This is a genomic window from Actinomadura parmotrematis, assembly GCF_019458805.1.
In the GTDB taxonomy this organism is placed as follows: domain Bacteria; phylum Actinomycetota; class Actinomycetes; order Streptosporangiales; family Streptosporangiaceae; genus Spirillospora; species Spirillospora parmotrematis.
Genome location: NZ_JAIBOA010000023.1, coordinates 1 through 57671, shown reverse-complemented (window position 1 = coordinate 57671; position 57671 = coordinate 1). Strand labels below are relative to the sequence as shown.

Annotated in this window: 47 protein-coding genes (1 of these 47 running past the window's edge); 21 read left to right on the top strand and 26 right to left on the bottom strand. The window is 73.8% G+C overall.

Annotated elements, in window-relative coordinates; all coding sequences use genetic code 11:
• The 4 genes in view from K1Y72_RS28755 to K1Y72_RS28740 are tightly spaced (at most 5 nt apart) and all read left to right on the top strand, a layout consistent with a single transcriptional unit that may run on beyond the window.
• Window positions 1-552, top strand: partial view of an FAD-dependent oxidoreductase gene (locus tag K1Y72_RS28755; RefSeq protein ID WP_220169631.1) — the final stretch only. The gene continues 576 nt to the left of window position 1, outside the view; 552 of the gene's 1128 nt are visible here — the last part of the coding sequence; its start codon lies off the left edge, out of view; the stop codon is at window positions 550-552.
• A gap of 5 nt (window positions 553-557) precedes the next feature.
• On the top strand, window positions 558-1481 hold the full coding sequence (locus K1Y72_RS28750) for an alpha/beta hydrolase (protein WP_220169630.1): 924 nt from the start codon (window positions 558-560) through the stop codon (window positions 1479-1481).
• Window positions 1482-1486: 5 nt separating this feature from the next.
• Window positions 1487-2422, top strand: coding sequence for an MBL fold metallo-hydrolase (locus K1Y72_RS28745; RefSeq protein ID WP_308287270.1), 936 nt, complete (start codon window positions 1487-1489; stop codon window positions 2420-2422).
• Window positions 2419-4143, top strand: coding sequence for a CocE/NonD family hydrolase (locus tag K1Y72_RS28740; protein WP_220169629.1), 1725 nt, complete (start codon window positions 2419-2421; stop codon window positions 4141-4143). Before K1Y72_RS28745 ends, K1Y72_RS28740 begins: the two co-directional genes overlap by 4 nt.
• A gap of 63 nt (window positions 4144-4206) precedes the next feature.
• Here K1Y72_RS28740 and K1Y72_RS28735 read toward each other — a convergent pair whose 3' ends face one another.
• Window positions 4207-5112: a serine hydrolase gene (locus tag K1Y72_RS28735; protein WP_220169628.1), complete on the bottom strand. Its 906-nt coding sequence runs from the start codon at window positions 5110-5112 to the stop codon at window positions 4207-4209.
• 226 nt (window positions 5113-5338) lie between these two features.
• On the opposite strand from K1Y72_RS28735, the gene K1Y72_RS28730 reads away from it, so the two are divergent.
• Both K1Y72_RS28730 and K1Y72_RS28725 read left to right on the top strand, forming a co-directional pair.
• Window positions 5339-6220: an acyl-CoA dehydrogenase family protein gene (locus K1Y72_RS28730; protein ID WP_220169627.1), complete on the top strand. Its 882-nt coding sequence runs from the start codon at window positions 5339-5341 to the stop codon at window positions 6218-6220.
• On the top strand, window positions 6217-7365 hold the full coding sequence (locus tag K1Y72_RS28725; protein ID WP_220169626.1) for an acyl-CoA dehydrogenase family protein: 1149 nt from the start codon (window positions 6217-6219) through the stop codon (window positions 7363-7365). Before K1Y72_RS28730 ends, K1Y72_RS28725 begins: the two co-directional genes overlap by 4 nt.
• A 15-nt stretch (window positions 7366-7380) precedes the next feature.
• Here the strand turns inward: K1Y72_RS28725 and K1Y72_RS28720 are convergent, their stop codons facing one another.
• The gene (locus K1Y72_RS28720; RefSeq protein WP_220169625.1) at window positions 7381-8922 is read right to left on the bottom strand and encodes an AMP-binding protein; all 1542 of its coding nucleotides are present in this window, start codon (window positions 8920-8922) and stop codon (window positions 7381-7383) included.
• A 279-nt stretch (window positions 8923-9201) separates the two neighbouring features.
• Between K1Y72_RS28720 and K1Y72_RS28715 the strand changes: the two genes are divergently transcribed.
• Window positions 9202-9726, top strand: coding sequence for a DUF427 domain-containing protein (locus K1Y72_RS28715; protein ID WP_220169624.1), 525 nt, complete (start codon window positions 9202-9204; stop codon window positions 9724-9726).
• A 326-nt stretch (window positions 9727-10052) separates the two neighbouring features.
• Window positions 10053-11102: an acyl-CoA thioesterase gene (locus tag K1Y72_RS28710; protein ID WP_220169623.1), complete on the top strand. Its 1050-nt coding sequence runs from the start codon at window positions 10053-10055 to the stop codon at window positions 11100-11102.
• A 5-nt stretch (window positions 11103-11107) separates the two neighbouring features.
• On the opposite strand, the gene K1Y72_RS28705 is transcribed toward K1Y72_RS28710, so the two are convergent.
• The 8 genes from K1Y72_RS28705 to K1Y72_RS28670 are packed head-to-tail and all read right to left on the bottom strand — an operon-like array spanning window position 11108 to window position 19821.
• Window positions 11108-12496, bottom strand: coding sequence for an acyl-CoA dehydrogenase family protein (locus K1Y72_RS28705; RefSeq protein ID WP_220169622.1), 1389 nt, complete (start codon window positions 12494-12496; stop codon window positions 11108-11110).
• Window positions 12496-13680, bottom strand: coding sequence for an acyl-CoA dehydrogenase family protein (locus tag K1Y72_RS28700; RefSeq protein WP_220169621.1), 1185 nt, complete (start codon window positions 13678-13680; stop codon window positions 12496-12498). Before K1Y72_RS28700 ends, K1Y72_RS28705 begins: the two co-directional genes overlap by 1 nt.
• Window positions 13677-14471 (bottom strand): enoyl-CoA hydratase/isomerase family protein, encoded by a 795-nt coding sequence (locus K1Y72_RS28695; protein ID WP_220169620.1) that lies wholly within the window; start codon window positions 14469-14471, stop codon window positions 13677-13679. The genes K1Y72_RS28700 and K1Y72_RS28695 overlap by 4 nt, the downstream gene beginning before the upstream one ends.
• Window positions 14468-15409, bottom strand: a complete 942-nt coding sequence (locus tag K1Y72_RS37400; protein WP_220169619.1) for an acyl-CoA dehydrogenase family protein — start codon at window positions 15407-15409, stop codon at window positions 14468-14470. The genes K1Y72_RS28695 and K1Y72_RS37400 overlap by 4 nt, the downstream gene beginning before the upstream one ends.
• The gene (locus tag K1Y72_RS28685) at window positions 15406-16554 is read right to left on the bottom strand and encodes an acyl-CoA dehydrogenase family protein (protein WP_220169618.1); all 1149 of its coding nucleotides are present in this window, start codon (window positions 16552-16554) and stop codon (window positions 15406-15408) included. Before K1Y72_RS28685 ends, K1Y72_RS37400 begins: the two co-directional genes overlap by 4 nt.
• Before the next feature lie 57 nt (window positions 16555-16611).
• Window positions 16612-17400, bottom strand: coding sequence for an SDR family NAD(P)-dependent oxidoreductase (locus K1Y72_RS28680; protein WP_220169617.1), 789 nt, complete (start codon window positions 17398-17400; stop codon window positions 16612-16614).
• Between the two features lie 43 nt (window positions 17401-17443).
• A complete protein-coding gene (locus K1Y72_RS28675) occupies window positions 17444-18247 on the bottom strand; it encodes a FadR/GntR family transcriptional regulator (protein WP_220169616.1) in 804 nt (267 codons plus the stop codon).
• 35 nt (window positions 18248-18282) lie between these two features.
• Window positions 18283-19821 (bottom strand): class I adenylate-forming enzyme family protein, encoded by a 1539-nt coding sequence (locus tag K1Y72_RS28670; RefSeq protein WP_220169615.1) that lies wholly within the window; start codon window positions 19819-19821, stop codon window positions 18283-18285.
• Window positions 19822-19954: 133 nt separating this feature from the next.
• Between K1Y72_RS28670 and K1Y72_RS28665 the strand changes: the two genes are divergently transcribed.
• The 4 genes from K1Y72_RS28665 to K1Y72_RS37395 all read left to right on the top strand — a co-directional run bounded on the left by K1Y72_RS28665 (window position 19955) and on the right by K1Y72_RS37395 (window position 24535).
• A complete protein-coding gene (locus tag K1Y72_RS28665) occupies window positions 19955-21145 on the top strand; it encodes a CaiB/BaiF CoA transferase family protein (protein ID WP_220169614.1) in 1191 nt (396 codons plus the stop codon).
• Window positions 21130-22296, top strand: a complete 1167-nt coding sequence (locus tag K1Y72_RS28660; RefSeq protein WP_220169613.1) for an acyl-CoA dehydrogenase family protein — start codon at window positions 21130-21132, stop codon at window positions 22294-22296. The genes K1Y72_RS28665 and K1Y72_RS28660 overlap by 16 nt, the downstream gene beginning before the upstream one ends.
• Window positions 22297-22385: 89 nt before the next feature.
• The gene (locus tag K1Y72_RS28655; RefSeq protein WP_220169612.1) at window positions 22386-23276 is read left to right on the top strand and encodes an HpcH/HpaI aldolase/citrate lyase family protein; all 891 of its coding nucleotides are present in this window, start codon (window positions 22386-22388) and stop codon (window positions 23274-23276) included.
• The gene (locus tag K1Y72_RS37395) at window positions 23273-24535 is read left to right on the top strand and encodes an acetyl-CoA hydrolase/transferase family protein (RefSeq protein ID WP_220169611.1); all 1263 of its coding nucleotides are present in this window, start codon (window positions 23273-23275) and stop codon (window positions 24533-24535) included. Before K1Y72_RS28655 ends, K1Y72_RS37395 begins: the two co-directional genes overlap by 4 nt.
• Before the next feature lie 36 nt (window positions 24536-24571).
• Here the strand turns inward: K1Y72_RS37395 and K1Y72_RS28645 are convergent, their stop codons facing one another.
• The 10 genes from K1Y72_RS28645 to acuI form a co-directional block, all read right to left on the bottom strand.
• Window positions 24572-26005 (bottom strand): aldehyde dehydrogenase family protein, encoded by a 1434-nt coding sequence (locus K1Y72_RS28645; protein ID WP_220169610.1) that lies wholly within the window; start codon window positions 26003-26005, stop codon window positions 24572-24574.
• 28 nt (window positions 26006-26033) lie between these two features.
• Complete coding sequence (locus K1Y72_RS28640; RefSeq protein WP_220169609.1) at window positions 26034-27740, bottom strand: thiamine pyrophosphate-binding protein; 1707 nt, start codon at window positions 27738-27740, stop codon at window positions 26034-26036.
• Window positions 27721-28656 carry an SDR family NAD(P)-dependent oxidoreductase gene (locus K1Y72_RS28635; RefSeq protein ID WP_220169608.1) on the bottom strand — a complete coding sequence of 312 codons (936 nt, stop codon included), beginning with the start codon at window positions 28654-28656 and terminating at the stop codon, window positions 27721-27723. Before K1Y72_RS28635 ends, K1Y72_RS28640 begins: the two co-directional genes overlap by 20 nt.
• Window positions 28653-30497: a flavin-containing monooxygenase gene (locus K1Y72_RS28630; RefSeq protein ID WP_220169607.1), complete on the bottom strand. Its 1845-nt coding sequence runs from the start codon at window positions 30495-30497 to the stop codon at window positions 28653-28655. The genes K1Y72_RS28635 and K1Y72_RS28630 overlap by 4 nt, the downstream gene beginning before the upstream one ends.
• A 74-nt stretch (window positions 30498-30571) precedes the next feature.
• On the bottom strand, window positions 30572-31876 hold the full coding sequence (locus K1Y72_RS28625; RefSeq protein WP_220169606.1) for an aromatic ring-hydroxylating oxygenase subunit alpha: 1305 nt from the start codon (window positions 31874-31876) through the stop codon (window positions 30572-30574).
• A gap of 626 nt (window positions 31877-32502) precedes the next feature.
• On the bottom strand, window positions 32503-33351 hold the full coding sequence (locus tag K1Y72_RS28620) for an SDR family NAD(P)-dependent oxidoreductase (protein WP_220169605.1): 849 nt from the start codon (window positions 33349-33351) through the stop codon (window positions 32503-32505).
• An 8-nt stretch (window positions 33352-33359) separates the two neighbouring features.
• Window positions 33360-34958, bottom strand: coding sequence for an SMP-30/gluconolactonase/LRE family protein (locus K1Y72_RS28615; protein ID WP_220169604.1), 1599 nt, complete (start codon window positions 34956-34958; stop codon window positions 33360-33362).
• 81 nt (window positions 34959-35039) lie between these two features.
• Window positions 35040-37013 carry a class I adenylate-forming enzyme family protein gene (locus K1Y72_RS28610; RefSeq protein ID WP_220169603.1) on the bottom strand — a complete coding sequence of 658 codons (1974 nt, stop codon included), beginning with the start codon at window positions 37011-37013 and terminating at the stop codon, window positions 35040-35042.
• Between the two features lie 76 nt (window positions 37014-37089).
• Window positions 37090-38256, bottom strand: a complete 1167-nt coding sequence (locus tag K1Y72_RS28605; RefSeq protein ID WP_220169602.1) for a MaoC family dehydratase — start codon at window positions 38254-38256, stop codon at window positions 37090-37092.
• A gap of 654 nt (window positions 38257-38910) precedes the next feature.
• Window positions 38911-39909, bottom strand: a complete 999-nt coding sequence (gene acuI, locus K1Y72_RS28600) for an acrylyl-CoA reductase (NADPH) (RefSeq protein WP_220169601.1) — start codon at window positions 39907-39909, stop codon at window positions 38911-38913.
• A gap of 300 nt (window positions 39910-40209) precedes the next feature.
• Between acuI and K1Y72_RS28595 the strand changes: the two genes are divergently transcribed.
• The 9 genes from K1Y72_RS28595 to K1Y72_RS28555 are packed head-to-tail and all read left to right on the top strand — an operon-like array spanning window position 40210 to window position 49265.
• Window positions 40210-41046 carry an MlaE family ABC transporter permease gene (locus K1Y72_RS28595; protein WP_308287269.1) on the top strand — a complete coding sequence of 279 codons (837 nt, stop codon included), beginning with the start codon at window positions 40210-40212 and terminating at the stop codon, window positions 41044-41046.
• The gene (locus K1Y72_RS28590; protein ID WP_220169600.1) at window positions 41046-41894 is read left to right on the top strand and encodes an ABC transporter permease; all 849 of its coding nucleotides are present in this window, start codon (window positions 41046-41048) and stop codon (window positions 41892-41894) included. Before K1Y72_RS28595 ends, K1Y72_RS28590 begins: the two co-directional genes overlap by 1 nt.
• Window positions 41891-42970, top strand: a complete 1080-nt coding sequence (locus K1Y72_RS28585; protein WP_220169599.1) for an MlaD family protein — start codon at window positions 41891-41893, stop codon at window positions 42968-42970. Before K1Y72_RS28590 ends, K1Y72_RS28585 begins: the two co-directional genes overlap by 4 nt.
• A complete protein-coding gene (locus K1Y72_RS28580; RefSeq protein WP_220169598.1) occupies window positions 42970-44118 on the top strand; it encodes an MCE family protein in 1149 nt (382 codons plus the stop codon). Before K1Y72_RS28585 ends, K1Y72_RS28580 begins: the two co-directional genes overlap by 1 nt.
• Window positions 44115-45206, top strand: a complete 1092-nt coding sequence (locus K1Y72_RS28575; protein WP_220169597.1) for an MCE family protein — start codon at window positions 44115-44117, stop codon at window positions 45204-45206. Before K1Y72_RS28580 ends, K1Y72_RS28575 begins: the two co-directional genes overlap by 4 nt.
• Window positions 45203-46228, top strand: coding sequence for an MCE family protein (locus K1Y72_RS28570; protein ID WP_220169596.1), 1026 nt, complete (start codon window positions 45203-45205; stop codon window positions 46226-46228). Before K1Y72_RS28575 ends, K1Y72_RS28570 begins: the two co-directional genes overlap by 4 nt.
• A 9-nt stretch (window positions 46229-46237) precedes the next feature.
• The gene (locus tag K1Y72_RS28565; RefSeq protein ID WP_220169595.1) at window positions 46238-47269 is read left to right on the top strand and encodes an MCE family protein; all 1032 of its coding nucleotides are present in this window, start codon (window positions 46238-46240) and stop codon (window positions 47267-47269) included.
• Window positions 47266-48552 carry an MCE family protein gene (locus K1Y72_RS28560; RefSeq protein ID WP_220169594.1) on the top strand — a complete coding sequence of 429 codons (1287 nt, stop codon included), beginning with the start codon at window positions 47266-47268 and terminating at the stop codon, window positions 48550-48552. Before K1Y72_RS28565 ends, K1Y72_RS28560 begins: the two co-directional genes overlap by 4 nt.
• Window positions 48549-49265, top strand: coding sequence for a hypothetical protein (locus K1Y72_RS28555; RefSeq protein ID WP_220169593.1), 717 nt, complete (start codon window positions 48549-48551; stop codon window positions 49263-49265). The genes K1Y72_RS28560 and K1Y72_RS28555 overlap by 4 nt, the downstream gene beginning before the upstream one ends.
• Before the next feature lie 40 nt (window positions 49266-49305).
• On the opposite strand, the gene K1Y72_RS37390 is transcribed toward K1Y72_RS28555, so the two are convergent.
• The 6 genes from K1Y72_RS37390 to K1Y72_RS28525 are packed head-to-tail and all read right to left on the bottom strand — an operon-like array spanning window position 49306 to window position 56336.
• A complete protein-coding gene (locus K1Y72_RS37390; protein WP_220169591.1) occupies window positions 49306-50493 on the bottom strand; it encodes a cytochrome P450 in 1188 nt (395 codons plus the stop codon).
• A gap of 34 nt (window positions 50494-50527) precedes the next feature.
• Window positions 50528-51364: a mycofactocin-coupled SDR family oxidoreductase gene (locus tag K1Y72_RS28545; RefSeq protein ID WP_220169590.1), complete on the bottom strand. Its 837-nt coding sequence runs from the start codon at window positions 51362-51364 to the stop codon at window positions 50528-50530.
• Window positions 51365-51378: 14 nt separating this feature from the next.
• Window positions 51379-52413, bottom strand: a complete 1035-nt coding sequence (locus K1Y72_RS28540; RefSeq protein ID WP_308287268.1) for an SRPBCC family protein — start codon at window positions 52411-52413, stop codon at window positions 51379-51381.
• Window positions 52414-52439: 26 nt separating this feature from the next.
• Window positions 52440-52949, bottom strand: a complete 510-nt coding sequence (locus tag K1Y72_RS28535; RefSeq protein ID WP_220169588.1) for a (2Fe-2S)-binding protein — start codon at window positions 52947-52949, stop codon at window positions 52440-52442.
• Complete coding sequence (locus K1Y72_RS28530) at window positions 52942-53817, bottom strand: FAD binding domain-containing protein (protein ID WP_220169587.1); 876 nt, start codon at window positions 53815-53817, stop codon at window positions 52942-52944. The genes K1Y72_RS28535 and K1Y72_RS28530 overlap by 8 nt, the downstream gene beginning before the upstream one ends.
• Window positions 53814-56336, bottom strand: coding sequence for a xanthine dehydrogenase family protein molybdopterin-binding subunit (locus tag K1Y72_RS28525; protein ID WP_220169586.1), 2523 nt, complete (start codon window positions 56334-56336; stop codon window positions 53814-53816). Before K1Y72_RS28525 ends, K1Y72_RS28530 begins: the two co-directional genes overlap by 4 nt.
• Window positions 56337-57671 lie beyond the last annotated feature (1335 nt).

Genomic DNA, 57671 nt, shown 5'->3' with positions numbered 1-57671 from the left:
GACGACGCCTACGGCCTCTGCGTCGACGACAACCTGCGGATGTACCTCGACGACAAGGGCACGAAGGTCTACTTCCTGCCGCTCCGCCACCGCGGCCAGGTGTCCTACGACATCACCGCGCTGTCCGGCGACGACTCCTGGGCGCCCGACGTCAGCCGCGACGACCTCGTGGCGATGATGGACGGCTTCGACGAGCGCCTCGTCGACATCACCCGCGACCTGGACATGGACACCGTGACCAGCCGCGCCGTCTTCGACATCGACCCCGTCGACACCTGGCACACCGCCTCGGTCGCGCTGCTCGGCGACGCCGCCCACGCCATGCTCCACCACCAGGGCCAGGGCGCCAACCAGGCCGTCCAGGACGCCGGCGGCCTCGCCGACGCGCTGCTGCGCGCGGACTCGGTCAAGGAGGCGCTCGCCCTCTACCAGGCGACCCGCAAGCCCGTCACCGACGAGCTCCAGCGCATCTCCCGCCAGTCGTGGGACGCCGAGAAGGTCGACGACGTCTTCCCCGGCCAGAAGCCCGCCGCCGCCGGTCAGGAGGGCTGAGCGCCATGGCCCTCCATCCGAAGATCGCCGAGGTCCTCGCCGCGCTGCCCGCGCCGCCGGACGGCCCGCTCGACCCGGCCGCCCTGCGCGCCGGCGAGGAGGCGCAGGTCCCGCCGCCGGCCGAACGCCTGCCCGTGCACGCCGTCGAGGACGCGACCGCGCGGACCGCGCACGGCGACGTCCCCGTGCGGATCTACACCCCGGACGCGGCCCCCGCGCACGGCCTGCTGGTCTACATCCACGGCGGCGCGTTCTTCCTCGGGAGCCTGAACACCCACGACCACATCGCGCGGTCGCTGGCCCGGGAGACCGGCCTCAAGGTCGTGTCCGTCGGGTACCGGCTGGCGCCCGAGAACGCCTTCCCCGCCGGGCTGACCGACTGCTACGGCGTCGTCCGCTGGGCCGCCGGCGACGGCGCGGGCCTCGGCTGGGACGGCGCGACCCTCGCCGTCGCCGGCGACAGCTCGGGCGGCACCTACGCCGCCGCCGTCACCGCCCTCGCCCGCGACGACGGCTTCGACCGGATCACCCACCAGGTCCTCTACTACCCCTCCCTCGACCTGGACTTCGACACCGGCCGCTACGCCTCGCTGCGCGAGAACGCCGCGGGCTACGGGCTGGAGACGGCCGGGCTCGCGCCCTTCAACGCCTTCTACCTGGACGGCGGCGCCGACCCCGCCGACCCGCTCGTCTCGCCGATCAAGCGGGCCGACCTGGCCGGGCTGCCCCCCGCGCTGATCGTCACGGCGGAGCACGACCCGCTGCGCGACGAGGGCGAGCTCTACGGCGCGCGCCTGAAGGAGGCGGGCGTCGACGCGACCGTCAGCCGGTACGCGGGCGCCGGGCACGGGTTCGTGCAGCACTTCTCCTGGCTGCCCGAGTACCACCGCGCCTTCGAGGAGACGCGCGACTTCCTGAAGGGGCGCTGAGCACCGTGACGCACGAGGTGAAGGTCCACCCGCTGGTCTCGCCGTGGGGCCGCTTCGGCCTCTACGGCTTCTTCATCGACGCCCCCGAGCCCGCGATCGTCGACACCGGCATCGCGTCCTCGCCCGCCGAGGGCATGGCCCCGGCGCTCGCGGCGCTCGGCCGCCGCATCGAGGACGTCCGCTGGATCCTGCTGACCCACGGCCACATCGACCACGTCGGCGGCGCGCACGCCCTCTGGGAGCTCACCGGGCGCCGCGCGCAGGTCGTCATCCACGAGGCCGACGCGCCGCTGCTGCGCTCGCGCCGCGCCCACGTCCAGAACTACCTGGACGTGCGGCAGGGCTACCTCAACGACCCGGACGGCGAGGCGAAGCAGACCGCCGCCGCCGAGGCCGTCATCTCCGGCGAGATGGAGCCGACGCTGCTGGTCAAGGGCGGCGAGACCCTCTCGCTGGGCGGCGACGTGGACGTGTCCGTCCACGCGATCCCCGGGCACACCGCCGGATCGGTCGCCTACGTCGTCGACGGGCAGCGGTCGGTGTTCGTCGGCGACGCCGTGCAGGTCCACGGCGCCGCGAACGGGTTCCCCGGCTACGAGGACCCGGACGCCTACCGCGCGAGCGTGCGGTACCTGCTCGACGAGGTCCGCCCGCGCCACCTGTACCTCGGGCACCCCTACCGCCGCGCCGACGGCGTCGCCTACGGCGTCGAGCTCGACGCCGCGCAGGCGGAGGAGGCGCTCCGGGAGAGCCTGGACATCGAGGCGCGGGTCGGCGCCGCCGCCCGGCGCTGCCTGCGCGCGGGCCTGGCGGAGACGGACTCGCCGTACTCGCCGTTCGCCCCCGTCGCCGAGGAGGTCGGCTACACCGGCGACCCGGCCCTCGAACCCTCCCCGTTCTTCACGACGCTGCACGGCTACCGCAGGAGCTTCCACCCATGACCGACTTCCAGACGATCGACGCGGGCGGCCGGGCCATCGCCGTCCGCAAGGACCTCCGGGTCCCGATGCGCGACGGCGTCACCCTCGCCGCCGACGCCTACAGCGGCACGGCCGACGAGCCGCGCCCCGCGCTCGTCGCGCTCAGCCCCTACGGCAAGGAGCTGCAGGCGCTCGCGCTCACCACGCCGCCGCAGCGCCGCCCGAGCCCCATGTGGGACGGCTGCATCGAGGCCGGCGACATCGCGCGCGTCGTCGGGGAGGGCTACGTCCACGTCATCGGCGACCTGCGCGGCTCCGGCGGGTCCGGCGGCGAGATGATCGGCAACTACAACGCCGGCGGCGTCCCCCTCGGCCAGGACGCCCACGACCTCATCGAATGGGTCGCCGCGCAGCCCTGGTGCGACGGCAACGTCGGCATGATCGGCATCTCCTACTTCGGGTCCATGCAGGTGCTCGCGGCGGCCGAGCGCCCGCCGCACCTCAAGGCGATCTTCGTCAGCGGCGGGCACTACGACTTCTACGAGACGACCTACCACGGCGGCGTCATGTGGTTCATGCCGCGCGCCGCCCGCGAGGGGCGCGGCGGCGACTCCGGCATCGCGCACACCGACGTCAAGTCCCGCATGCAGGAGCTGCACTCCCCCGAGGAGCTCGCGAAGCTCGTCGAGGCGCGCCTCCAGGACCCCGACGTCGCGGCGTGGCCGAACCTGGTGCACGTCCTGAAGTACCCGAAGAACCGCGAGTTCTGGTTCGACATCGTCATGAACGAGCTCGACGGCGACTGGTACGAGGAGCGCAACCCGATCACCCTCGCGCCGAACATCGACATCCCCGTCTACCTGCAGATCGACCAGGGGCGCGGCTGGACGGTGGACGGCACCATCGAGCTCTACAACGCGCTCAAGGGCCCGAAGAAGCTCGACATCGGCCCCTACCCGCCGATGCAGTCGCGGCCCTTCATCGAAGAGCACGACAAGATGTTCCGCTGGTACGACCACTGGATCAAGGGCATCGACAACGGGATCATGGACGAGCCCGCGGTGACCGTCCACGTCGAGGGCTCGCGCGAGCGCGTCACCGGCGACGCCTGGCCGCCGAAGGAGACCGGGCACCGCTCCCTCTACCTGCGCCCGCGCCGCAAGCTGTCCTTCGAGCCCGAGGCCATGGGCGCCGAGCACGCCGCCCCCGACGGCTTCTACCAGGCCCCCCTCACCGTCACCGACAAGGTCGAGATCCTGAGCTGGAGCACCGAGCCGTTCGCCGCCGCGACCGAGCTCATGGGCACCGGCGCCGCGCACCTGTTCGCCGAGATCGACCAGGACGACACCAACTTCATCCTGCGCCTCTGGGACGCCGCCCCGAACGGCGACCGGCAGCTCATCACCTCCGGCTACCTGAAAGCCTCGCACCGCGAGCTCGACGAGGAGCGCACCACCGAGGGCGACCCGTACCACCCGCACACCCGCGCGGTCCCGGTCGAGCCCGGAAGGATCGAGGAGTACGTCCTCCGCCTCTACCCGTTCGCGGCGACGCTCCTGCCGGGCCACCGCCTCGTCGCCGAGCTCTCCAACGACGAGCCCCTCGCCGACGCCCACAACGCCCTGCTCCCGCCGGACGCCTTCCACCTCCCGGTCGGCCGCCCCGTCACCCACAAGATCTACCGCGACGCCGCCCACCCCTCCCGCCTCGTCCTCCCCTTCACCACCGCTCCGGCGAAGTAGCGGCGGCCTTCAGTGGGCGGACGCGGCCACCGCCGCGTCCGCCCGTCGGCGTTCCGGGGTCCGTCAGGTGAGGCGGGCCAGGACGGCTCGGGTGACGGCCTCGACGGTGGCGACGCCGGCGTCCATGGAGGCGTTGCGGTCGGACAGGACGGCGACCAGGTAGCGGTGGCCGTCCTCGACTCGGCCGATGCTGTTGATGACCCAGCGGCCCCCGTCGATCGAACGCGGCAGCCAGCCGTTCTTCAGCTCGACGCCGTCGCCGTCGGCGTCGCCCGCGCTGACGCCCCAGTCCTGGCCGGGGTCCACGTCGCCCATCAGCCCGAGGACATACCGGCGGCTGCGGGCGCTCAGCGGGCCGCCGCCGGACGCCAGCGCTTTCAGCAGGCGGACCTGATCGCGGGCGCTGGTGCTGGTCAGCCCCCAGCTGACGCTCGTCGCGGTCGTCTCCGTCAGGCCGAGCCGGCGGTTGGCCCTCGTCAGGCCGGACGCCGCGCCGATCTCGAACCACAGGCTGTCGGCGGCGTTGTTGTCGCTGGACTCGATCATCCGGACGGCCAGGGCCTTCTCCGGCGCGGTGAGGGCGCGGCCCTGGTCCTGCGCCTTCAGCAGCAGGGCGGCGAGGATGTCCACCTTGACGATGCTCGCCGTCACGAACCGGCGCGAGGACCCGTAGGTGTAGGAGGTGCCGTCCTCCAGGTCGAGCACCGACACCGACACCCGGGCGCTTCCCCGGACGGCCTTCTCGACGGCTCGGGCCGCCTTCGCCTTGTCGACGCTCGGCGTCGCGGTGGCGGTTGCGGTCAGGCTCGGCGCCGCCTCCACGGCCGCCGCGCTGCTCGGCGCGGCCCGCGCCGGTCGCGTCTCCTCCGCGCCGCGCGCACCCGCCCACCACAGCGACGCCGCGATCAGCGCTCCGAGCCCCAAGGAGGCGAGGACGAACCGCCACCACTGACCTCTGGCACGTTCCATCAGCGACCGCCCCGCAGGTCGCCATGGCCGAAGACCAGGTCATACGTGTTGCACATGCGACGACCGTTGCGGTCATGCCTGAAGGCCACCGGCGAGCACTTTGAGAAGCGGTTGATAATCCCGCCGCCCCAGATGAGCGCACGATGATGATCCGATGAGCGGAGCGGCGCCGCCGCCCCCGGAGTAGACTCTTACTTGCAAATAAAGAGAATGTTATTCTCGCCATATGGATCTGGAGTTCGACGACGAGCAGCGGCTGCTGCAGGAGTCGGTCCGCGAGACGCTCGGCAAGCTGCGCGGGCGGCCGGAGGACGAGCTGTGGGCCGCCTACCGCAAGCTCGGCTGGACCGAGGCGCCGCCGGTCGAGCTGGCGATCATCCTGGAGGAGCTCGGCCACGCCGCCGACCCGACGCCGTTCCTCGCCTCCACCACCTGGTTCGCGCCGCTCGCCGGGCGGCTGCCGGACGGCGCGGGCACCGCCGTCCTCGACGGCGCCGGCCGGTTCGTCCTGGACGCCGACCGGGCCGGCGAGATCGCGCTCGCCACCGCCGGCGGCGCCGTGGTGGTGGACGGCGCGCGGGTGCGGGCCGAGCGGCTCGCCACCTTCGACCCGACGCGGCACGTCGCGCACGTGGACGTCGCCGCGCTCGGCGTCCCGGACCTCGTGCCCGCCGTGCCCGACCTCGCCCTCGCCGGCCTGGCGATCTCCACGGTGGGGAGCTGCCGCCGCATCCTGGAGCTGGTCGTCGCGCACGTGAAGCAGCGCGTCCAGTTCGGCGTGCCGATCGGGTCGTTCCAGGCGGTCAAGCACCGGGCCGCCGACATGCACGTCGCGATCGAGCGGGCCCGCGCGCTCGCCTACTTCGCCGCCCTCGCCATCGCCGAGGACGACCCGCGCCGGGGCCGGGCCGCCGTCATGGCCAAGGCGGCCGCCGGGGAGTGCCAGCGGCTCGTGTTCCAGTCCGGCTTCCACCTGTTCGGGGCGATGGGCTTCACCTGGGAGAACGAGCTGCAGATCCACTTGAAGCGGGCCATGGCCGGGGACCTGCTGCTCGGGACGGCCGCGGTGCACCGCCGCGCCCTGCTGGACGAGGAGGCGGCCCTGTGAAGCTGGCTTTCGACCGGGACGTGGAGGACTTCCGCGCGGAGTTCGCCGCGTTCCTCGACGCGAACCTGCCCGCCGAGGACGACGCCGTGGAGCGCCCGCAGTCCAGCTCGGACGTGCCCGAGTGGTCGCGGCGCTGGCAGCGCCTGCTGTTCGACACCGGCTGGCTGCTGCCCGGCAACCCGCCCGAGTACGGCGGCCGCAACGCGTCCCTGCCACAGCAGCTCGCCCACCTGGAAGAGCTGTCGAAGCGGCGGATCTACCACAGCTTCAACCCGCAGGGCCTCGGCATCGTCGCCGCCTCCCTGCTGACGTTCGGCACCGAGGAGCAGAAGCGCCGCTGGGCCGTCCCGATCCTCCGCGCCGAGATCACCGCCTCCCTGGGCATGAGCGAGCCCGGCGCCGGCTCGGACCTCGCCGGCCTCCGCACCCGCGCCGTCCTCGACGGCGACCACTTCGTCGTCAACGGCCAGAAGGTCTGGACCTCCGGAGCCCACGACGCCGACGTGCTGCTCACCTTCGTCCGCACCGACCCCGATGTCCCGAAGCACAAGGGCATCAGCGTCCTGCTCGTCCCGACGGACCTGCCGGGCGTCGTCCGCCGCCCCTTCGGGTCCATCACCGCCCCCGACGACCTGGACTTCAACGAGGTGTTCTTCACCGACGTCCGGGTCCCGCGCGCGAACCTCGTCGGCGACCTGAACGGCGGCTGGAAGGTCGCGCACGGCTCGCTCGGGCACGAGCGGATGATGCTGTGGCTGACGTTCGCCGAGTGGATGGAGAACGTGGTCCGCGACGCCCCCGCCCGGGAGGAGTGGTACGCGACGCTGCTCATGGACCTGCAGGCGCTCCGCCTCCTCGGCCGCCGCCAGCTCGCGGGCGACCGCGACCCGGCGGAGCTGTCGGTGCTGAAACTGCTCGGCTCCGAGGCCCTCCAGTCCGCCAGCCTGCACGCCCTGGAGGCGCAGGGCGCCGAGGCCCTCCTGCACCCGGCGGTGACCGGCCCCTACAACCACATGACCCTGGAGACCTTCACCGCGAGCTGGTTCGAGCGCTACGCCCGGACCTTCGGCGCGACGATCGCCGGCGGCACCTCCGAGATCCAGCGCAACATCATCGCCGAACGCATCCTCGGCCTCCCCCGCTGACCCGGCCGTCCCCGCTCACGCGCCCCGGCGGGCCGCGATCTCCTTCCTGAGCAGGAACTTCTGCACCTTGCCGCTCGCCGTGCGCGGGAAGTCGTCCACGGCGTGCAGCTCCTCGGGCCACTTCTGCCGGGCGAGACCGAGCCGCTCCAGATGGTCGCGCATCTCGGCGAGCGTCGGCGGCCTGCGGCCGGGCACGCTCCGGACGACGGCCGCGGCGTGCTCGCCGAACCGCGCGTCGGGAGCGGCGACGACGGCCGCCTCGGCCACACCCGGCATCCGCAGAAGCGCGTCCTCGACCTCGGGCGCGCTGATGTTCTCGCCGCCGCGGATGATGACGTCGGATTTGCGGTCGGTGATGGTGAGGTAGCCGTCGCCGTCGATGGCGCCGATGTCGCCGGTGCGGTACCAGCCGTCGGCGTCGAAGGCGCGGGCGGTGAGCTCGGGGTCGGTGTAGCCGAGGCAGAGATCGGGACCGCGGCTGAAGATCTCGCCGTCCTCGCCGAGCCGCATCTCCACGCCCGGCAACGCGGCACCGTCGGTGTAGAGACGCTTGTCCTCGGGCGCCGTGTAGTGCGAAGCGGTGATCGACGGGTGCTCGGTGCTGCCGTAGGAGCGGTACACCGTGATCCCGAGCCCGGCGAGCCGCGTCGTCACGGCCGGCGGGACCGCCGCGCCGCCGAGCCCGGCGTACCGCATATGCCGCAGGTGCCCCTCGGTGAAGTCGGGATGGTCCAGCAGGCTCGTCATGTAGTACGGGACGCCGCCCGCGATGGTGACATCGTCGCTCTCCATCAGCGCGAGCGCCCTTCCCGGATCCCACACGTCGGCGAGGTTGATCGGCGTGCCGCCGAGCACCGGGATGAGGAACGCCGACAGCATGCCGATGAAGTGGCCGACCGGCGCCGAGATGAGCTGGCGGGCGAGGTCGGCCGGGTAGCGCGAGGAGAGCTGGCGGGTCTCGAACGCGAGCGTCCGGTGACTGTGCACGACACCCTTCGGATCGCGAGTCGTCCCGGAGGTGAACGCGATGACGGCCGGGCCCGCCGGGTCCACTCCCACGACGTCGCCGAGCGGCTCGGCGTCCAGCAGACCGTCGAAGTCGCGCCCGACGACGCCGACGATCGGAACGTCCGCGCACAGTCCCGGATCGAACTCCAGATGACCGAAGCGCTCCACCGCGATGAACACGCGCGGGCGGACCGCGTTCAGGATGAAGCCGACCTCCTTGCGCCCGTAGAAGTGCACGATCGGCACGACGGTCGCGCCGAGGAACGCCGATGCCCAGAAGACCGCCGCGGCCTCCATCCAGTTCGGCAACTGCATCGCGACGACGTCGCCGGGCCCGACACCGCGCTTACGCAGGCCGCGCGCCAGCCGGCGCGCGACCAGCTCCACGTCCCGGAACGTCCCGCTCCAGGGACGGATCTCCGAATGCACGCGGAACACCGCGTCCGGAGCGGCGGCGAGCCCGCGGGACAGCAGCTCCGCGAGGGTGTCGCGGGTCCACCAGCCCTCCCGCTCGTACCGCTCGACAAGTGCGTCGGGGATCGTGCGCATGGTGCCGCCACCTTCCAGACCGGGACGCTCGCCCTGTGGATATCACATTTCCCTATATGAGAACAGCCTTCTCAAACTCGCTCCCCGCTGGGAGAATGACGGCGGGCACCCCCTTGCCCCCAGGCGGAGAGGCAGGCCACTGCATTGGACCCCACACCTCCGCCCCCCACGCACGTAGAAACCGCACCCAGCGAAACGACCTCCGGACAAGCGGCGCCCGCGGGAGCAGCGCCCACAGAAGCAGAGCCAAGGGAATCTGCGCCCACGGAAGCAGGGTCTTTGGAAATCGCACCCGCAAAGACCGCGCCCCCGGAAAGCACACCCTCGGAAGGCGCGCGCTCGGAAGGCCCACCCTCGAAAACCACACTTTCGGAAGGCACGACCCCCGAAGGCACGTCCTCGGAAAGCACGCCTCCCCGCTCGCTGTACCGGGAACGGCCGGACTACCGGGTCGACCTGCTGGCCCGCACGAACGTCATGACCGCGTGGCTCGGCGACGTCCGACTCGCACGAAGCGACGCCTGCCTCATCGTCGACGAACAGGACCACGGCCTCGTCGTCTACTTCCCACCCGACGCCGTCGACCTCGCACGGCTGGAACCGGTGGCCGGCCTCAGCACCGTCTGCCCCTTCAAGGGCCGCGCCGTGTACTGGCGAGCAGCGGACACCGACGGTCCCGCCGTCGCCTGGAGCTACCCGGCCCCCTTCCCCCAGGTAGCCCGCCTCGCCGGCTTCATCGCCTTCGACCAGGACGAGGTACAGGTCACCATCGGCAAAGGCATCTACACCGGGGCACGCCCATGACCGACAGCTCCCTGAAGGCAATGCTCGCCCTCTTCGACGTCTCGCCCTCCACCCCCACGCCCGCCGCTCCCGCCCCGGCCAGGCCCGCATCATCCGTCCCCGCACCGGCTGCCTCCGCACCATCCGCCTCCGCCCCGACTGGACGTGCACCGAGCGGCTCTGCACCAGCTGAGCCCGCACCCTCCGCCCCAGCTCCATCCGCCCTCGTACCGGCTGGCCCCGCGCCATCTGTCTCCACACCACCCGCCCCCACTCCAACCACCCCCGCACCGACCGAGCTCACGCTGCCTGGGAGCGCGCCGAACGAAGACGCGCCGAACGGGGACGTGTTGGATGGGGGCGCGCTGAACGCGGGCGCGCCGAACGGGGACGCGCCGGACGAGGGCACGCCGAACGGGGACGCGCCGGACGGGGACGCGCCGGACGCGAGCGCACCGAACGGGAACACGCCGGACGAGGGCACGCCGGACGAGGGCACGCCGGACAGGGCCGCGCCGGACGAGGGCACGCCGGACGGGGACACGCCGAACGGGGACACGCCGAAAGCGGGCGCGCTGAACGGTACGGAGGTCGGTTGGTTCGTCGGCGGCAGTGATGGGGGTGGGCGGCGGGTCGTGGACGGTAGCCAGATCCTCGCCCAGTCGATCGTCGCCGCCGGCAAAGCCCTGCCAGGACGGACCGCGCGTTCCGCACACGCCCTGTTCGTTTCCGTGGCGGACCCGGAGAGACCCCTGGAGTTCGCCGTCGCGCCCGTACACGCGGGACGGTCGTTCGCCAGCGCCGTCGTCACGGTCGCGCAGGGAGGACGGACGCGCGCGACGTGCACGGTTCTGCTGGACCGTCCGCAGCCCGACGTGATCCGCCACGACCGCTGGACGGGCCCGCCCGTCACCGGGCCCGCGGCCGCCTGCCCTGCGCGCATGCCCTTGCAGGGCAGGCGGCTGCGCATCGAGGGCGTCGCGGACTACGGCGACCCCGACGAGGTCGGGCCGCCGGTCCTGGACGCCTGGCTGCACTACGACACCGTGCCCGAGCGCGACGATCTGCGCCGCGCGCTGCTCGCGCACTTCACCGGCCACCTGTCCATCTCCGCCACCATGCGGCCGCACGCCGGGATCGGGACGGCGCAGGCGCATCACACCGTCTCGACCGCCGTTCTCGGCATCGGGGTGACCTTCCACGAGCCCGTCGGCTGGGACGGCTGGATCCGCTACCACCACGAGAGCGTCTACGCGGGGGCGGGCATGTGCCACGTCCGCGGGCAGGTCGTCACCGAGGACGGGCGGCTCCTCGCCTCGTTCACCCAGGACGCCATGATCCGCGCGTTCGACCCGGCCGGGACGGCGCGAAGCCTCGGCGCCGACGCCCGCCTCTGACGGCGTCACGGCGCGCCGTCCCGGTACCGCGCGGCGATGCGAGCGCGATGCCGCGCAGGTGCGCCGAACAGCGACCGATTCAGCGAGGCGCGTTTCAGGTGAAGGTGAACGCCGCTCTCCCAGGTGTAACCCATGCCGCCATGGAGCTGCATGGCCTTGCCCGCCACCTCGACCGCGGCGGCACAGGCGAAGGATTTGGCCATCGCCGCGGCCGTACCTGCGTCCGGGTCACCGACGGCGACGGCCTGCGCCGCAGCCGCGACGAGCTCACGCGCCACCCTGGCCTGGACGAGCATGTCGGCGCAGGCGTGCTTCACCGCCTGGAACGACCCGATCCTGCGGCCGAACTGCTCGCGCGTCCCGGCATAGGCGACGGTGGCGTCGAGCATCGCCTCGCTCAGCCCGAGACTGTCGCAGGCCACCGCGACGGCGGCCCGGTCATGCAACCGCCGCAACGCGACCCCCGGGTCACTGCGAAAGCGCCACACCGCGTCCGCAGGCACCGCGACCCCGTCCGCGACAACGCTCCCGAAGGTGCGGGTCGCATCAAGAACGGCCCGGTCCGCAATCGCCACACTCCCCGCCCGCGAATCAACCTCCGCCACGACCGAAGACCCACCCTGAGCGGATGCCGAAAGGCAGCGGCAGTCCGCCTCCCACGAGCCACCCCGAGCAGACACGCGCGGAGTGTCAGTCTCGGGAGCGCCTTCCACGGCCTCCCGCGAACCGTTCCGAGCAGACATCGGAACGCGGGGGCCAATCCATCCCGAGGCACCGTCCGGCGCTTCTCGCGAGCCGCTTCGAGTGGATGCCAAGGGGCGAGAGCTGTCCGGTCTTGTATCGGCGTCTGCTGCGGGCGATTCGCCTTGGTCGGGTGCTGGCGGGCGGGAGCGGGCCGGCGCTGCGGCGACGGTCGCTATGACGGGTGTTGCGGTCGGGTCGAGGGCGGGGACGAGGAGGCGGTCCGCGCGTGAGGCGTCCAGGACGAAGGCGGCCGTGCCGTGGAGGCGGAACTCGGCGTCGAGGCGGAAGGGGGTGCCGTCCGTCGTCTCGGCGTCCAGGGCGACGACGGTGAGGGCGTCGCCTGTGGCCGTGGCGCGGAGTAGGTCGTCGCGGTCAGGCCCAGGTTCCAGCAGCGCGAGCGCGCCGACGCCGAGGCCCGCGACCGCCAGGTAGGGGACGGACGCCGCGGCGCGTCCCATCTCTTGCAGCACGACGGCGGTCTCGGCGAAGGTGGCGTCCGCGCCGCCGAGCGCCTCCTCTACTTCCAGACCCGTCCAGCCGACCTCCGTGATCCGGTCCCAGGAGGGCGGGGAGGCGCTCAGCAGGGCTCGGGCGACGGCGCGCAGTTCGGCGTGGAACTCCGCCAGGTCGGCGGGAGCGGCGGCCGCCATCAGAACGCCGCCGGTTCGCGCGGCAGGCCGAGGGCCCGCTCGCCGATGATGGTGCGCTGGATCTCGCTCGCCCCGCCCGGGATCGTCCACTCCCACGAGGCGACGAAGTCCAGCGCCCAGGCCCCCGACTCCCATCCGCTGGACGCCGGTTTGCGCAGGTCGGTGTGGGCGGCGAGCCCGAGGGTCTCCGTGCCGAAGCCGGTGATCCGCTGGAGCAGCTCGCTGTAGTACAGCTTGACGATCGAGGCGTCCGCCGGACCTGGATGGGCGTCGCCGACGAGCGCCGTGCAGAGGGCGCGGAGTCCGGTGAGCTCGGTCTCCAGTTCGGCGAGCCGGTCCGCGATCAGCGGGTCGTCGAGCGGGCGAGTCCCGCCGGGGCCAGGGCGGGAGCAGCGGTCGACGAGGCGCCGGAAGCCGCCGCCGAGGCGCTCGGCGAGCTCCAGCATCGTCATGCCGCGCTCGGCGCCGAGCGTCTCCTGCGCCACCCGCCAGCCGGCGTTCTCCGCCCCGACGAGGTTCGCGGCCGGGACGGCGACGTCGTCCAGGAAGATCTCGCAGAAGTGCGACTCCCCCGTGGCCTGCCGCGTCGGCCGGATCCCGACGCCGGGCGAGCGCAGGTCCATCAGCAGGTAGGAGATGCCGTGCCGCTTCGGCGCGGCCGGGTCGGTGCGGGCGAGCAGCAGGCACCAGTCGGCGTGGGCGGCGCCGCTCGCCCAGCACTTCTGGCCGTTGACGACGTAGACGTCGCCCTCGCGGCGCGCGGTCGTGCGGAGCGCGGCGAGGTCGGAGCCGGCGTCCGGTTCGGAGAAGCCCTGCGCCCAGATCTCGCCGTCGAGGATGGCGGGCAGGTACCGCGCGCGCTGCTCCCCGGTGCCCGCCGCGAGCAGGGTCGCGGCGGCGTGGTGGACGGCGACGAAGGCGAGGACGAGGCGGGGCGCGTCGTGCGCGGCGAGCTCCCGGTACAGGATCGCCTGCTCGGGGACCGGCATCCCGCCGCCCCACGAGGCGGGCCAGTGCGGGACGGCGAACCCGGCCTCCCGGAGCCGCTGGAACCACTCTTTCTGGAAGCGCACGAACTCCTCGTCCGGCGCGCCCGTCTGCGCGCGCCGCCAGTCCGCAGGGACGTTCGCCCGGCACCAGTCGCGGACGTGCGCGCGGAAGGCGTCCAGGTCAGCGGCCGTCACGACCGGCCCTCCCGGCCGGCCCTCTCGACGAGCGCCGTCAGCCGCGCCCGGTGCTCGGGCGAGCGCATGGAGGCGGCCTCGGCGGCGAATCCGGCTTGCATCGGCCCGTCCAGCGCCCGCGCCAGGTGCATGTTGAGGACCCGTTTGGTGCCGCGGACGGCCTCCGGCGGCTGCGCCGCGATGCGGGCCGCGAGCCGGTGCGCCTCCGGCAGCAGGTCGGCGGGCGGGACGGCGCGGCTGGCGAGGCCGAGCTCGACGGCCGTCGCCGCCGCGATGCGGTCGCCGGTGTACAGGTACTCGCGGGAGCGGAGAAGCGGAGTGAGCAAGGGCCAGAACGCCGCTCCGCCATCCCCCGCCGCCAGCCCCACAGCGACGTGCGGGTCGGCGAGATGAGCGTTCTCGGATATGAGAACGACATCGCAGAGCAGGGCGACGCTGCATCCGAGCCCCACCGCCGGCCCGTTCACCGCCGCGACGACCGGCAGCGGGAAGCGCAGCATCTCCTCGATGATGCGGGCGCCCTCGCGCAGGCTCGCGTCCCGCGCCACCGGGTCGTCCAGGAACGAGGCGACCCAGTGCAGGTCGCCGCCCGCGCTGAACGCCCGCCCCGCGCCGGTGAGGACGACCGCGCCCGCGTCCGGGTCGGCCGCGAGCCGCTCCCAGACCTCGGCGAGCGCCCGGTGGAGCCCGCTGTTGACGGCGTTCAGCTCGGCGGGCCGGTCGAGGACGACGGTGCGGACCGGACCGTCGCTCTCCACCCGTATCTCCGCCGGGAGGTCGTCATGACTCACAGGCCCGCTCCCTCGAACAGCCCGGTGAGCCCGGTGCGGTCGATCCGGCGCGCCAGCACGTCGCGCGTCGCGGACAGGTCGAGCGGCAGCCGCCGCAGCGGCTGCCCGTACCGCGACAGCCACGACAGCGGCGACTCGTCGCAGAACCCGATCGCGCCGTGCAGCAGGTGCGCGGTGCGGAAGACGGTCCCGGCCGCCTCGATCGCGGCGAGCCGGAGCGCGAGCGCGTCCTCGACGGCCTCGGGCAGGCCCGCCTGCACGCTCCACAGCGCGTACTCGGCGAGCACCTCGACCCCGCGCCGTTCCACCTCGGCGTCGGTGAGCTGGAACCGGACGCCCTGCTGGTCGGCGAGCGGCCCGCCGAACTGCCGCCGGACGAGGACGTGCGCGCGGGTGAGGTCGATCGCGCGGTCGAGCATCCCGAGCAGCGTCCAGCACGGCAGGACGAGGCCGAGCGCGACGTCGCCCGCGCCCGCCTCGTCGAGCGGGCGGACGTCCAGGCCGGTGACGAACGCGGTCGTGCGGGGCGGCGCGCCGGGGTCGCGCGCGGTCGCCGCGCCGCGCCGTCCGTCGAGCGTGACCGCCGTCCAGCGCAGGTCCAGGCCCGCGACGGCCCCGCGCGGCGCCGGCCCGGCGACGACGATGAGGCCGTCGGAGCCGAGGTCGGCGGGCCGGGCGAGGCGCTCGGCGACCGGATAGGGGACGGCCCAGTACCCGGCGCTGCGGCAGAGCGCAGCCGCCGCCTCCAGGTCGTCGGCGTCGCCGCGCGGCCGCAGGTCCCAGGCGCCGAGGCCGCCGAGGACGCGCGCCACTTCATCGCGGGCAGCGGCGGGGTCGCGCTCGGCGTCCTGGACGAGCCGGTCGCCGCCCGCCGCCTCCAGCGCGCGCAGCGCCTGCCGCCCGTACTCGGCGGCCTCGGCACCGAGCCCGACGTTCACCGCGCCGCCAGCAGCGCGCGGGCCAGCAGGATCCGCTGGACGTCGGTGCTGCCCGACGCGACCGTCGAGGCGTGCGAGTAGCGCCAGTGCTCCTCCACCCGCCGGCGGAACAGGCGGGACTCCTCGCCGCCGCCGGGGTCCAGCGCCGCAATCTCCATGAGCACCTCCGCGCTCTCCTGGTCGAGCCGCGTCACCGCGATCCGGTAGGCGGCGGCGTCCTGCGGGCGGACGCGGCCCTCGGCCTGCAGCGCGATCACCCGGTAGGCGAGCAGCCGGGCGCGGCGGCAGTGCGCCAGCATCCGCGCCCAGCGCCCGCGCAGGTCGGCGGGCAGGTCGTCCCAGGCGCCGCCGAGGACGGGGGGCGCCGCCTGGAGCAGCCGCTCGCAGCGCGCGTAGCGGGCGATGCCGACGCGCTCGAACGACAGGACCTCCTGCACGACGCCCCAGCCGCCGCCGGCCTCGCCGAGGACGGCGTCCGCGCCGACCCGGACGTCGTCGAGGAACACCTCGTTCAGGTGGTGCGGCCCCAGCAGCGAGCGGATCGGGCGGACCTCGACGCCCGGCGCGTCCATCGGCACGAGCAGCACGGTGAGGCCGTCCTGGCGGCGCCCGCCCCGGGACGTGCGGGCGAGCAGGAAGCACCACTGGGCCATGACGGCGTAGGACGTCCACACCTTCTGGCCGGTGATCCGCCAGCCGTCGCCGTCGGGGCGGGCGGCGGTGCGGAGCGCGGCGAGGTCGGAGCCGGCGTCCGGCTCGCTGAACCCCTGGCACCAGACGACCTCGCCGTGCGCGATCGGCGGCAGGTGCCGCGCGCGCTGCGCCGCCGTCCCGTGCCGCATGATGGTCGGGCCGACCCAGTTGACGCCCATGTACTGGGCGCCGCGCGGCTCGTGCGCGGCCCACATCTCCTCGCGGACGACGGTCTGCTCCCAGACCGAGGCGTCCCAGCCGCCGTACTCGCGCGGCCAGGCGGGGCAGAGCAGGCCGCGCTCGGCGAGCAGGCGGCAGAACTTCTGCGCCGTCTCCAGGTCCGCGGGGTCGTCGGTGAAGGCCCCGAGGAAGCCGGCCGGGACGTGCTCGGCGACCAGCCGGCGCAGCTCGCCGCGCAGCCGCGCGGCATCCGGCCCCAGGGAGAGGTCCATGACCACCACGGTAGGCAATCCTTATAAGGTTGACAATGGTTGCGGGTTAACGCTCACTCAGTGCGCGGTCCAGCCGCCGTCCACCACGATCGTCTGGCCGGTGACGTAGCGGCCGGCGTCCCCGGCGAGCCAGAGGACGGCGCCGACGACGTCGCGCGCGCCGCCCTCCATCGGCAGCGGCGTGTTGCGCCGCAGGTAGGCGCCGCCGCGCTCGGACGCGTAGAGCGGCTCGGTGATCTCGCTGCGGAAGAAGCCGGGCGCGACCGTGTTCACCCGGATCGCGTGCCGCGCCCACTGCACGGCGAGCTCGGCGGTGAGGCCGGACAGCCCGGCCTTGCTCGCCGCGTACGACGCCTGCGGGATGCCGGGCACGCCGACCCGACCGCTGATCGAGGAGACGTTGACGATCGCGCCGCGGCCGATCGCGCGCATGTGCGGGAACGCCGCTTGCGCGAGCAGGAACGGGGCGAGCAGGTTGAGGTCGACGGTCCGGCGGGCGGCGGCGAGAGGCTCGTTCTCGGCGGCGGCGTCGGTGAGCCTGGCGCCCGCCGCGTTGACCAGGATCTCCGGCGGCCCGAGCGCGGCGGCCGCCTCCGGCACGACGGCGTGGACGCCGTCCAGGTCCGCCAGGTCGCAGGCGACGGGCGTCCCGCCGATCTCCTCGGCGAGCGCGGCGAGCCGGTCCGCGCGGCGCGCGACGACGGCGACGCGGGCGCCGGCGGCGGCGAGCGTGCGGGCGACGGCGGCGCCGAGCCCGGACGAGGCACCGGTGACGATCGCGACCCGCCCGGTCAGGTCGAACAGTGCGGCGGGATCGAGGGCGGGGGCATCGCGGTCCGGCGGCACGCCGGCCTCCCTTCGACGGGCGGGCCCGCGTCCCCCGGCGGCGTCAGCCGCGGCGGAACCGCCGCCGGCTCCGGCTGGAGGCTGCGTCGATGACCCGGTCGCTGAACTTGCGGCACACCCACTGCTGGGCGGCGGTCAGGTGCTCGTGCGCGAGCTTCTCGGCGCGGCCCGCGTCGCCCCGCGCGATGCTCTCCACCAGGCGCTCGTGCGCGCGCTGCGCGGTGACGCGGTCGGCGGGCGGCGGGTAGGCCCCGCGCGAGAGCTGCGCGTCGGCCCACGCCTCCTCCTGCGCCGACCAGAGCGAGGTGAGGCTCTGCGCGACGACGCGCAGCGTGGCGTTCGGGTCGAAGCCGACGAGGACGTCGTGGAACTCGCGGGACGCCCGGGTGAACGCCGCGCCGTCGTCCAGGTGGCGCTCGCTCTCGGCGAGCAGCTCTCGCAGGCGGGGCAGCACGGCCTGGGCACGGTCGGTGCGCCCGGCGCAGCGCGCGGCCGACTGCGGTTCCAGCACGGCGATCGCCGCCGCCAGATCAGGGATCTTGACCTGCATCGCCTGGAGGGTGAGGCCGAGGGCGTAGCCGGCGGTCCGGACGTCGGGCGCGTGCACGGTGGCGCCGCCGCGGTTGCCGCGCCGCACGGTGATGAGGCCCTCGGTCTCCAGGATGCGCAGCGCCTCGCGCACCGAGGGGTAGCTGACGCCGAACTCGGCGACGAGCTCCTCCTGCTTGGGGAGCGAGGCGCCGTCGCCGATGCCGCCGGCGAGGATGCGCTCGCGCAGCTCCGCGGCGACCAGCTCCGCCATGCGCAACTGCGAGATCTTGGCCGTGCCGGGCGCTGCGCTCTCCATGATTGCAACGTTAGCAGCGGCGCCGGGGCGGCCATTCAGCCCGCTCCGGACGCGCGGCGGGCGCGGGTGCGGGTGTCGGCGCGGGTGTCGGCGCGGGTGTCGGCGCGGGTGTCGGCGCGGGTTCCGGCACGGGCGATCTCGGCGAGGCCGGTGCGTTGCACCTTCCCCATGGCGTTGACCGGCAGCGCGTCCACCTGCGCCCATACCTCCGGCACCTTGTAGGAGGCGAGGGCGTCGCGGCAGAGAGAGGCGAGAACGTCATTGTCCAGGGGCGGACCCGCGCTCTCGACGACGGCGGCGACGCGCTGCCCGAGCCGCTCGTCGGGGACGCCGCAGACCGCGACCCGGGCGACGTCCGGATGCGCCCCGATGACGCGCTCGACCTCCAGCGGGTAGACGTTCGCGCCGCCCCGCACGATGACGAGCTTCTTGCGGTCGAGGACGGTCAGCCAGCCGTCGCCGTCCACCGAGCCGACGTCGCCGGTCGGGACGGGGCCGGGCGCGGCCGGGCGGACCCCGCCCGCCTCCCAGTGCCCGAGCGCCGGCGTCCACGCGCCAGCCCAGGCGCCGGCCGCCGTCCCGGTCAGGCAGAGCTCGCCGACCTCGCCGGGCGGGAGACGGCGCCCGGCGTCGTCGTGGGCCGCGACGTCGTAGTGCGGCAGGACGCGACCGCTCGCGCCGGGCCGCCACTCCTCGCCCGGCGGGTCGATGGACACGACGGTCGGCGCCTCGGTCAGGCCGTAGGTGGCGCGCGGGACGAGGCCGTGGGCCGCAGCGAACGCGCGGCGCACCGCGTCGGGGGTGTCGCCGCCGCCGCTCCACACCTCCCGCAGGGACGACAGGTCGAGGTCGGGGCGGCGGGCGAGGTCGAAGAGCTGCGCGGGGGCGCCGTTCCAGACCGTGACGCGGTGCGCGGCGATCCAGGCCGCGACGCCGTCGGCGTCGCGGCGGTCCATCACGACCGCGCAGCCGCCCGTTTGCGCGGTGAGCAGCGTCGACAGGACCATCAGGTTGAGGATGGTGAGCGGGAAGCTGTCGCCTTTGCGCAGCTCCGGGCCCCAGCCGCGCGTCGCGGTCAGCACCGCGCCCGGCAGGAGCAGGTTGCGCTGGCTGTGCACGACCGCCTTGGGGCGCCCGGACGTCCCGCTGGTGAAGGCGATCCCGGCGGGCGCGTCGAGGTCGGCGGCCATCCTGGGGACGGTCTCGCCGCGCGCGGTCAGCGCGGCCCACTGGTCGGGGCGGACGCAGTCGCGGGTCTCCAGGCGGCAGCGGGGACCGGCGAGGACGACCTTCGGCGCGCAGACGTCGTGCAGCTCGCGCTGCTCGTTCGCCGCCAGCGCCTCGCCGATCCCGGCCCAGACGGCGCCGATCCGCTGCGCGCCGTGGAAGGCCGCGACGATGTCCAGATCGTTCGGCAGGCAGGCCGTGACGCGGTCGCCGGGCCGGACGCCGAGCGTCCAGAGGGCGCCGGCGGCGCGCCGCGCGCGGTCGTCCAGCTCCGCGTACGACCACGTCCCCGACGCCGCCGCGACGGCCGGGGCCGCCGGGTCGGCGGCGAGTGCGGCGTCCAGCACGGCCGCGATCCCGCCGGAGAGAAAGCGAGAATGTGATTCTCGCCCACCGCTAGTCTTATTCACAAAACCTTGATAGCACTGTCCTTGCAAGGAATCCACGTCCCCGGACGACGAGGGGGTCGAGTCCCCGCGCATGGACCGCAGCCGCACCGCCCCGCCGGGACCGCTCGCCGGGGTCCGCGTCCTCGACCTCACCGCGATGGTCATGGGCCCCTACTGCACGCAGATCATGGCCGACATGGGCGCCGACGTGATCAAGGTCGAGCCGCCCGCCGGCGACACCACCCGGCACATCTCGATCGGGCCCGAGCCCGGCATGTCCGGCGTCTTCGTCAACGTCAACCGCGGCAAGCGGAGCGCCGTCCTGGACCTGCGGACCGCCGCGGGCGCCGACGCGCTCCGCGCTCTCCTGAGACGGAGCGACGTTCTCATCCACTCGATGCGCGCGCGGGCCGTCGCCGCGCTCGGCTTCGCCTACCGCGACGTCGCCGCCGTCAACCCCGCGATCGTCTACACCAACTGCTACGGGTACGGCCGCCGCGGCCCCGCCGCCGGCCGCGCCGCCTACGACGACACCATCCAGGCCGAGTGCGGCCTGCCGCACGTGCAGGAGCGGCTGACCGGCGAGGCCGGCTACGTCGGCACGATCATGGCCGACAAGGTCGCCGGGCTGACCGCGCTCTACGCCACCCTCATGGCGCTGTTCCACCGCGAGCGGACCGGCGAGGGCCAGGAGGTCGAGGTCGCCATGTTCGAGACGATGGCCTCGTTCATGCTGGTCGAGCACGCCGGCGGCGCGCTGTTCGACCCGCCGCTCGCGCCGGCCGGCTACCCCCGCGCGCTCGCCCCGAACCGCCGCCCCTACCGGACGCGCGACGGCCACGTGTCCGCGCTCGTCTACAACGACAAGCAGTGGGCGGCGTTCGTCGGCGCGGTGCGGCCGCCCTGGGCGGGCGAGCACCTCGCCACGCTGGAGCAGCGCGCCCGCCAGATCGACGCCGTCTACGCCCTGCTCGGCACGACGTTCCTGGAGCGCACCACCGCCGAATGGCTGGAGCTGCTGGGCGCCCTGGACATCCCCGCCGCGCCCGTCCGCACCCTGGACGAGCTGTTCGACGACCCGCACCTCGCCGCCACCGGGTTCTTCGAGACCGTCGACACCCCGAACGGCCCCGTCCGCTTCCCCGGGCCGCCCGCCTGGTTCTCCCGCACGCCCGGCCGCGTCGCCGGGCCCGCCCCCCGGCTCGGCGCCCACACCGCCGAGGTGCTGGACGAGCTCGGCACGCCCGCCGAGAAAGGACCGCGACCGTGGACTTCTCCCTGACCGACGACCAGCGCGACCTGCGGGACGCGGTGCTGAAGCACTGCTCCCGCTTCCCCGACGAGTACTGGCTGGAGCGCGACCGCGACGGCGCCTTCCCGCACGACTTCCACCGCTCGATGGCCGAGGCCGGCTGGCTCGGCGTCGCCATGCCCGAGGACGTCGGCGGCGGCGGGCTCGGCATCACCGAGGCGGCGCTGATGATGGAGGCCGTCGCCGAGTCCGGCGGCGGGATGGCTGCGGCGTCCAGCATCCACGGGCCGGTGTTCAGCATGCAGCCGGTCGCGCTGTTCGGCACCCCCGAGCAGCGCCGGCGCATGATCCCGCCCGTACTGGACGGGCGGCACCGCATCTGCTTCGCCGTCACCGAGCCGAACGCCGGGCTCGACACGACCCGCCTCACCACCCGCGCGCGGCGCCGCGACGGCGGCTACGCCGTGGACGGCGAGAAGATCTGGATCTCCGTCGCGCAGGTCGCCGACAAGATGATGCTGCTCGCCCGCACCACCCCGCTGGAGGAGGTGGGGCGCCGCACCGAGGGCCTGTCGCTGTTCTTCACCGACCTGGACCGGGCGAAGGTCGAGGTCCGCGAGATCCCCAAGATGGGGCGGCACGCCGTCGACTCCAACCTGCTGTTCATCTCCGGCCTGTGGATCCCCGAGGAGGACCGGATCGGAGCCGAGGGCGACGGCTTCAAGATCATCCTGCACGGGCTGAACCCCGAGCGCGTCCTGCTCGCCGCCGAGGCGGTCGGCCTCGGCCGCGCCGCCCTGGCGCGCGCCGCCCGCTACGCCCGCGAGCGCGTCGTCTTCGACCGGCCCATCGGGATGAACCAGGGCATCCAGCACCCCCTGGCCAAGTGCTGGGCGCAGCTGGAGGCGGCCCGCCTGATGGTGCTGAAGGCCGCGTCGCTGTTCGACGCCGGGCAGGACTGCGGCGTCGAGGCGAACGCCGGGAAGTACCTCGCCGCCGAAGCCGGCTTCGAGGCGTGCCACACCGCGATGCTGACGCTCGGCGGCATGGGCTACGCGCAGGAGTACCACGTCGAGCGCTACCTGCGCGAGAGCCTCATCCCCCGCACCGCGCCGGTCAGCCCCCACATGATCCTCAACTTCCTGGCCGAGAAGGTCCTCGGCCTCCCCAAGTCCTACTGAGAGGCGGCGGCGGTGAACCCCTCGACCCCCTTTCCCGCACGATCGCGGCCATCCGCACCGCGCGCCCGCGCACACGAGAGGCGGCGGCCATGAGCACGCCGGAGGCGTTCAGCGCGCGGTCGTGGCTGTTCGCGCCGGGCGACAGCGCGCGCAAGATGGCGAAGGCGGCCGCCGGGCCCGCCGACGTCGTGCTCCTCGACCTGGAGGACGCCGTCGCCGAGGACGCCAAGCCCGCCGCCCGCGCGGCCGTCGCGGCCTTCCTCGCCGCCCGGCCCGAGCCCGAGCGGCACCGGCTGTGGGTGCGGATCAACCCGCTGGACGGCCCGCACGCCCTCGCCGACCTCGCCGCCGTCCTGCCCGCCCGGCCCGGCGGGATCATGCTGCCGAAGGCGCGCGGCGGCGACGACGCGCGGACCCTCGACCACTACCTGTCGGCGCTGGAGACCGCCGCCGGCACCGCGCCCGGCACGACCCGCGTCATCGTCCTCGTCACCGAGACCGCCGAGGCGATGTTCAGCACCGGCACCTACCGGGGCGTCCCGCGCGTCGTCGCCCTGTCGTGGGGCGCCGAGGACCTCGCGGACGCCGTCGGCGCGAGCGGCAACCGCGCCCCCGACGGCGGCTACGGGTTCACCTACGAGCTGGCGCGCAGCCTCTGCCTGCTCGGCGCCGCGTCCGCGGGGGTGCAGCCCGTCGAGACGATCCAGGGGGACTTCCGCGACCTCGCCGGGCTGCGCGAGCGGGCCGCCCGCGTCCGCCGCGACGGCTACCGCGGCATGCTCGCCATCCACCCCGACCAGGTGGACGTCATCAACACGGCGTTCGCACCGACCGAGAACGAGATCACCGAGGCCCGGGAGATCGTCGAGGCGTTCGCCGCCCACCCCGGCGCCGGCGTCGTCGCCCACAAGGGCGCGATGCTCGACCGCCCGCACCTGGCCCGCGCGCAAGCCGTCCTCGCCGCCGGAGAACGCCGGTGACGCCTGCTGCGAACCTCGATCTCACCCAGTACATCCGCCCCGGCGACCGCATCGTCATCGGCCAGGCGTGCGGTGAGCCGACCACTCTCGTCGAAGCGCTGATCGAGCAGGGCGCCGCCATCGGCGGCCTCTCGGCGTTCATCGCAACGAGCTTCTCCGGCCTTCTCACGCCTGCCGCCGCCGACGCCGTCGCCCTCTCCAGCATGGGCGCGATCGGCACGCTCCGCGCCCTCACCCGCGAGCACCGACTCGGCGTGATCCCCTGCCACGTCGGCCAGATCGCCCCGCTCATCGAGTCGGGCGCCATCGGCTGCGACGTCGCCCTCATCCAGGTCAGCCCGCCGGACGCGAGCGGGAACCACAGCCTCGGCCTCATCGCCGACCACGTCCGCGCGGCCGCCGCCACCGCCCGCGTCGTCATCGCCGAGGTCAACGACCGGGTGCCCGCCACCCCCGGCGAGTCGCTCCCCTCCTCCGCGATCGACGTCGCCGTCCGCGTCTCCCGCCCGCCCGTCGAGGTCCCGCCCGCCGAGATCGGCCCGACCGACGAGGCCATCGCCGCGCACGCCGCCGCCTACATCGGGGACGGCGCCGTCCTGCAGACCGGCATCGGCGCCGTCCCCGACGCCCTCCTCCGCCTCCTCGGCGACCGCACCGACCTCGGCGTCCACTCGGGCATGATCGGCGACGGCCTCGTCGACCTGGTCGAGGCGGGCGCCGTCACCAACGCCCGCAAGCCCGCCGACCGGGGCGTCTCGGTCACCGGCGCCCTCATCGGCACCCGCCGCCTCTACGCCTTCTGCGACCGCAACCCGGCCGTCCGCCTGGCCCCCGCGTCCTACACCCACGACGCCGCGACCCTCGCCCGCCTGGACCGCCTGGTCACCGTCAACTCGGCCCTGGAGGTCGACCTCACCGGCCAGGTGAACGCCGAGCAGACCGGCGCGTCCTACCTGGGCGGCACCGGCGGCCAGGTGGACTTCGTCCGCGCCGGCGCCCGCTCCCCCGGCGGCCACGCCGTCATCGCCCTCCCCGCCACCGCCAGGGGCGGCACCCTCAGCCGCATCGTCCCGGCCCTGTCCGGCCCGGTCACCACCGCCCGCAGCGAGGTCGACGTCATCATCACCGAATACGGCGCCGCCGAGCTGAAGGGCCGCCCCCTCCCCGACCGGGCCCGCCGCCTCACCGCCATAGCCCACCCCGCCTTCCGCGAAGACCTGGAGCGCGCGGCCCGCACCCTCGAACGCCGCGGCTTCTGACGGCGGGACGTTGGATGATGCGAGGCGCCGCGTCGGTCATGACGCGTCGTCCGGGGCGTAGCCGAGGACGCCCTTCACCTCCAGGTAGTCGTGGAAGCCGAACTCGCCCCACTCGCGGCCGTTGCCGCTCTTCTTGTAGCCGCCGAACGGGGCCGCGAAGTCGAAGCCGTCGTTGATGGCGATCGAGCCGGCGCGGAGGCGGCGGGCGACGGCGCGGGCCTGGTCCAGGTCGCGGCCCGCGACGAAGCCGGCGAGGCCGTAGTCGGTGTCGTTGGCGATGTCGACGGCCTGGTCCAGGTCGGCGTAGCCGAGGATGGTGACGACGGGCCCGAAGATCTCCTCGCGGGCGATCGTCATGTCGTTGGTGACGCGCGCGAAGACCGTTGGCCGGACGTAGTAGCCCTTCGGCAGGCCGTCCGGGCGGTCGGGGCCGCCGGCGACGAGCTCCGCGCCCTCGTCCACGCCCGCGCGGATCAGCGCCTGGACGCGGTCGAACTGGCCCTCCGACACGACCGGGCCGAGGACGACGTCGTCGTGCGGGTCGCCGACGCGCGCCTCGGCGGCGGCGTCGCGGGCGGCGGCGATCGCCTCGTCCATGCGGGCCTCGGGGACCAGCATCCGCGACGGGGCGCTGCACGTCTGGCCCGAGTTGCCCATCATCGCCGCGACGCCCTTGGCGACGTTCGCGGCGAAGTCGGCGTCGTCGAGGATGATGTTCGGGCTCTTGCCGCCGAGCTCCTGCACGACGCGCTTCACGCCGGGCGCGGCGTTGCGCGCGACCTCGACGCCCGCGCGGGTCGAGCCGGTGAAGGACACCATGTCGACGCCCGGGTGGGACGCGAGCGGGACGCCGACGGCCGGCCCGTCTCCCTGGACCAGGTTGAACACCCCGGCCGGGACGCCCGCCGCGTCGAGGATCTCGGCGAAGACCTGCCCGGTGAACGGCGACTTCTCCGACGGCTTGAGGACCATGGTGCAGCCGGTCGCGAGGGCCGGGAACACCTTCACCGCCATCTGGTTCATCGGCCAGTTCCACGGCGTGATGAGCCCGCAGACGCCGACCGGCTCCTTGACGACGAGGGTCGCGCCGCGCCGCTCCTCGAACGCGAACCGCTCCAGCACCTCGATCGCGGTGGCGAGGTGGCCGGCGCCGAGCTGCACCTGGAAGCCGTTGGCGAGCGAGGACGGCGCGCCCATCTCCTCGGTGACGGCGGCGGCGAGGTCGCCGGCGCGCTTCTGGTAGGCGTCGAGGACGGCGCGCAGCAGGTCCAGCCGTTCCTCGCGGGTGCTCGCCGACCAGGACGGGAACGCCGCGCGGGCGGCGGCGACGGCCCGGTCGACGTCGGCGGCCGAGCCGAGCGCGACCCGGCCCGCGACCTCCTCGGTGGCGGGGTTCACGACGTCGAACGTCGCGGCGGACGCCGGGTCCTCCCAGCGGCCCCCGATGTAGAACTTCAGGTACTCGCGCATGGCTCGCCTCTCTCGCTTCGCCGCCGGGTCACTGCATGCCCTCGGCGTACCAGGTGCGGAACTCGGCGTAGCTCGGCATCTCCTCCGAGTTCGCCTTGGGGTCGACCGCCACGTGCACCACGCCCGGCCGGCCGCTCGCGAACGCCCGCTTGATCGCGGGCGCGACGTCCTCGTCGCGCTCGACGTACTCGCCGTGGCAGCCGAAGCCCTCGGCGACGCGGTCCAGGCGCGTCGCGGCGCTCCAGTGCACGCCGGTCTCGGCCGAGCCCGGCCCGAAGGTGCGCTTGTAGACGCCGACCTCCAGGCCCCAGGCGTGGTCGACGGCGACGACGCAGACCAGCGGCAGGTTCAGGCGGGCCGCGGTCTCCAGCTCGGCGACGTGGAACAGGAACGAGGAGTCGCCGGTCAGCAGCAGGACGGGCCGCCGCCCGCCGTCGGCGACCGAGGCGCCGACGGCGTAGGGCAGGCCGGTGCCGAGGTGCCCGAAGTTCTGGTTCCACAGGACGTCGTGCGGCTTGGCCTGCGAGTACGTCCACTGGAAGATGGTGGTGGCGCCGCCGTCGCGCACCATGATCCCGTCCTGCGGGAACGCCTTCGTCGCCTCGACGACGAGCCGCGCCGGATGCACCGGCGACATCCCGGCGGGCGCCGACTCGGCCAGCTCGGCGAGGCGCGCCGCGTCCCGGTCGATCCAGTCCGCCAGGTCCGGCGCGGGCTCGCGCGGCGCGTCCTTCAGCGCGTCCACGAGCTGGGGGACGACGGCGCGCAGGTCGCCGACGAGCGGCACGTCGATGGGGCGGTTCACGCCGATCGCCGCCGGGTCCTGCTCGACGAGGATCCACTTGCGGGCGGCCGCGTTGTCCAGCCAGTGCCGGCCGCGCCCGTAGTGGACGGGCTCGCCGAGCTCGGTGCCGACCGCGAGGCAGAGGTCGGAGGTGACGACGGCCTCGACGGCCGACGGGGAGAAGCCATAGGGGAAGGTGCGGTCCTCCAGGCCCGGGATGTAGGAGGTGCCGCCGGACGTCTGGATCACCGGGCAGGCCATCGCCTCGGCGAGCGCCCGCACCGGCTCGGCCGCGCGCGCGGTGTGCACGCCGTGCCCGACGAGCAGGATCGGCCGCTCGGCGGCGCCGATGAGGGCGGCCGCCTCGGCGATCCGGTCGGGGCCGGCGGTCTGGCGCGTCAGCCGGTAGGTCTCGGGGGGCGCCGCGGGCGGGACGTCGAGCTCCTCCTGGATCACGTGGATCGGGTACTCGATGTAGACGGGGCCGGGCGTCCCGCTGAGCGCCCGCCGCAGCCCCTCGCGGACGATCTCGTCGGTCTGGTCGGCGTACTCGATGCTCGCGGCGTACTTCACCGACGGCTCCAGCAGCGCGGACTGCCGCACGAACTGGATGCGGCCGCGCCGCACCCGCTGCTCGGTGATCCGGGCGCGCTGCCCGCCGAGGAACACCACCGGCGAGTTCTCCACCTTCGCGCACATCATCGCGGGCGCGAGGTTGGCGAGGCCCGGCCCGAGCGTCCCGACGCAGAGCGTCGGACCGCCCGTCAGGCGCGACACCGCCTCGGCCATGAACCCGGCGGACGCCTCGTGGTGCGGGGCGACGACGCTCCAGCCGCGTTCCTCGGCGAGGCGGAACAGGTGCACGAAGTTCGGGTCGGGAATGCCGAAGAGGGTGCGGACGCCCTCGGCCTCGAACAGCTGGAGGATGCGTTCATACACCTTGACCGGCATGCGTTTCTCCCTTCGCGGCCATGGCGAAACTGCGGCCGATGTGGTCGTTGTGGGCGGCGGGGACGACCGGCAGGATCCACGGGTCGGCGGTGTCGCGGGCGGCGTCCAGGGACGCGGCGACCTGCTCGGGCGTCCAGGCGGGCCGGTGCACCCCGGGCGTCTCGGCGACGAACGCCCGCGCGAGCCGCCCGGCGATCGACACGAGCATCTCGCCGCTGATCGTGCAGGTCTCGTGGGCGAGCCAGGCGACGGCCGGGGCGACCAGGCCGGGGTCCATGGGCGGGTAGGCGGAGGTGTCGATCCCGTCGGCCAGCCGCGTCACCGCCGACGGGACGATGACGTTGCACGTCACGCCGTGGTCGGCGCCCTCCAGCGCGACCACGTTGGACAGCCCGACGACGCCCGCCTTGGCGGCCGCGTACCCGGCGACGCGCTTGTTGCCGTACAGGCCGCCGATGGACGAGGTCAGCACCACGCGCCCGTACCCGGCCGCGCACATGTGCGGGAACGCGGGCCGGACGACGTGGAAGGCGCCGCGCAGGTGGACGTCGAGGACGGCGTCGAAGTCCTCGGACGTCATCTCCGCCAGCGGCGCATACCGGACGTTCCCGGCGTTGTGGACGAGGACGTCGACGCGGCCGAACCGCTCCAGCGCAGCGTCGATGATGGCGCGGCCGCCGTCCGGGGTCGCGACGCTCTCGGTGCAGGCGACGGCCTGCCCGCCCGCGCCGGTGATCTCGCGGACGACGGCGGCGGCCGGGCCGGGGTCCGCGCCGTCGCCGCGCACCGCCGCGCCGATATCGGCGACGACGACGCGGGCGCCGCGCGCGGCGAGCAGCAGCGCGTAGGCGCGGCCGAGGCCGCGTCCCGCGCCGGTGACGACGGCGACGCGGCCGTCGAAGCGCAGTTCCGTCATGGCGCCGCGGGCCCGCCGCCGAGGGCGAGCCCCTCCATGGCGCCGTCGTCGCGCCACGCCCGGAGCAGGTCGTCGAAGGCGTAGAAGCCCAGCCAGTAGGGCTCGCCGAGGTGCGAGCGCGGCTTCTGCTCGCCCTCGTTGTTGTAGTAGCCGGGCGTGCATTCGCGGTTGAAGTTCGCGGCGTAGTCGGTGGCGGTCGCCCGGACGGTCTCGCCCCAGGCGTCCTGGGCCTCGGCCGTCGGCTCCACGCTGGACGCGCCGCGCGCCAGCGTCTCGGCGATGACGTAGGAGATGTGCTCGGCCTGCTGCTCGAAGATCAGCGTGATGGCGGCCGTCACCCCGCCCTGCAGGAACCCGGTGAAGAACAGGTTCGGGAACCCGTTGCTGGTCATGCCGTGCAGGGTGCGGTAGCCGTCCCGCCAGTGCTCGTAGAGGGAGCGGCCGCCGCGGCCGGTGAACGGCGCGATGCCGAGGCGCCGGTCGAGGTCGGTGGTGATCTCGAAGCCGCTGGCGAAGACGATGCAGTCCACCTCGTGCTCGGTGCCGTGCGCGACGATGCCCCTGGCGGTGATCCGCTCGACGCCCTTGGTGCCGGACACGTCGACGAGGGTGACGTTCGGGCGGTTGAAGGCCGGCAGGTAGTCGTCGCTGAAGCCGGGGCGCTTGCAGAGGAAGCGGTAGTAGGGCTTCAGCGCCTCGGCGGTCGCCGGGTCCTCGACGACCTCGTCCACGCGGCGGCGGACCCGCTCCATCGTCCGGTAGTCCTGGATCTCCTTCAGCTCCAGGAACCGCTCCACGTCCGCCAGCTGCGCCCAGCCGCCGGTGGCGTCCAGGTGCGCGGCGAGGTTGCGCGACACCTCGGTCCAGCCGTCGCAGACGAGGTCGGGCTGGCCGGGCGCGAACGCCTCGAACGCGGCGGTGTGGAAGTTGCGGCGCCGCTCGGCCTGCCAGCCGGGCTCCAGCGACCGCGCCCACTCGGGGTCGGTCGGCGCGCCGCCGCGCTCGTGGATGTAGGACGGGGTGCGCTGGAAGACGTACAGGTGCTCGGCGGAGCGGGCCAGGTGCGGGATGACGCCGACGCCGGACGCGCCCGTCCCGATGATCGCGACCTTCTTGTCGGCGAGCCGGTCCATGCCGCCGCCCGCGTCGCCGCCGGTGTAGGCGTAGTCCCAGCGCGCCGAGTGGAACATGTGGCCTTGGAAGTCGGTGATGCCGGGGATGCCGGGGAGCTTCGGCCGGTTGAACGGCCCCTGGCACATGACGACGAAGCGGGCGCGGATGTCGTCGCCGCGATTCGTCGCGATCAGCCAGCGAGAATGCTCCTCATCCCACTGGAGAGCGTCGACCTTCGTACTGAAGATCGCATTCTCGTAGAGGCCGAAGTGCTTGCCGATGCGCTGGGCGTGCTCGAAGCACTCCTTGCCGGACGCGTACTGCTCGGACGGGACGTAGCCGGTCTCCTCCAGCAGCGGCAGGTAGCAGTAGCTGTCGGTGTCGACCTGGATGCCGGGATAGCGGTTCCAGTACCAGACGCCGCCGAAGTCGCCGCCGAGCTCGATGATCCGCAGGTCGGTGACGCCCGCCTGCTTGATCCGGGCGGCGGCGACGAGGCCGGCCCAGCCGCCGCCGAGCACCACGACGTCGACGTCCTCGGCGATCGGCTCGCGCGGGACGGACGGCGTGTACGGGTCGTCGGCGTAGTAGCCCGCGAAGCCGTCCTCGGTGACCAGGTACTGCCGCTGGCCCTCGGGGCGGATCCGCTTGTCGCGCTCGGCGAGGTACTTCGCCCGGAGGGCCTCGTGGTCGATGTCGGGGGTCTCGGTCGGTGTGCATCTCTGCATGGGGGTCCTCGGCTCGGGAGGCGGCTCGGGGAAAGACCGGTCAGGAAGCGGGGTCGGCTGGGAGGCGGGGTCGGTCAGGAGACGTCGCGGGGCGCGCCGGTGCCCATGTAGCGGGCCAGGTTATGGTGCAGGCTGACGACGCTGCGCTCGCGGTAGGGGTTCGGGCGCGGGCCGGCGAACCCGCGCGACCGCATGCCCTTCTGCACGGCGGCCATGTTGGAGAAGTCCTGCGGCAGGACGGTGCGCCACCCCGGATCGTCCTCCGGCGTGAACAGCCACTCGGTCTCGGGCGCCTCGCCGGGCGGGAACAGCTCGAAGACGGCGGCCTCGAAGATGCACTTGCCCGGGTCGTAGCCGTAGGGCCGGACGCGGTAGCAGAGCATGTTGTTCAGGGCGTGCCCGATCTGGAAGTTCGGGAAGACCTGCCAGGCGGTGCCGGCCCTGGCGACGGCCTCGGGCGCGACGGTCGGCCAGACGACGCCGCGGTCGGCGTCCTTGCGGCGGGCGGCGTCCAGCCAGTGCCGCAGCACGTCGGCGCCGGGGGTGCCCTCGGGCACGTCGTCGACGAGCTCGCGGGCGGCCTGCACGAGCGTCCAGGTCGTGTTGGTATTGGCGTTCTCCCAGGTGAAGTCCTGGAGTCTCGCGGTCGCGACGCGCGGGTCGTCGCCGACGCCGATGCGCAGCTTGGCCTGGTTCTCGTCCATGTTCTTCGGCGCGTCGTAGCCGATGTTGCTGTGCCGGCCCTGGTTGCGGGCCCAGCCGAGGAACCCGCCGAACTCCATGAACTCGGGATGGGTGTAGGGGACGTGGTAGGTCTCCATGAACGCTTCGAGCGCGACCTTCCAGTTGCAGTCGAAGACCAGCCAGCGCCGCCACCGGTACCGCATGTTCTCCAGCTCGAACGGGTCGAGCAGGCTCGCGGCGGGCTCCAGGTAGTCGCGCAGCGGCTCGCAGCCGGGGTCCAGGTTGACCCAGAGCCAGCCGCCCCAGGTGCCGACGTTCACCTGCTTGAGTCCGGTGGTCTCGGGGGTCAGCCCGCAGGGCCAGTCCTCGCGCTCGGGGATGTGCGTGCACTCGCCGTCCAGGCTGTACCGCCACCCGTGGAACCCGCAGACGAAGCGGCGCCCGCGCCCGCGCGCGTCGTGCGCGCCGGGCGGGACGTCGACGAGCCGCCGGCCCCGGTGCGAGCAGACGTTGTGGTAGGCGCGGAACCGGTCGGGGGCGGTGCGCACGATGATGACGGAGTCGTCGAGGATCTCGTAGGTGAGCCAGTCGCCGACCTCGGGCAGTTCCTCGACGCGGGCGGCCTGCTGCCACACCTTCCCCCAGAGCCGGTCGCGCTCGGCGCGCGCGTACTCCTCGGAGAGGTAAGCCTCCACGCCGATGGTGTAGGTCCCCGACAACGCCTCGGCCCCGGCCGCGCCGGCCGCCTCTCCAGCCGCGCCCGTCGCGGCCGCAGCCCCCGCCGTCCCAGGCGCAGCGGTCTGATCAGGCGCGGCGGGCGCAGCAGCCTCCCCGGACGCACCAGCCCTGCCGACCGCACGGACAACATCGTCCGCGCCACGCACGCCGGACACGCCAGATGCGGCGGACGCACCAAGCGCGGCAGGCACGGCGGGGGCAGCCGATTCGTCGGTCGCAGCGGACGCGACTGGCGCGCCAGGCACGATGGGGGCGACCAGTTCGTCAGGCGCGGCAGGCGCGCCGGTCACACCAGGCGCGGCGGGTGCGGTTGGTGCGTCGGCCGCGCAAAACGCAGTAGGCGTGGCGGGCACGGGGGGCTTGGCGGACGCGTTGAGCGCGGTGGGCGCAGCTGATGCGTCGGATGCACGGGGTGCGGCGGGCGCGCCGGGCATGGCGCGTGCGGCGGCCCCGGCGATCGCGGTGCGCGCTTCGGGCGCGGCGGGTGCGGCAGGCTCGGTGGGTGAAGTGGACGTGGAGGGTGCTGTGGGCGGGTTGGGGATGGGGGTTTCGCTCATGGGGTCCTCCCCGGGGTGGGGATCGGCTAGCGCGTGATCGCGGCGCGGAACGACTCGTCCTTGAGGAAGAGGGAGGTGTTGTCGGCGGCCAGGTGCGTCCATTTGAGGTTGAGGCCGCCGTCGACCAGGATCGTCTGGCCGGTGATGTAGCCGGCGAGGTCGGAGAGCAGGAACAGGGCGGCGCCCGCCTGCTCTTCGGGGGTGCCCCGGCGGCCCATCGCGATGGCGCGGCGGTCGCGTTCGGGGTCGGCGTCCACGTAGGTGCCCGAGGCGGGGGTGGCGGTGACGCCGGGGGCGATCGCGTTGACGCGGACGCCGTCCTGGGCCAGCTCTGCGGCGAGGGTGCGGGTGGCCGCGACGAGCGCCGCCTTGGCCGTCCCGTAGGCGATGTGCAGCGGCGCGGTGTTCATGCCGCTGATCGAGGAGACCGAGACGATCGAGCCGGGGCGGCCGCGCCGCTTCAGCTCGGCGGCGACGGCCTGGCTCATGAAGAACATCGTTTCCAGGTTCTGCGCGAACAGTGCCCGCCAGTCCTCGCGGGTCACCCGCGTGGCGGGCATCCAGGTGGCGGGGGCCGCGCCGCCCGCGACGTTGACGAGCCCGTACAGTTCGCCGTCCGCGCGGTCGGCCGCTTCCATCGCGGCCGCCACGCCCTGGTCGGTGGAGACGTCGGCGGCGACCGGGACGACGGGCAGGCCGTCCTTCACCAGGGGCCCGATGTGCTCGTCCAGGTTGTCGCGGGACCGGCTGACGGCGACGACGGTCGCGCCCGCGCGGGCCGTCAGGGCGGCGGTCGCGGTACCGATGCCGCCGCCGCCCGCGCCGGCGACGATGACGACGCGGCCGGAGAGGTCGAGAAGCTCGCTTCCGCTCATAGTGACGCTCATTTTGTCTGGCGGAGAGCGATGACGCTGCCCTCGGCGTCGGCGGAGAGGTAGAGGGTGCCGTCCGGTCCGGCGGCGAGGTCCGCGAACGGGCCTTGCGGGCCGGAGAACGGGGGCAGGCCCTTCAGCGGCTTGGGCGTCACGCCGGACGGGGCGCCCACCGGCAGTCCGGAGGCGATGACGTCGCGGGCGCCGGTCGCCGGGTCGGCGCTGATCAGCGTCTTGGCGTCGGCGTCAAGGATGAGGAGCCGCCCGTTGTGCACGAGGATGCCCTGCGGCGCGCCGAGGCCGTCCACCACCGTGTCCGTGCGACCGCCGGCGATCTTGACGACGCGTCCGGCGCCCGGCTCGGAGACCAGGACCGCGCCGTCCGGGCCGAACGCGACGCCGAGCGGCTCGTCCAGGCCGGTCGCGAGTTCCTCGACGCCGCCGCCCCGGACCGCCAGCACGCGGCCCTTGCCGAGCTCGGCCGCGACGATCGCGCCGTCCGGGCCGACCGCGACGCCGTAGAGCTGGTCCAGGCCGTCGGCGAGAACCTCGCTCTCCTGTGCGGCAGGCCGGTAGCGCGCGACCTGGCCGCCGGAGGTGGTGACGACGAATTCGCCCTCTCCGACGGCCGCGACGCCCCGCACGAAGCCCGGGTAGCCGGGGCTGAACAGCATCCCGAGCGTCCGCGGCGTCCCGCCGGGGCGGAGGGCGTAGAAGTAGGTGCCGTCGGCGATGTAGATCTCGCCGTCGTCGCCCGCGGCGAGGCCGAGCGGCCAGTTCAGCCCGCCCGGCAGGGTGGTGCGCGTCCCGCCGCCGGCGAGGATCTCGGTGATCTCGCCGGTGAAGTTGGAGACGAACAGCCGTCCGTCGATGAACGTGCAGTTGTCCAGGCCGGGGCTGAGCCGGGCGAGAACGCTGCGCTCGCCGCTGCGCGGGTCGATGCGCAGCACCTCGCCGGTCTGCACCTGGGTGGAGACGATCGACCCGTCCGGGGCGAACTTCACCGAGTCGGGGACGCCGAGGTCCCCCGCGACGCGCTCGGGCTCGCCGCCGTCGGGGTGGATGCGCCAGATGTCGTTGGTGCCCATCACCGGGTAGTAGAGGAGGCCGTCGGGGCCGACCTCCATCGCGTTCGGCATCGCCAGGTTCTCGGCGAGGACGCGGACGATCGCGCCGTCCGCGCCGATCTCCATGAGCCGGCCGCCGACGCGGCACTCGTTCACGAACAGCCGGTCGGCGTGCACGGTGATGCCGTTCGCGCTCGGCAGGTCGTCGCGGAGGACGCGGGTGCGGCCGTCGGCGCCGCGCACGCTGACCCGCCCGTCCATGACCTCGGTCGCGTAGAGGGCGCCGCGCGAGTCGAACGCGACGTCGTCGGGCGCGATGATCTCGCCGCCCTTGGCGCTGACGGTCTCCAGCGCGCCGGTCGCGACGTCCAGGGCGCTGATCTGGCTGCCGGTCACCTGCGCCACGTAGATCCGGCCGTCGGGGCCGGTGCGCAGCCCGTTCGCACCGAACAGCCGGCTCGGCGGGGTGAGCCGCTCCGCGCTCCAGCCGCCGGCCGTCGCGATCGTCACCGCGCCGGGATGGCGCGTCTGCTGCGGTCCCATACCGGCGGCCTCCCGGGCTCGTCCTTCGCGTTCTCCCATGTGATATCACAATCCTTATAAGGATGAATACGCCGAAATTTTTTAGCCCGCGGGCTCCGGCGGGGCCAGCCGCTCGGCCGCGAGCCGCCGCAGCTCGGCCTGTTTGACCTTCGAGCTGCCGGTGCGGGCGAGCTCGTCCGCGCGGAGGAACAGCACGTGGCGGGGCACCTTGTAGGCGGCCAGCCGCTCGCGCAGGAAGGCGCGCAGCTCCTCGGCCACCGGATCCGCGCCAGGGCGCGGGACGACGCAGGCGACGACGGCCTCGCCGAGCGCGTCGTCCGGGACGCCGACGGTCTGCGCCGCCTCGACGGCGGGATGCTCGGCGAGCGCCTCGTCCACCTCGCTCGGCGAGACGTTGGCGCCGCCGGTCTTGATGACGTCGGTGAGCCGGCCCTCCCAGTGGAGCCGCCCGGCCGCGTCGAGGCGGCCGCCGTCGCCGGTGCGGAAGAAGCCGTCGGCGTCGAGGGTCTCGTCCGCCGGGACGCCGAGGTAGCCGAGCATGAGGGTGGGCCCCTTGACGCAGATCTCGCCGGGCTCGCCGCGCGGCACGACGGTGCCGGCCAGCGGGTCCACGATCTTGATCGTGTTGCCGGGGAGCGGCACGCCGCTGCTGCCGCCCGCGACCTCGTCCGGCGTGCAGGCGGGGTAGCAGGTGCTGATGGTGAAGGTCTCGGTGTTGCCGTAGGCGTGGCCGGGCTCGGTCCACGTGCACGACACGGTGGGATGGCGGGCGATCGGGAAGGCGGCGTCGGCGAACCGCATGGCCGACAGGTCGGCGCTCTCCCAGTTCGGCGCGGCTTCGAGCTGTTTCCACTGATGTGGCCAGGCGATGGGGAGATTAACGCGCTCTGTCTCCATGAGAGTGAGCGTCTCGGCAGCGTCGAATGTCGATTGCAGGACGAGCGAGCCGCCCGCCGCTAGCGTCGTGCCGAGCGCCATGCCGAAGTTGCCGGACCAGAAGAAGCCGTTCGCGGTCCAGCAGCGGACGTGGTCGTCCGGCCCGACACCGTACATCCGGCGGAACCGCCACATCTGGACGGCGATGCCGCGGTGCGCGCTCACGATCCCTTTCGGGCGGCTCGTGGAGCCTGATGAGAAGAACAGCGCGGCGGTGTCGCTCGGGCGCACGCGCGCGGCCGCCGCCTCGACCTGGTCGCGCGGCTCGTCCCTACCGCGGGCGAGGAACGCGTCCCACGCCTCGACGGCTCCGCCCTCGGGCGCGTCGCCGACGGCGGCGAGGTGGCGCAGGTAGGGGTAGCGGGCGGAGCGGAGCGCGCCCGGGGCGGCGGTACCGATCTCCGGTTCCAGGGCGGACAGGGTCGCGGCGAAGTCCTTGCCGGCCACCGACCGCTCGAACAGCAGGACCGAGACGTCGGAGACGTCCAGCAGGTGGTCCAGCTCGGGCGGCGCGGCGAAGGTGCTGAGCGCGACGACGACGCCCCCGGCCAGCGCCGTCCCGAAGCACGCCGCGAGCCACTCGGGGCGGTTGGTCATGAGGACGCCGACGCGACCGTCCTTGCCGAGGCCGGCGGCGCGCAGCGCGCACGCGACCTCCACGCTCCGCTCCCACAGCTCGGCATAGGACCAGCGGACGGCGCCGTCCGGCGTGCGGTGCACGAGCGCCTCGCGATCGGCGAAGTCGGCCGTGACCTGGCGCAGGAGGCCGGGCAGCGTCAGCGGCCCGAGCCCCGGCTCGTCGGCGAGCGGCGGCCCCGAAACGATCGACGGACCCGATGCGATCGGCGCGTCCGGCGGAACCGGCAGCTCCGGCGCGACCGGCGCGTCCGGCCCAGTCGACGCGTCCGGCCCAGTCGACGCGTCCGGCCCAGTCGACGCGTCCGGCCCAGTCGACGCGTCCGGCCCGGTCGACGCGTCCGGTGCGGTCGATGCGGTCAGCCCGGTCGGTCCGGTCGGTCCGGTCGGTCCGGTCGGTCCGGTCGGTGCGGTCGGTCCGGTCGGTGTGGTCGGCCGCGCCGACCGGGCCGACGCGTCCGGCGCGGCTGGTGCGTCCGGCACGGTCGATGCGGTCGGTGGGTCTGGTGGGTCGGCGCGTGTGGTTTCGGCGCCCATTGGCGTCTCCTGGTCCTCGGCTCTAGCGGGGCAGCTCGATCTCGGCCTTGCAGGTCACCAGCACGCCGCCGTCCTGGTCGGTGAGGCGCAGCCGGACGTGGACGAGCGGCACGCCCCACGGCGAGTCCTCCTCCTTGCCGGTGACCTCGGCGTCGAAGTAGGTGACGTCGCCCTCGAAGGCGGGCGCGCGGAAGTCGGCCTTGGTGTGCCGGACCAGTCCCTCGTGGCCGGCCCAGTAGGCCAGGTAGTCGGTGCACCAGGCGCCCATCGTGGCGCCGTAGCCGTAGGCGCGGGCCATCCCGACCTCGCCCGCCCGGTCCTTGTCGATGTGCCCTCGGGAAGGACCGACGTACAGGCCGTCGCGCTTGCGCGGGTCGATCTCGGCGCCCTTCTCGTCGAAGGCGAAGTCCGCTCCCCAGCCCGGGTCCTGGTTGATCCAGGGGTCGGCCAGACCGGGCGGCGCCGTCCAGCGGAAGGTGCCCCAGATGTTGAACAGGAACGCCCGGTACTCGGTGGTGAAGGAGGCGATGCTGTGCGGGCCGATCGCCCGCCGGGGCAGCGCGTCGCCGATCTTGACGTCGCCGAACCGCGGCGAGACGCCGAGCCGGTTCGACAGGATCCACTCGTGCCGGACCTTGGCGATCGCGTCCAGCTCGGCGGCCGTCCACCGCCGCGCCGCGCCGGCCCGGTCGTCGTACATGCCGCGCTTCCGCGCCTCGGCCGACAGGTAGCGGATCGCGGTAGAGCGTTCACGCGCGACGAGAACACCGTTCTGATTGGTATGCACGGTGTCACCGCGGGAGAACATGGTGGGCCCGGCGAACTTGGTCTCGGCGACCTTGTAGTCGTGGAAACGGCGCTCTTGCAGCAGCTTGTCGCCCGGCCGGACGGGGCAGCCGTAGAACCACCACTCCTCACCGCCGAAGATCAGGTGGCTGCCGGGGATGTGCCCGACGCAGGCGGGCTGCGCGCCATGCCCGTAGTCCAGCGCGACGGCGATCGACTGCGGCGCGACGATGCCGCCGTAGCGTGACGCCCCGGCGAACCGCTCGTCCCAGTGCAGCGGGTTGGGGTAGTCCATCGCCATGACCCACCGGCGGATGTCGGACGCGGCGCACGGCTCCCACAGCTGCGCCCCGCCGACCGGCTTGCCGACGCGATGCTCGACGTCCGACAGATCCAGCCGCACGGCGCCCTCTTCCGCGCCGCCCTGCCCGTTCGCACTCCCGCCCGCGAGCCCACCCGCACCCGCGCCAGCACTCCCGCCCATCAGCCTGCCCGCACGCGCTCCCGCACGCCCGCCCGCACGCGCTCCCGTGCTCCCGCCCATCGATTGACGTGCCGGCTCGCGTGCCGATTCGTCCGTCGGCCTCCCTGCCGGCCCCTCCGCCGATCCGCCTGTCGGTTCGCCCGTTGATCCTTCTGTCAGCCCGTTCCCGAAGACGCCCGTCGACCCTCCCGCAGGGGCGCCCGCAGAGCCGCCCACCGGCCCGTCTGGCGGGGCGACCGTCAGCGCGTTCGCAGGGGCGCCCGCAGAGCCGCCCACCGGCCCGTCTGGCGGGGCGACCGTCAGCGCGTTCGCAGGGGCGTCCGCAGAGCCGCCCGCCGACCCGTCTGGCGGGGCGACCGTCAGCGCGTTCGCAGGGGCGCCCGCAGAGCCGCCCACCGGCCCGTCTGGCGGGACGACCGTCAGCGCGTTCGCAGGGGCGCGGGTTGGGGCGTTTGGTGGTGTGGAGGGCGGGGTTCTTGGTTGGGGGGTTGCGGGCTCGGCCGGGCGGGGGCTCGCTTGTTCGTCGGCGGGCTCGCTCACGGGGGCTCCTCGGTCGGTGCTCATGGGCGGCGGTCAGCGGTTGACGTCGACGACGAGGCGGCCGCGGACGCGGCCGTCGAGGAGGTCGGCGGCGGCGTCCAGGGCGGCGGCGAGCGGGATCTCGCGGACGGTGCCGTCCAGCAGGTCCGGGTCCAGGTCGCGGGCGAGGCGTTCCCAGGCCGCGGTGCGCTTGGCGGCGGGGGCCATCACGCTGTCGACGCCGAGCAGCGCGACGCCGCGGAGGATGAACGGCGCGACCGTCGCGGGGAGGTCCATGCCCTGCGCCAGGCCGCAGGCGGCGACGGCGCCGCCGTAGCGGGTCTGGGCGCAGGCGTTGGCCAGGGTGGTGCTGCCGACCGAGTCGACGACGCCCGCCCAGCGCTCCTTCTGCAGGGGCTTGCCGGGGGCGGCGAGCTCGGCGCGGTCGAGCACGGTGGCGGCGCCGAGCCCCTTGAGGTAGCCGGCCTCGGCGGCCTTGCCGGTCGAGGCGGCCACGTCGAAGCCCGCCCTGGCGAGCAGCGCGACGGCGATGCCGCCGACGCCGCCCGTCGCGCCGGTCACCAGGACCTCGCCCTGGTCGGGACGCGCCCCGTGGTCGAGGAGGGCGTCCACGCAGAGCGCCGCGGTGTACCCGGCGGTCCCGATCGCCATCGCCTGGCGGAGGGTGAAGGCGGCGGGCAGCGGCACCGGCCAGTCGCCGCCGATGCGGGCGCGCTGGGCGAGGCCGCCCCAGTGGCTCTCGCCGGCGCCCCGCCCGTTGAGGACGACGCGGTCGCCCTCGCTCCAGCCGGGGTGGGTGCTCGCGGTGACGGTCCCCGCGAGGTCGATGCCGAGCACCAGGGGGAAGCGGCGCACCACCGGCGACCGCCCGGTGATGGCGAGGGCGTCCTTGTAGTTCAGCGTGGAGTAGGCGACGTCGACGCTCACGTCGCCGCCCGGGAGACCGGCCGGGAGGTCGTCCTCCGCCAGGCGCGCGACCGCGACGGTCGGGCCGGCGTCCCCCTTCTCGGCCCGGATCGCTGAGAACGGCATGCGCGCTCCTTCCGCCGCCTCGCACGGCCGGTCGGCGGCGTGATCCATACCGTCCGGACGTCGCGCGGGCTCCCGTTGAGAATAACATTCTCATTATTGAGTATGAAACTTCCACGGGGCCGGACCGTCGTCAACCCCCGCAGGCGCCTCCCTTGACAGCACCGCTCCGGTAAGCATGTACTGTCATTCTCTTGGACTTCGCATCTCATATTCATTCTTGAGAAGATCGATATCCGTTGAGGAGATTCTCATTCTCATGGAGAGAGCGCCGCACCTCCCCCACCCCGGCGGGACGCGCCCGTGACCGCCGTCCGGACGGCGCCGCGCCGCCGCGCCGCCGCCCGCCGCCCGTGGCGCGACGGCCCGGCCGGCCGGTTCCTGCTCGGCTGGCTGGAGCAGTCGGGGAAGCTGTTCGCGATCTCGCTGGAGGGGTTCCGCAAGTCCTGGGACGTGCGCCGCTGGTGGGTGGAGTGGGTCGAGCAGTGCTGGTTCATCGCCCGCGTCACCACCCTGCCGGTGATGCTGATCGCGCTGCCGCTCGGCGGCACCATCGCGCTGCAGGTCGGGCAGATCGTCCGGCAGCTCGGCGCCGAGTCGGGCACCGGCGCGACGGTCGTGCAGGCGCTCGTCACGCAGGTCGCGCCGGTCGCGGCGGCGCTGCTCATCTCCGGCGCCGGCGGGTCGGCGATCACCTCCGACATCGGGTCGCGGCGCATCCGCGACGAGCTGGACGCGATGGAGGTGCTCGGCATCAACCCGGTGCACCGGCTGGTGACGCCGCGGCTCTGGGCGGCGAGCACCGTCGGCGTGCTGCTCTGCTCGCTGATCATCCTGGCCGGGATCGCCGGCGGGTTCTTCTTCAACGTGGTCCAGGAGGGCGTCACGCCCGGCTCCTACTTCGACGGGGCGACGTCGCTCCTGCAGCTCTCCGACCTGCTGATCACCCTGTTCAAGGCGTGGGTGTTCGGCTTCATCGCCGCCGCCGTCTCCTGCTGGCAGGGCATGACCTGCGATTACGGGGCGAGCGGCGTCGGGCGCGCGGTCAACCGGGCGGCCGTCGTCGCCGCGATGCTGGTGTTCGCGGCGAACTACGTGATCTCCACCCTGGCCTACACCCTCTTCCCGCCGAGGATCTGATGATCTCGATCGTCCCGTACCGCGTGTCCGGCGCGCTGCGCCGCCGGCCGCTCCGCGCCCCCGAGTTCACCGAGTTCCTGATCTTCTCCGGCATGGTGCTGCACCACCTGGTGGCCGATATCGCGCGCGGCCGGCACCTGAAGGCGGTGCTCCGGCAGATCAGCGACATCAGCGCGGGCGTCGGCGCCGTCGTGCTCGGCCTCGGCATGGCCGCGGTCATCTTCTTCATGTCGTTCTTCACCGGCACCACGGTTGGGCTGCAGGCGATCCCGGGCCTCCAGCGGGTCGGCGCGCAGTCGCTGGCGGGCATCATCGCCAGCTACGCCAACGTCCGCGAGGTGACGCCGATCATCGCGGGCGTCGCGATGGTGTTCCAGCTCGGCGGGTCGTTCACCGCCGAGCTCGGCGCGATGCGGATCTCCGAGGAGATCGACGCGCTGGAGGTCATGGGCATCAACTCCCTGGCCTACCTGGTCTGCACCCGGATGGCGGCGGCGCTCGCGACGCTCGTGCCGCTCTACCTGCTGGCGCTGTTCGCGAGCTTCTACGCGACGCGGCTCATCTCGATCGGCTTCTTCGGCATCTCCCCCGGCATCTACGACTACTACTTCCACCTGTACCTGCCGCCGATCGACGTGTTCTACAGCGTGCTGAAGGTCGTCGTCTTCACGGTGATCATCGTGCTGGTGCACTGCTACCGGGGCTTCAACGCCTCGGGCGGGCCGGTCGGCGTCGGCCTGGCGACGGGCCGCGCCATCCGCGAGTCGATGGTCACCATCGTCATGGTCAACCTGCTGCTCTCGTACATCTTCTGGGGGCACGGCGGAACAGTGAGCCTCACCGGATGAGGACCACCGACCTGTCCTCCCGCGCCCGCCGCCGCTTCGGCGCCGTCGGCGCCACCGTCCTGGCCGGCGCCCTCGCCGCGTCCTTCCTCGCCGCCCGCGACGCCCATCCCGGCTCGACCCGGCTGCAGGCGGTCTTCGCCCGCGCCGGGGAGGGCCTGGACGACCGCTCGGACGTGAAGATCCGCGGCGTCCGGGTCGGCCAGGTCGCCGGGGTCCGCCTCACCCCCGACGGCCGCGCCCGCGTGACGCTGCGGCTGGACCGCGGCGTGCGGGCGCCCGTCGGCGCCGAGGCCGCGATCGTCCCGCTGTCGGTGTTCGGGCCGAAGTACGTGGACCTGCGGCCCGGCGCCGGCGAGGCGAGCGGCCCCTACCTGCCCGACGGCGCCACCATCGCCCGCACCGCCGACCCGCAGGAGATCACCGACGTGGCGGCGCCGACCGTCGCGCTGCTGGACGCGCTCGGCCCGCAGGACGTCGCCACCATCATGCGGACGCTCGGCGCGGGCCTGGACGGGCGCGGCGCCGAGCTCGGCGGCCTGCTCGACGACTCGGCGACGCTGCTCGGCCTCGGCGCCCGCCGGAGCGGCGACCTCGGCACCGTCCTCGGCGACGGCGCCGCGCTCGCCGCCACGGCCGCCGCGCACGGCGGCGACATCACCCGCATGGCCGACGACCTGAACACCGTGCTGCCCGCGGTGACCGGCTCCCCCGCCGAGTTCGACCGGCTGCTCGGCGGCCTCACCGGCGCGTCCCGCACGCTGACCGGGATCCTGGTGACGCTGCCGGACGCCCCCGGAAGGATCATCGACGCGATCGTCCCGGCCGTCGGCGTCATGTACCGCAACCGGTCGGCGTTCCCCGCCCTCATCAGCAGCAGCGGCTCGCTGCTCACCCAGCTCACCGGCATCGCGACGATCCCGGGCCCGCACGGCACGCTGCTGTCGAACGTCACCGTGCACGTCAACCCGAGCACGGTGCTCTGCGACGCGCTGCCGGGCGTCTGCGGCCCGATCGAGCCGGCGATCCCGAACGACCCCGACGCCGCCAGGCGGGCGGCCGGGAAGGGGGCGAACTGATGGCCCGCGCCCGACGGCCCCGGCGGCGCGGCACGCGCCTGGACGCGCGCGCCGCCCGCGGCTTCCTGGCGTTCGGCGTCGTCACCGTCCTGCTGACCGCCTACCTGGCGGTCCGCATCGTCGGCGCCGACGTCGGCGCCGGCCTGCGGCTGCGGGCGACGTTCGACGACGTGAGCGGGCTGCGCGAGGGCGACATCGTCAAGGTCGCCGGGACGCCCGTCGGCCGCGTCACCTCGGTGAAGGTGGTGGACGGCCGCGCCGCCGTCGCGATGAAGGTCCGGCCGGGGCTGCGGATCCCCGACGACTCCGCGGCCGCGATCCGCTGGCGGGACCTGATCGGCCGCCGCGAGGTGTACCTGGAGACCGGGACGAGCCGCACCGCGCTGCGGAGCGGCGGCGTCCTCACCCGGACCCGGTCGGCGGCCGACCTCGGCGCGCTCATCAACGACCTCGGGCCGCTCGTCGGCGGCGTCGACCCGAACGAGATCAACAAGATCCTGCAGTCGTTCGCGACCGCGCTGGACGGCAACCGGGACCGGATCGACCAGATCACCGGCAACCTCGCGGCGCTGCTCCGGCTGCTCGGCACCCGCACCGGCACCGTCCGCCAGATGATCTCCGACTACCGGACGGTGACCGGCGCGCTCGCCGCCCGGGACCGCCAGATCGCGCAGACGATCACCAGCCTGACCGACCTGACCCAGGCGTTCGCGCAGGACCGGGCCGCCCTCGGCACCGCGACCGCGCACCTCGGGGACGTCGCGGCGAACCTGGACGCGGTGCTCGGCACCGCCGGCCCGCGGCTCGGCCGGATGATCGACGGGACCCGGGACCTGATGGAGATCGCGCACCGCCGGATGGGCGACATCGACAAGATGATCAAGAGTCTGCCGTCGGCGCTGCAGGCGCTGCTCACCCTCATGGACGGCGGCAAGTTCCTGCGCGGCAACGCCCTCTGCATGAACATCGTCTACAGCGACACCTGCCCGTTCCCCGAGAACCTGCCGCCGCCCCCGGCCGTCGGCAGCACCGGCGCCTCGCCCGCGGTGAGCGCCGAGGCCGCGCGCCTCACCCCCCAGCAGCAGCAGGTGTTCAAGGCGATGGTGCAGATGGCGTTCCTCGGCGGGCAGAACGGGGCGGCGCGGTGAGCGCGCGGACGCCGGACCGGTGGCGGCGGGCGTTCACGCGCTCCTTCCGCGACCGCGACCCCGTCGCGATCTCCCTGGTGACGATCCCGGTGCTCGCCGCGCTCGTCCTCGCCGCCTACGCCTACGGCACCCTCGGCCTCGGCCAGGGCGGCTACGCGGTGAGCGGCGTCTTCGCCGGCACCGGCGGGCTGCAGAAGGGCAGCGAGGTGCAGCTCGCCGGCGTCACCGTCGGCAAGGTCACCCGGATCGAGCCCGACTTCCGCAACGGCCACATCGTGGTGACGTGGAAGGTCGATTCCGGTGTCCGGCTCGGTACCGGGATGCACGCCGACATCCGGCTGTCGAACCTGCTCGGCGGCCAGTACGTCAAGCTGTCGGGACCGGTCGCCGCCCCCTACCTGAAGGGGCTGCCGGACGCGCGGCGGCGGATCCCGCTGGAGCGCACCAGCATCCCGTATACGCTGAGCGACACCCTCGGCGGCGCGTCCAACGTCGCCGGGCGGCTCGACGCGGCCTCGGTCGACCGGCTGCTCACCGAGGCCGCCAAGGTGAAGCTGCCGTCCCAGCAGGAGACCGCGCGGATGCTCGCCGACCTGCGGAAGGTCAGCACCGCGCTGAACGCCTCGTTCCCGCAGGTCGCCGCCATCATCGCCAACAGCGACAAGCTGACGGCGACGCTCGCGTCCAAGGACGAGCAGCTCGCGCAGCTCCTCCGGTACGGCGACACGCTGCTGAAGGAGCTGGCGCGCCGCCGCGACGACCTCGCCGCCGCGCTCGGCGGCGGCAGCCGGGTCGTCAAGACCCTCGACACCACCCTCGCCGCGCACCAGAAGCAGCTGAACACCGTGCTGAACGACTTCCACCTCGCCGCGCAGACGCTGACCGGCGACAACCTGCCGTCGCTGAACGTCGCCCTCGCCTGGTTCGGGCCCGCCTTCTACGGCATGAGCACGAGCGGCAGCCGCGAGGGCCGCTGGATGGAGGGCGGCTTCGTCGGGTTCGGGCCCGTCCAGCCCGGCGTCGTCGGCCCGCAGCCGAACTTCAACCCGCCCAACTATCCGCTCGTCCCGACGGGACAGGTCGGATGACGCGCCGCCCCCGCACCGCCGCCGCGCTCGCCGCCGCCGCGCTCGTCCTCGCACTCGGCGGCTGCTCCGTCCTCGGCGGGCCGTCGTCCTACCGCGTGACGGCCTACTTCACCCGGGCCGTGTCGTTCTACCCCGGCTCGCCCGTACAGGTCATGGGCGTGAACGTGGGCAAGGTCGAGTCGGTGACTCCCGTGAACGGGCAGGTCCGCGTCGTCGCGTCGATTCACCGGGACGTGCCGGTCCCCGCGACCGCGCGGGCGGCGATCGTCCCGCTCAGCCTCATCGGCGAGCGGACCCTGACGTTCGCGCCCGCCTGGCGTCCGGGCCTGCCGAAGATGGCCGACGGCGCCGTCCTGCGGATCGACCGGACGCAGGTGCCGGTCGAGGTCAACGACGCGCTCACCTCCTTCGGCCGGCTCCTCAACGGCTTCGACCCCGCCAAGGCCGGCACCGCGCTCGGCAACGCCGCGCGCAGCCTGGACGGCAACGGCGCCGCGTTCAACGCCGCGTTCCAGCAGACCGGGCAGCTCGTCAGCGACCTCGCCGGGCAGGACGAGCAGCTCCTCCGCGTCGCCCGCAACCTCGCCCGCGTCGCCGCCGTCGTCCGCGGCCGCGAGCGGACGCTCGGCAGCCTCATCGGCAACTTCTCCACCGCGTCCCGGATGCTCGCCGACGAGCGGGCCGACATCCGGACGCTCGTCGAGGCCATCGCCGACCTCGCCGAGCGCGGCGACGTCCTCATCAAGATGCATGAGGACACGCTGCCCGGCGACCTGCAGAAGGTCGCCCAGGTCACCCTGATGATGCAGGGCAGCGCCCAGAGCCTCGCCGACCTCATCCAGGCCCTGCCCGGCCTCGGCTACCAGTTCGTCAACGCCTACGACCCCAAGGTCGGCGCGATCAACCTGCGGATCACCCTCGACAACTTCGCCCGGTCCTACCTGGCCGCGGTCCTCAGCGAGCCCACCATCAGCGACAAGGTGCCGTGCCCGCTCCCGCCCCCCTACTCCAACTGCCGGTAGGAGCCCACGTTGAGACCCATCCTGCTCGCCGGGGCGCTCGCGCTCTGCGCGGTGCTGTGCGGGGGGCTGTGCGGGTGCTCGCCGCAGACCCTGCACGCTCCGACGGGGCCGCTCACCCTCACCGCCGACTTCGCCGACGTGCAGAACCTCGTCGCCGGCCACAGCGTCAAGGTCGCCGACGTGACGGTCGGGTCCGTCCGGAGGATCGACCTGGTGGACACCCCGGCGGGCTACCGGTCCCGCGTCACCATGTCGATCGTCGAGAAGGTGCGGGTCCCCACCGGCACCACCGCCAAGGTGACGGTGACCTCGCTCCTCGGCGAGAACTATGTCCAGCTCCAGCCACCGCCGGGCCGGGCGCTGAACCAGGGGCCGTTCCTCGCGGACCACGCGGCGATCGCCTCCACCACGACCAGCCCGGGGTTCGAGGACATCATCGGGCAGGCCGCCCCGCTGATCGGCGCGCTCGCCGACGGCGACGCGCCCGGCCTCGTCCACACCGCGGGCACCGCGCTCGGCGGGCGCGGCCCCGAGCTCAACAAGATGATCGCCAACGCCGGGACGCTGCTGCGGACCTTCGGCGAGCACCGCGCCGAGCTCGCGCGGGCCGTCGACGACCTCGCCACCCTCGGCCGGCAGCTCGCCGCGCACGAGAAGTCCCTGGACCGGCTGCCCGGCCGGCTCGCCGACGCCACCCGGCTGCTCGCCGACGACCGCACCAGGATCCTGGACGCGGTGCACGCCCTGTCCGACCTCGCCAAGACCGTCAACGACACCGTCCTCGCCCGGCACACCGACCAGCTCCGCCGCCTCATCGAGCAGACCGGCCCGACCTTCGAGGTGCTCGCCGCCGACCGGACCAGGCTCGGCACCCTCATCACCCGCCTCCAGGAGTTCGTCTCCCGGATGCCCCGGCAGGTCTACAACGGCCAGCTCCTCACCTACCCGGTGCTGGACTTCAACGGCTCCGCCACCCGCGCCGCCGGGAAGTCGCCGGCGTCGCTCGCCGACCTCGTCCGCATGCTGGGACCGCGGAAGTGACCCGCCGGATCCGGCTCAACCTGGCCGCCTTCGCGCTGCTCGCCCTCGTCCTCACCGTCTGGGCGGTGCGCAACGTCCTCGGCTTCGACCCCCTGGACCGCCCCTACCCGATCACCGCGCGGTTCGCCGGCTCGTCCGGCCTGCAGCCCGGCTTCGACGTCACCTACCTCGGCGTCCCCGTCGGGAAGATCCACTCGGTGCGGCTGGACGGCGGCGCCGTCGCCGTCCGCCTCGACATCGACAAGGGCGAGCGCCTCCCGCGGGACGTGACCGCCGCCGCCGGCCTGAAATCGGCCATCGGCGAGCCCTACGTGGACCTCGAACCCGCCGGCGGCCGCGTCGGCGGGCCCGCGATGCGGCCCGGCGAGGTCATCCCGCTGGGCCGGACGAGCGTCACCGAGAGCTACGGCGACCTGTTCGCGGCGGTCACCCGGGCCATCGAGGGCCTGGACCCGAAGAACCTGCGGACCGTCACCCGCGAGCTCGCGCGCGGCCTGGACGGGCGCGGCGACACCCTGCGGCTCACCGTCGACGGCGCGTCCCGCCTCGCCGGGACCTTCGCCGACGACACCGCCACCCTCGACGGGCTCGTCACCGACCTCGGCACGCTGACCGGCGTCCTCGCCGCCCACCGCGGCGACCTCGGCGCCGGCATCGCGAGCACCGCCGAGATCACCTCCTCGCTCGCCGCCGTCGACGACGCGCTGGCGCGGATCCGCACGACCGCGCCCGCGCTGCTGGAGCGGAGCGACCGGCTGCTCCGCGCGGCGCGGCCCGCCGCGCAGTGCATGCTGCGCGCCATGAACGCCGGGCTCCCGACGGTCCTCAGTGACGGCAACGTCGCCGACCTCGACAAGGGGCTGCGCTGGACGCCGCAGCTCGCGACCGCGATGAAGGGCGCCGTCACCTTCGTCAACGGGAAGCCCACTCTCAACATCACCTTCCTGCTGACGTTCACGCCCGTCACCTCGGCCATGGAGTACAAGAACCTCGTTCCGCTTCCCGGCATACCGAATATCCCGTCCTGCCCCGGCGTCGCCCTGCCCAAGCAGCAGATCCCGCCGATGGCGGAGAAGGACAAGACCGCCGCGACGGTGTCGAAGCCGGCGACGGCGACGCCGGAGGCGGTGGCGGCCCGCAACGCGGCGGACGGCGAACGCCACGACCCCCTGTCGTGGCTGATCTACCTGCCGCCGCTGGCAGCGGGGCTGATCCTGCTGCGCGTCCTGCTGAGCACGGCCGGGATCGCCCGGCGCCCCGTCCGGAGAAGGAGGAACCGGTGAAGACCACGACGGCCGTCGCCGTGAAGAAGGCGCCTGCGAAGAAGGCGCCGGTGAAGGCGCCGGCGAAGGCGCGCATCCCGGAGGTGTCGCCCGAGGTCTGGGCCGCGTCCCTGGCGGCCGTCCCGGCCGCGCCGCCGCCCCGCCGGACGTCCCTGCGGCGGCGGATCCTGCTGCTCGCGCCCGTCGCCGCGCTCGTGGCGGCGAGCGCCGCGCTCGGCGCCGTCTGGGAGCAGAAGGACGACCTCGCCGCCGACGCCCGGCAGCGCCGCGACCTCGCCGCGAGCGCCACCAAGGTCACCGGCGTCTTCTTCAACTGGGACTACCGGCACATGGACCAGGCGTTCGCCGCCAAGTACCCGCTGCTCACCACGGCCGCCGCGGACGCCATCCGCCCCACCGCCGCGACCCTGACCAGCTATTTCAGCACCAACAAGGTCAGCTCGAAGGCCGCCGTCAGCGGCGTCTACCCCGGCGAGATCAAGGGGCGCGACGCCAACGTCATGGTCGTCATCAACACGAAGGTGACCAGCGCCAAGACGATCCAGTCCAACACCGGCGCCACCGTCGCGCTCAGCATGAAGCGCGTCTCGGGCCGGTGGCTCGCCCAGAACATCACGCTGCTCAGCCAGGGCGTCGAGGCGACCACCGACCTGAACGGCAAGCCCGTCGCCAACGGCGGAAACGGCATTCCCAGCACCGGCGCCAAGTCCTGAGCCGCCGGCGGGGGCGGGACCGGCCCGCCCCCGCCGGGCCTCAGCGGACGATCACCGGCAGCGTCTCCCAGCCCCGGACGGTCGAGGTCTGCGCCAGCCTGGCGCCGTCCTCGTCCACGTCCCAGCTCGGGAACCGGCGCAGGATCTCCTCCAGCGCCACCCGGCCCTCCAGCCGGGCGAGCGCCGCGCCGAGGCAGTAGTGGACGCCGATCCCGAACGTCAGCTGCTGCCCGATCTTGCGCCGCACGTCGAACCGGTCGGGATCGGGGTAGCGGCGCTCGTCGCGGTTGCCGGCCGCCGCGATGAACATCATCGAGCTGCCCGCCGGGACCGTCTCGCCGTGCACCCGCACGTCCCGGGTGACATAGCGGGCGATGTAGGGGCCCGGCGGCTCGTACCGCAGCACCTCCTCGACCGCGTTCGGGACCAGCGCCGGATCGTCGACGAGCGCCCGCCGCTGGTCGGGGTGCGCGGCGAGGACCGAGCCGAGCCAGCCGATGAGGCGCCCCGTCGTCTCGTTGCCGGCGCCCGCGACGACGGTGACGTAGGTGAGGACCTCGTCGCGGGTGAGGGTCCGCACGACGCCGTGCTCGTCCTCGAACTCGGTCGTGAGGAGCTTGGTCATGAGGTCGCCGGAGGGGTTCTTCGCGCGCCAGGCGATGTAGTCGCCGAACATCTCGTTGCTGAGGATCGCCCCGTCCTTCAGGTCCATCTGGCCGCCGGCCTCGGTCCGCAGGCTCTCGTCGGCGGAGTCGCGCAGCGCCGCCTGGTCGGCCTCGGGGATGCCGAGCAGCATGCCGATGACGCGCATCGGCATCTCGATCGCGAAGTCGGCGACGAGGTCGAACCGGTCCCGGCCCGCGAGCGGGTCCAGGGTGCGGGCGCAGAAGTCGCGGATGCGCGGCTCCAGCGCGGCGATCCGCCGCGGCGTGAAGATCTTCACCAGCAGCCGGCGGTGGATGTCGTGCGGCTCGGGATCCTCGAAGATCAGCGTGCCGGGCGGCATCTCGATGCCCGACTTGATGAACTCCAGGATGCCGCCGCGCGCCGAGGAGTAGGTCTCCCAGTCCGCCAGCCCGTGGTCGACGTCCTCGTACCGGCTGACGGCGTAGAAATCGTGCTTCTCGTTGTAGTAGAGCGGCGCTTCCTCGCGGAGCCGCCGGTACGTCGGGTAGGGGTCGGGGACGAAGCGCGGGTCGTAGGGATCCCAGTAGAGCTCGTCGGTCACGTGCTTCCCTTCCTGCGGATGGCGGCCCGGCCGGCTACTTGAGCATCGAGCCCGCGTCGACCGGCAGCGGGACCCCGGTGATGTACCGGCTGTCGTCGGAGACCAGGAACAGCACGGCGTTGGTGACGTCCTCGGCCTCCACCCAGGGGACGGGAAGCGCGTTCATCATCTGCGAGATCGGCGCCACGTCCTCCTCGGTCGGGTTCTCCAGGTCGGGGCGGAACATCCGGTAGGTGAGGTCGTTCATGAACATCGGGGTGGCCACCTGCGTCGGGTGCACGGAGTTGACGCGGATGCGGTGCTGGGCCAGCTCCACCGCCATCGAGCGCATGAGCCCGACGACGCCGTGCTTGGCGGCGACGTAGTTGGCGATGTTCGGGTGCGCCTTCAGGCCGCCGACCGAGCTCGTCAGCACGATCGAGCCGCCGCGGCCGCCCGCGATGACGTGCGGGACCGTCGCCTTGGCGGTGAGCCAGACGCCGGTCAGGTTGACGTCGATGGAGTCGCGCCACAGCGTCTCGTCGAGCGTCTCGACGGGGTCGCCGTCGGCGGCGAGACCGGCGTTGGCGAGGACGATGTCCAGGCGCCCGAACTCCCGCACGCCCTCGTCGGCGACGGCCTTCAGCTGGGCGAAGTCGCGGACGTCGGCCTGCTTGGCGATGATGCGGCGGCCGGTCTTCTGGACCAGCCGGACGGTCTCGTCCAGGTCCTCGGGGGTGGACATGGGGATCGGCACGCTGTCGAGCTGCTCGCAGATGTCGACGGCGATGATGTCGGCGCCCTCCTGCGCCAGGCGCACCGCGTGGCTGCGGCCCTGCCCGCGCGCGGCGCCGGTGATGAACGCGACCTTTCCTTCGACCCGTCCGGTCATCGTGCTGCCTCTTTTCAGTGGGGGTGGCGGGGTGGGCGGCGCCGCCGCACGAGCGCGGCGGCGGTGAGCAGTGCGGCCACGGCGGCGGCCACGCCGAGGTACCGGAACGGCGCGCCCTGCCCGGGACGCAGCAGATCCAACGGCGGAGCCCCCTCGCGGCGGGCCGTTCCGATCGGCGCCGACTCGATCGGGACGGATCCGGTCGGGGCCTGCTCGGGCGAGGCCGTTCCGGCCGTGCCCGGCTCGTCCACGGCCGGCTCGGGCACGGCTGACTTGGGCGAGGCCGATCCAGTTGCGGCCGGTCTGGCCGGGACCGCCCCAGGCGCGGCAGGCCCGACCGAGGTCAGCGCGGACGCGGCCGATCCGGACGAGGCCGACTCGGACGCAACCGATCCTGCTCGGGCCGATGCTGGCGCGACCGATCCAGGCGCGCCCAGCGAGGACGCGGCCGACCCGGAGGAGGCCAACTCGGACTCGGCCGATCCGTGTGCCGTCGACCTAGGCGAGGTCGGCCCAGAAGAAGCCGCCCCAGACACAGCGGCTTCAGACGCGGCCAGCCCAGACGCGACTGATCCAGACGCAGCGGGTTCAGACGCGGAAGCGGGCGCGGGTTCAGACCTGGGAATGGGGGGCTGTGCGGATGCGAGTTCGGTGGCGAGGTTGTCGGCGAACCGGCGGATCAGGGCGCCGGCGACGTCGGTGAGCGCGCCGCGTCCGAACTGCGCGGGCCTGCCGGTGATCGCGAGGTCGGTCTCGACGGCGACGTCGGTGGTCGCACCGCGTCCGGTGAGGCGGCAGACGACGGTGGCCTTCGCGGTCCCGCCGCCGCGCGTCTCCCGTCCGGTCGCCTCCATCACCGCGATGCCCGCCGCCTCGTCCAGCGAGACGAACGCGACCGTCCCGCCGTAGGTGAGCCCGATCGGGCCGATCTTCACCTTGACGCGGCCGTGGTAGCGGTCGCCGTCGCGGGAGGTGAGGGTGGCGCCGGGGACGCAGGGCGCGATCCGCTCGATGTCGAGCAGCACCCGCCACGCCTCGTCCCGGGGCACGGGGATGGTGATCGCGTTCTCCAGTTTCACGCATGCTCCTTCGGCGCGGCCGCGGCGCCGTCCGCCGCCGCGCGGACGGCCTTGAGAATCCCCTGGTAGCCGGTGCAGCGGCACAGGTTGCCCGACAGGCCGTCGCGGATCTCCTCGTCGGTCGGGTCGGGGTGGTCGCGCAGGAACGCGGTGACCGAGACGACGAACCCGGGCGTGCAGAACCCGCACTGCAGCCCGTGGTGATCGCGGAACGCCGCCTGCACCGGCGATAGCTCCCCGTCCGGCGCCGCGATGCCCTCCACGGTGGTGACCTCCGCTCCGTCGGCCTGCACGGCGAGGACCAGGCAGGCGCGGACGGCGTCCCCGTCGATCAGGACCGTGCAGGCCCCGCACACGCCGTGCTCGCAGCCGAGGTGCGTGCCGGTGAGGCCGCAGCGCTCGCGCAGGTAGTCGGCGAGGGTGAGGCGCGGCGGGACGGCGGCGCGGCGCCGCGTCCCGTTGACGGTCACCTCGACGGCGACCTGCTGGGCATGGGCGTCAGGCATCTGCGGCCTCCCGGATGGCTCGCCGCCAGGCCCGCGCGACGACGGCGGCGCCGACGCGCGTGCGGTGCCCGGCGGACGCGTGCAGGTCGGACGGGACCGACTCCAGGGACGCCGTCGCGGCGCTCCCGACGTCGTCCGCGTCGATGTCGGCGGCGACCTCACCGGTCGCCGCGGCCTCGGCGGCGCGCGCGCGGAGCGGCGTCGAACCGAGCCCGAACAGGCCGATCGCGCAGCGGCGGACGCGGTCGTCGCCGTCCAGCTCGACGGCGACGGCGGCGCCCGCGAGGGCGAAGTCGCCGCCGCGCCGGGCGAACTCCTCGACGGCGAAGCCGCGGCGGCCCGTCCAGACGGGGAAGGCGACGCCGGTGAGGAGCTCGTCGGGTTCCAGCGCGGTCGTCCAGAGGCCGGTGAAGAAGGCGGCCGCGTCGATGGTCCCCGTCCCGCGCGGCGACAGCGTCTCGATGCGGGCGTCCAGCGCGAGCGCGACCGCCGGGTACTCGGCGGCGGCGTCGGCGTGGGCGAGCGATCCGCCGAGCGTGCCGCGGTTGCGGATCTGGAAGTGCCCGATCAGCGGCGTCGCCCGCGCCAGCAGCGGGACGCCCCGCGCGACCGTCGCGGACCGGCCGATCGCCGCCTGCGTCGTCCCGGCGCCGATCCGCACCGTGCCGTCGCGCTCCTCGATGCCGCGCAGCTCGTCCACGCGGCGCAGGTCCACCAAGTGTTCGGGCACGGCGAGGCGCAGCGCGAGCATCGGAACGAGGCTCTGCCCGCCCGCGATGGCCTTGGCGTCCTCGCCGAGGTCGGCGAGCAGAGCGGCGGCCTCGGCGGCGCCCGCCGGAGCGTGGTAGGCGAACGGCGCCGGCTTCACCGCCCTACCGCCCCGCCCGCGCTGCCTGCACTACCCGCTGCGCTCGCGTCATCCACACCGCTCACACCGTCCGCGCCGCTTTCACCGCCCGCACTGGTCGCAACATCTGCACTGATCGCACCGCCCGTTGCGCTCGCGCTGCTCGTGCCATCTGGGCCGTTGGGGCCGTCGGGGCCGTTGGGGCCGTTGGGGCCGTTGGGGCCGTTGGGATCATCCACACGGGCCGTTGTGCGCGGGCCGTGTGGGGCGCTCGCGTTGCGGATCAGGCCGGTGATGCGTTCCGGGGTCAGTGGTAGGCGGGTGATCTCCACGCCGAACGGGGCGAGCGCGTCGGCGACGGCGTTCACCACCGCGGGCGGCGCGCCGATCGCGCCGCCCTCGCCGACGCCCTTGTAGCCGCCGGGGCCCGGCGCGGGCGTCTCGATGTGGCCGTACTCGATGTCGGGCACGTCGGCGGCCGTCGGCAGCAGGTAGTCCATGAAGGTGGTCGCCACGGGGTTGCCGTCCTCGTCGTAGGCCAGGTGCTCCAGGAGCGCGCCGCCGATGCCCTGGACGACGCCGCCGGCGATCTGCCCCTCCACCACGTTCGGGTTGATCATCGGTCCGCAGTCCTCGCTGACGATGTAGCGGAGCAGCCGCACTTCGCCGGTCGTCACGTCCACCTCGCAGGTGCACAGGTGCGTCGCGTTCGCCCAGATGATCGGGTTCTCCGGGCGGTAGCGTCCGGACGCCTCCAGGCCCGCGGGCACTCCCGGCGGGAGCTGCTCGGGCTGGAAGTAGGCGAGAGCGGCGATCTCAGAGAGCGGAACACCGCTCTCGGGGACACCGCGCACGCGGGCGTGCCCGTCCGCCAGCTCGATGTCCTCGGGGGCGGCCTCCAGCTTGTGCGCGGCGATCGCGGCGATCCGCTCGCGCAGCACCGCCGCGGTCTCGCCGACGGCGCCCGCCGTCATCGACCCCGACCGGCTGCCCGCCGCGCCGCCACCGAACGGCGTCACGGCGGTGTCGCCTTGGATCGTGCTGACATCGGCGATGTCGACGCCGAGCGCGTCCGCGGCGAGCTGCACGACCGTCGTCTCGATGCTGTTGCCGCTCGACCCGCCCGACACGTACACGTTGACCTTGCCGGACGGCTCGATCCGGATCGTCGCCCCCTCGGTGGCGTGCAGCGCCATCGCGGCCGTCGTCGGCTCGACATAGGTGCAGGTGCCGACTCCGATGTGGCGGCCCTGCGCGCGGGCCTGCTCCTGCTCGCTCCGGAACGCCTCGTAGTCGAGCATTTTCAGCGCCTGCTCGAACGTCTCCAGCGGCGTGATGTCGCTGTAAGGCATGCCGTTGGGGTTGAAGTACGGCAGCTCGTCGCGGCGCAGCAGGTTGCGGCGGCGCAGCTCCGCCGGGTCGATGCCGAGGCGGCGCGCCCCGGCGTCGAGCAGGACCTCGCGCGCCAGCGACTCCATCTGCCAGGGGCCACGATAGGCGTTCCGGCCGGCGGTGTTGGAGAACACCGACGCCGTCGACCAGGTCGCCTGCGGCACGCGGTAGGGCCCGGGGAAGAACATCCCGACGGCCGCGGCGGTCCCGACCGGCCACGGCGTCGGGTAAGCGCCGACGTCCTGGACGTGGTCGACCGCGGCGGCGAGGATCGTCCCGTCGGCGGCGAGCGCGATCCGCGCGTCGGCGTGCTCGTGGCGAGCCTGACCTGCGGACATGAGGTTCTCGCGCCGGTCCTCGATCCATTTCAGCGGGCCGCGCACCTTGCGGGCGGCGAGCATGACGCACATGTCCTCGCGCTGCGGCACCACCTTCTGCCCGAAGCCGCCGCCGGTGTCGCGCATCAGCACCCGCACCCGGTGCTCGGGCAGCCCGAGCAGCCGCGAGCAGAACAGTCGCACCTCGTGCGGCGACTGCGTCGCGGCCCAGAGCGTCAGCTCGCCGGTCGGCGCCGACCACTCGACGACCAGGCCGCGCGTCTCCATCGGCACCTGCGCGTAGCCCTGCTGGTGGATCGTCTCGTGCACCACCACGGCCGCCGCCTCGAAGGCCGGCGCGAGCTGCTCCAGCGGCGGGCCAGCCATGTCGCCCGCGACGTTGCGCGGGTAGGCGCCGTGGACCAGGTCGGCCGCCTCGCGGGCCGTCGCGTAGTCGGGGACGGGCGTCAGCGGCTCGTAGTCGACGATCACCAGCTCGGCGGCGTCCTCCGCGAGGTAGCGGTCGTCGGCGACGACCAGCGCCACCGGATCGCCGACGAACCGGACCTCGCCCTCGGCGAGCGGGGGGCGCGGGGTGTCCGGGACGTCGCGGCCGATCAGCGTGTACCAGGCTTCGACGACGTCGGGGTTGAGGTCGGCGGCGGTGAAAACGGCGTGCACGCCTTCGGCCGCCAGCGCCTCCGTCGCGTCGATGCCGAGGATCCGGGCGCGGGCCAGCGGGCTCCGCACGAAGCAGGCGTGCAGCATCCCTGGGCGCACCACGTCGTCCACGAACGTCCCGTGGCCGGTGAGCAGCCGCGGATCTTCCACTCGGGCGACGCGCGCCCCGGCGTAACGTGCCGCCGCCGCTCTCACGCTGTTTCCCGGTTCGCCAGAGGTTCCGCGGGGCGGCATGTGCATGAATGGAGAGTGACGTTCTCACTCACGCGAGGTCCTCCTAGAGCCGTAGGCGCGGCCTGCGCCACGCACGCCGGAACGCGCCCGATCGCAATGCTGGTCGATCGCTCAGCATCGCTAGTGAACTGCTTAACACCGGTTTTCGAGGCGGTCAAGGCCGCCTACCGCCGACGCGGGCGACTCGACACCGAACCACTGAAAGGCGGCACTACCCCTCGGCGCTAGCCGCGCCACGCCCACCAGCAGGGCCACGCAGCGACCCATCAGGACAAGTATTCGAGATCCTAAGTCTCTGTTATGAGAATGATACTCTCGCTACCGTGCAGCGACCAGACACCATCGGCTCCCCCGCCGTCACGCTGTTCTCCTCCTGAGGAAGTCCACTGCCGCCAAGCGCTGGGGCGTGGCCAGCAAGGCACAGCGCGTGGGACAGCGAGCGAGGCACGGCGCGCGAAGCATGAGGCACAGCGCAGCGAGCGAGAAGCTGCGCGGGACGCGGCAAGCGCCGCAAAGCACGGAACGCGGGGCACGGGACGCGGCGCGACGAGCGAAAAGCTGCAGGGGACGCGGCAAGCGGAGCGAAGCATGAGGTGCGGAACGCGGCGAATGGGGAGCGAGGAGTGACGAGTGGGGAGCGACGCAGGACGCAACAAGCGGCGTGGCGCACAGGGAACGGCGCGGCCAGCGCGCAGAGAGCAGCAAAGCACGCAAGGCGGCCGGCGTGCGGGGCGCGCCGCAGGACGCAACAAGCGGCGCGCCATGCGGACGCGGCCGACGTACGGGGCACAGGGCGGCTGGCGCATGAGGCACCGGAGAACGACATAGGACGCGGCAAGCGGCACGGGGGGCAGGACGGCGATCTGGATAGGGAGCGGGGACGGGGAACCACACGCGCGGGAGCGCGGGCACGAGAGCGTGGAGTGCGGTGCGGCTGGCGCGGAGGCGTGAGACGCGGTGCGGCCGGCACGAGAGGCACGGCAACCACAGAGCATGCGGCGCTGCGCAGCCGCCGGGCGTGGGCTGCGGTCGCGGGGCTCACGGGGCGGAGAGCACGGAGCGCGGAGCTGCGCGGGGCGGAGCTGCGCGGGGCGGGGAGCGCGGGGCGGAGCTGCGCGGGGCGGGGAGCACGGGGCGGAGCTGCGCGGGGCGGGGAGCACGGCGCGGGGAGCACGGCGCGGGGAGCACGGCGCGGGGAGCACGACGCGGGGAGCACGACGCGGGGAGCACGACGCGGGGAGCACGACGCGG

Bases quoted from the DNA above. Each gene is read 5' to 3' on its own strand.
- K1Y72_RS28750 (WP_220169630.1), top strand. From the start codon at position 558: ATGGCCCTCCATCCGAAGATCGCCGAGGTCCTCGCCGCGCTGCCCGCG.
- K1Y72_RS28740 (WP_220169629.1), top strand. From the start codon at position 2,419: ATGACCGACTTCCAGACGATCGACGCGGGCGGCCGGGCCATCGCCGTC.
- K1Y72_RS28735 (WP_220169628.1), bottom strand. From the start codon at position 5,112: ATGGAACGTGCCAGAGGTCAGTGGTGGCGGTTCGTCCTCGCCTCCTTG.
- K1Y72_RS28730 (WP_220169627.1), top strand. From the start codon at position 5,339: ATGGATCTGGAGTTCGACGACGAGCAGCGGCTGCTGCAGGAGTCGGTC.
- K1Y72_RS28720 (WP_220169625.1), bottom strand. From the start codon at position 8,922: ATGCGCACGATCCCCGACGCACTTGTCGAGCGGTACGAGCGGGAGGGC.
- K1Y72_RS28705 (WP_220169622.1), bottom strand. From the start codon at position 12,496: ATGGCGGCCGCCGCTCCCGCCGACCTGGCGGAGTTCCACGCCGAACTG.
- K1Y72_RS28685 (WP_220169618.1), bottom strand. From the start codon at position 16,554: ATGGACCTCTCCCTGGGGCCGGATGCCGCGCGGCTGCGCGGCGAGCTG.
- K1Y72_RS28675 (WP_220169616.1), bottom strand. From the start codon at position 18,247: ATGGAGAGCGCAGCGCCCGGCACGGCCAAGATCTCGCAGTTGCGCATG.
- K1Y72_RS28665 (WP_220169614.1), top strand. From the start codon at position 19,955: ATGGACCGCAGCCGCACCGCCCCGCCGGGACCGCTCGCCGGGGTCCGC.
- K1Y72_RS28655 (WP_220169612.1), top strand. From the start codon at position 22,386: ATGAGCACGCCGGAGGCGTTCAGCGCGCGGTCGTGGCTGTTCGCGCCG.
- K1Y72_RS28645 (WP_220169610.1), bottom strand. From the start codon at position 26,005: ATGCGCGAGTACCTGAAGTTCTACATCGGGGGCCGCTGGGAGGACCCG.
- K1Y72_RS28640 (WP_220169609.1), bottom strand. From the start codon at position 27,740: ATGCCGGTCAAGGTGTATGAACGCATCCTCCAGCTGTTCGAGGCCGAG.
- K1Y72_RS28635 (WP_220169608.1), bottom strand. From the start codon at position 28,656: ATGACGGAACTGCGCTTCGACGGCCGCGTCGCCGTCGTCACCGGCGCG.
- K1Y72_RS28630 (WP_220169607.1), bottom strand. From the start codon at position 30,497: ATGCAGAGATGCACACCGACCGAGACCCCCGACATCGACCACGAGGCC.
- K1Y72_RS28620 (WP_220169605.1), bottom strand. From the start codon at position 33,351: ATGAGCGGAAGCGAGCTTCTCGACCTCTCCGGCCGCGTCGTCATCGTC.
- K1Y72_RS28615 (WP_220169604.1), bottom strand. From the start codon at position 34,958: ATGGGACCGCAGCAGACGCGCCATCCCGGCGCGGTGACGATCGCGACG.
- acuI (WP_220169601.1), bottom strand. From the start codon at position 39,909: ATGCCGTTCTCAGCGATCCGGGCCGAGAAGGGGGACGCCGGCCCGACC.
- K1Y72_RS28590 (WP_220169600.1), top strand. From the start codon at position 41,046: ATGATCTCGATCGTCCCGTACCGCGTGTCCGGCGCGCTGCGCCGCCGG.
- K1Y72_RS28585 (WP_220169599.1), top strand. From the start codon at position 41,891: ATGAGGACCACCGACCTGTCCTCCCGCGCCCGCCGCCGCTTCGGCGCC.
- K1Y72_RS28580 (WP_220169598.1), top strand. From the start codon at position 42,970: ATGGCCCGCGCCCGACGGCCCCGGCGGCGCGGCACGCGCCTGGACGCG.
- K1Y72_RS28570 (WP_220169596.1), top strand. From the start codon at position 45,203: ATGACGCGCCGCCCCCGCACCGCCGCCGCGCTCGCCGCCGCCGCGCTC.
- K1Y72_RS28545 (WP_220169590.1), bottom strand. From the start codon at position 51,364: ATGACCGGACGGGTCGAAGGAAAGGTCGCGTTCATCACCGGCGCCGCG.
- K1Y72_RS28535 (WP_220169588.1), bottom strand. From the start codon at position 52,949: ATGCCTGACGCCCATGCCCAGCAGGTCGCCGTCGAGGTGACCGTCAAC.